Annotated in this window: 51 protein-coding genes (1 of these 51 running past the window's edge); 24 read left to right on the forward strand and 27 right to left on the reverse strand. The window is 71.2% G+C overall.

All coding sequences use genetic code 11. The features are described 5' to 3' along the window. Positions 1-85: 85 nt before the first annotated feature. From AB0B35_RS25585 to AB0B35_RS25595, 3 genes are all read right to left on the reverse strand, one after another. Positions 86-766 carry a DUF4166 domain-containing protein gene (locus tag AB0B35_RS25585; RefSeq protein ID WP_361049564.1) on the reverse strand — a complete coding sequence of 227 codons (681 nt, stop codon included), beginning with the start codon at positions 764-766 and terminating at the stop codon, positions 86-88. Then, complete coding sequence (locus tag AB0B35_RS25590) at positions 763-1,326, reverse strand: SRPBCC family protein (protein WP_361049566.1); 564 nt, start codon at positions 1,324-1,326, stop codon at positions 763-765. The genes AB0B35_RS25585 and AB0B35_RS25590 overlap by 4 nt, the downstream gene beginning before the upstream one ends. 95 nt (positions 1,327-1,421) lie before the next feature. After that, the gene (locus AB0B35_RS25595) at positions 1,422-2,222 is read right to left on the reverse strand and encodes a helix-turn-helix transcriptional regulator (RefSeq protein WP_361049568.1); all 801 of its coding nucleotides are present in this window, start codon (positions 2,220-2,222) and stop codon (positions 1,422-1,424) included. A gap of 42 nt (positions 2,223-2,264) precedes the next feature. On the opposite strand from AB0B35_RS25595, the gene AB0B35_RS25600 reads away from it, so the two are divergent. Next, positions 2,265-2,840, forward strand: a complete 576-nt coding sequence (locus AB0B35_RS25600) for a TIGR03086 family metal-binding protein (protein ID WP_361049570.1) — start codon at positions 2,265-2,267, stop codon at positions 2,838-2,840. A gap of 46 nt (positions 2,841-2,886) precedes the next feature. On the opposite strand, the gene AB0B35_RS25605 is transcribed toward AB0B35_RS25600, so the two are convergent. After that, entirely contained in the window at positions 2,887-4,950 is a 2,064-nt protein-coding gene (locus AB0B35_RS25605) for an NPCBM/NEW2 domain-containing protein (protein ID WP_361049572.1), read from the reverse strand. Between the two features lie 186 nt (positions 4,951-5,136). Between AB0B35_RS25605 and AB0B35_RS25610 the strand changes: the two genes are divergently transcribed. After that, positions 5,137-5,823, forward strand: a complete 687-nt coding sequence (locus AB0B35_RS25610) for a response regulator transcription factor (RefSeq protein ID WP_361049574.1) — start codon at positions 5,137-5,139, stop codon at positions 5,821-5,823. Between the two features lie 64 nt (positions 5,824-5,887). Next, the gene (locus AB0B35_RS25615) at positions 5,888-7,525 is read left to right on the forward strand and encodes a HAMP domain-containing sensor histidine kinase (protein ID WP_361049576.1); all 1,638 of its coding nucleotides are present in this window, start codon (positions 5,888-5,890) and stop codon (positions 7,523-7,525) included. Between the two features lie 4 nt (positions 7,526-7,529). Here AB0B35_RS25615 and AB0B35_RS25620 read toward each other — a convergent pair whose 3' ends face one another. Next, positions 7,530-8,036: an NUDIX domain-containing protein gene (locus tag AB0B35_RS25620; RefSeq protein WP_360534140.1), complete on the reverse strand. Its 507-nt coding sequence runs from the start codon at positions 8,034-8,036 to the stop codon at positions 7,530-7,532. 96 nt (positions 8,037-8,132) lie between these two features. Here AB0B35_RS25620 and AB0B35_RS25625 point away from each other — a divergent pair, with 96 nt between their 5' ends. The 3 genes from AB0B35_RS25625 (at position 8,133) to AB0B35_RS25635 (ending at position 11,049) form a co-directional block, all read left to right on the forward strand. Next, positions 8,133-8,927: a hypothetical protein gene (locus AB0B35_RS25625; protein WP_361049578.1), complete on the forward strand. Its 795-nt coding sequence runs from the start codon at positions 8,133-8,135 to the stop codon at positions 8,925-8,927. 96 nt (positions 8,928-9,023) lie between these two features. Further along, positions 9,024-9,983 carry a DUF3152 domain-containing protein gene (locus AB0B35_RS25630; RefSeq protein WP_361049580.1) on the forward strand — a complete coding sequence of 320 codons (960 nt, stop codon included), beginning with the start codon at positions 9,024-9,026 and terminating at the stop codon, positions 9,981-9,983. A gap of 40 nt (positions 9,984-10,023) precedes the next feature. Beyond that, positions 10,024-11,049 carry a hypothetical protein gene (locus AB0B35_RS25635; RefSeq protein WP_361049582.1) on the forward strand — a complete coding sequence of 342 codons (1,026 nt, stop codon included), beginning with the start codon at positions 10,024-10,026 and terminating at the stop codon, positions 11,047-11,049. On the opposite strand, the gene AB0B35_RS25640 is transcribed toward AB0B35_RS25635, so the two are convergent. Further along, positions 10,983-11,360 (reverse strand): hypothetical protein, encoded by a 378-nt coding sequence (locus AB0B35_RS25640; protein ID WP_361049584.1) that lies wholly within the window; start codon positions 11,358-11,360, stop codon positions 10,983-10,985. The genes AB0B35_RS25635 and AB0B35_RS25640 overlap by 67 nt on opposite strands. Positions 11,361-11,499: 139 nt before the next feature. On the opposite strand from AB0B35_RS25640, the gene AB0B35_RS25645 reads away from it, so the two are divergent. Beyond that, on the forward strand, positions 11,500-11,817 hold the full coding sequence (locus AB0B35_RS25645) for a hypothetical protein (protein ID WP_361049586.1): 318 nt from the start codon (positions 11,500-11,502) through the stop codon (positions 11,815-11,817). Between the two features lies 1 nt (position 11,818). Here AB0B35_RS25645 and AB0B35_RS25650 read toward each other — a convergent pair whose 3' ends face one another. Beyond that, positions 11,819-12,847 carry a LacI family DNA-binding transcriptional regulator gene (locus tag AB0B35_RS25650; protein ID WP_361049588.1) on the reverse strand — a complete coding sequence of 343 codons (1,029 nt, stop codon included), beginning with the start codon at positions 12,845-12,847 and terminating at the stop codon, positions 11,819-11,821. A gap of 190 nt (positions 12,848-13,037) precedes the next feature. On the opposite strand from AB0B35_RS25650, the gene AB0B35_RS25655 reads away from it, so the two are divergent. The 5 genes from AB0B35_RS25655 to AB0B35_RS25675 all read left to right on the forward strand — a co-directional run bounded on the left by AB0B35_RS25655 (position 13,038) and on the right by AB0B35_RS25675 (position 21,601). Further along, complete coding sequence (locus AB0B35_RS25655; RefSeq protein WP_361049590.1) at positions 13,038-14,933, forward strand: beta-L-arabinofuranosidase domain-containing protein; 1,896 nt, start codon at positions 13,038-13,040, stop codon at positions 14,931-14,933. Between the two features lie 51 nt (positions 14,934-14,984). Continuing rightward, complete coding sequence (locus AB0B35_RS25660; RefSeq protein ID WP_361049592.1) at positions 14,985-16,289, forward strand: sugar ABC transporter substrate-binding protein; 1,305 nt, start codon at positions 14,985-14,987, stop codon at positions 16,287-16,289. A 165-nt stretch (positions 16,290-16,454) separates the two neighbouring features. After that, the gene (locus AB0B35_RS25665) at positions 16,455-17,348 is read left to right on the forward strand and encodes a sugar ABC transporter permease (protein ID WP_361049594.1); all 894 of its coding nucleotides are present in this window, start codon (positions 16,455-16,457) and stop codon (positions 17,346-17,348) included. Between the two features lie 11 nt (positions 17,349-17,359). Next, a complete protein-coding gene (locus AB0B35_RS25670) occupies positions 17,360-18,169 on the forward strand; it encodes a carbohydrate ABC transporter permease (RefSeq protein WP_361049596.1) in 810 nt (269 codons plus the stop codon). Between the two features lie 126 nt (positions 18,170-18,295). Continuing rightward, entirely contained in the window at positions 18,296-21,601 is a 3,306-nt protein-coding gene (locus tag AB0B35_RS25675; protein ID WP_361049598.1) for a discoidin domain-containing protein, read from the forward strand. A 72-nt stretch (positions 21,602-21,673) separates the two neighbouring features. Here AB0B35_RS25675 and AB0B35_RS25680 read toward each other — a convergent pair whose 3' ends face one another. Further along, positions 21,674-22,846, reverse strand: coding sequence for a serine hydrolase domain-containing protein (locus AB0B35_RS25680; RefSeq protein ID WP_361049600.1), 1,173 nt, complete (start codon positions 22,844-22,846; stop codon positions 21,674-21,676). Positions 22,847-23,254: 408 nt separating this feature from the next. Here AB0B35_RS25680 and AB0B35_RS25685 point away from each other — a divergent pair, with 408 nt between their 5' ends. Beyond that, the gene (locus tag AB0B35_RS25685) at positions 23,255-23,497 is read left to right on the forward strand and encodes a hypothetical protein (RefSeq protein WP_361049602.1); all 243 of its coding nucleotides are present in this window, start codon (positions 23,255-23,257) and stop codon (positions 23,495-23,497) included. Between the two features lie 11 nt (positions 23,498-23,508). Here the strand turns inward: AB0B35_RS25685 and AB0B35_RS25690 are convergent, their stop codons facing one another. Then, entirely contained in the window at positions 23,509-23,712 is a 204-nt protein-coding gene (locus tag AB0B35_RS25690) for a hypothetical protein (RefSeq protein ID WP_361049604.1), read from the reverse strand. 213 nt (positions 23,713-23,925) lie between these two features. On the opposite strand from AB0B35_RS25690, the gene AB0B35_RS25695 reads away from it, so the two are divergent. The 5 genes from AB0B35_RS25695 to AB0B35_RS25715 all read left to right on the forward strand — a co-directional run bounded on the left by AB0B35_RS25695 (position 23,926) and on the right by AB0B35_RS25715 (position 28,196). Continuing rightward, positions 23,926-25,131, forward strand: a complete 1,206-nt coding sequence (locus AB0B35_RS25695; protein WP_361049606.1) for a helix-turn-helix transcriptional regulator — start codon at positions 23,926-23,928, stop codon at positions 25,129-25,131. Further along, positions 25,128-25,877, forward strand: coding sequence for a hypothetical protein (locus AB0B35_RS25700; RefSeq protein ID WP_361049608.1), 750 nt, complete (start codon positions 25,128-25,130; stop codon positions 25,875-25,877). Before AB0B35_RS25695 ends, AB0B35_RS25700 begins: the two co-directional genes overlap by 4 nt. 57 nt (positions 25,878-25,934) lie before the next feature. Continuing rightward, complete coding sequence (locus AB0B35_RS25705) at positions 25,935-26,174, forward strand: hypothetical protein (protein WP_361049610.1); 240 nt, start codon at positions 25,935-25,937, stop codon at positions 26,172-26,174. Beyond that, positions 26,171-26,587, forward strand: a complete 417-nt coding sequence (locus tag AB0B35_RS25710) for a hypothetical protein (RefSeq protein ID WP_361049612.1) — start codon at positions 26,171-26,173, stop codon at positions 26,585-26,587. The genes AB0B35_RS25705 and AB0B35_RS25710 overlap by 4 nt, the downstream gene beginning before the upstream one ends. Positions 26,588-26,708: 121 nt before the next feature. Continuing rightward, the gene (locus tag AB0B35_RS25715) at positions 26,709-28,196 is read left to right on the forward strand and encodes a hypothetical protein (protein ID WP_361049614.1); all 1,488 of its coding nucleotides are present in this window, start codon (positions 26,709-26,711) and stop codon (positions 28,194-28,196) included. A gap of 7 nt (positions 28,197-28,203) precedes the next feature. Here AB0B35_RS25715 and AB0B35_RS25720 read toward each other — a convergent pair whose 3' ends face one another. The 7 genes from AB0B35_RS25720 to AB0B35_RS25750 form a co-directional block, all read right to left on the reverse strand. Continuing rightward, the gene (locus tag AB0B35_RS25720) at positions 28,204-28,863 is read right to left on the reverse strand and encodes a hypothetical protein (protein WP_361049616.1); all 660 of its coding nucleotides are present in this window, start codon (positions 28,861-28,863) and stop codon (positions 28,204-28,206) included. Between the two features lie 41 nt (positions 28,864-28,904). Further along, positions 28,905-29,951 (reverse strand): hypothetical protein, encoded by a 1,047-nt coding sequence (locus AB0B35_RS25725; protein ID WP_361049617.1) that lies wholly within the window; start codon positions 29,949-29,951, stop codon positions 28,905-28,907. Between the two features lie 51 nt (positions 29,952-30,002). Further along, positions 30,003-30,827 (reverse strand): ATP-grasp domain-containing protein, encoded by an 825-nt coding sequence (locus tag AB0B35_RS25730; protein WP_361049619.1) that lies wholly within the window; start codon positions 30,825-30,827, stop codon positions 30,003-30,005. 130 nt (positions 30,828-30,957) lie between these two features. Next, positions 30,958-31,992, reverse strand: a complete 1,035-nt coding sequence (locus tag AB0B35_RS25735; RefSeq protein WP_361049621.1) for a serine hydrolase domain-containing protein — start codon at positions 31,990-31,992, stop codon at positions 30,958-30,960. Further along, positions 31,989-32,951, reverse strand: coding sequence for a hypothetical protein (locus AB0B35_RS25740; RefSeq protein ID WP_361049623.1), 963 nt, complete (start codon positions 32,949-32,951; stop codon positions 31,989-31,991). Before AB0B35_RS25740 ends, AB0B35_RS25735 begins: the two co-directional genes overlap by 4 nt. Beyond that, positions 32,948-33,286, reverse strand: coding sequence for a PadR family transcriptional regulator (locus tag AB0B35_RS25745; protein ID WP_361049625.1), 339 nt, complete (start codon positions 33,284-33,286; stop codon positions 32,948-32,950). The genes AB0B35_RS25740 and AB0B35_RS25745 overlap by 4 nt, the downstream gene beginning before the upstream one ends. Before the next feature lie 133 nt (positions 33,287-33,419). After that, the gene (locus AB0B35_RS25750; RefSeq protein WP_361049627.1) at positions 33,420-33,812 is read right to left on the reverse strand and encodes a DUF6220 domain-containing protein; all 393 of its coding nucleotides are present in this window, start codon (positions 33,810-33,812) and stop codon (positions 33,420-33,422) included. 192 nt (positions 33,813-34,004) lie between these two features. Between AB0B35_RS25750 and sigJ the strand changes: the two genes are divergently transcribed. Both sigJ and AB0B35_RS25760 read left to right on the forward strand, forming a co-directional pair. Further along, on the forward strand, positions 34,005-34,919 hold the full coding sequence (sigJ, locus tag AB0B35_RS25755; protein WP_361049629.1) for an RNA polymerase sigma factor SigJ: 915 nt from the start codon (positions 34,005-34,007) through the stop codon (positions 34,917-34,919). Between the two features lie 19 nt (positions 34,920-34,938). Beyond that, on the forward strand, positions 34,939-35,637 hold the full coding sequence (locus tag AB0B35_RS25760; protein ID WP_361049631.1) for a DUF6193 family natural product biosynthesis protein: 699 nt from the start codon (positions 34,939-34,941) through the stop codon (positions 35,635-35,637). Positions 35,638-35,689: 52 nt separating this feature from the next. On the opposite strand, the gene AB0B35_RS25765 is transcribed toward AB0B35_RS25760, so the two are convergent. Continuing rightward, positions 35,690-36,601 (reverse strand): GNAT family N-acetyltransferase, encoded by a 912-nt coding sequence (locus AB0B35_RS25765; RefSeq protein WP_361049633.1) that lies wholly within the window; start codon positions 36,599-36,601, stop codon positions 35,690-35,692. Between the two features lie 156 nt (positions 36,602-36,757). On the opposite strand from AB0B35_RS25765, the gene AB0B35_RS25770 reads away from it, so the two are divergent. Then, positions 36,758-37,312 carry a TIGR03086 family metal-binding protein gene (locus AB0B35_RS25770; RefSeq protein ID WP_361049635.1) on the forward strand — a complete coding sequence of 185 codons (555 nt, stop codon included), beginning with the start codon at positions 36,758-36,760 and terminating at the stop codon, positions 37,310-37,312. A gap of 147 nt (positions 37,313-37,459) precedes the next feature. Beyond that, entirely contained in the window at positions 37,460-38,650 is a 1,191-nt protein-coding gene (dinB, locus tag AB0B35_RS25775; RefSeq protein WP_361049637.1) for a DNA polymerase IV, read from the forward strand. Positions 38,651-38,656: 6 nt separating this feature from the next. On the opposite strand, the gene AB0B35_RS25780 is transcribed toward dinB, so the two are convergent. From AB0B35_RS25780 to AB0B35_RS25795, 4 genes are all read right to left on the reverse strand, one after another. Further along, positions 38,657-39,274, reverse strand: coding sequence for an MBL fold metallo-hydrolase (locus AB0B35_RS25780; RefSeq protein WP_361049639.1), 618 nt, complete (start codon positions 39,272-39,274; stop codon positions 38,657-38,659). A 213-nt stretch (positions 39,275-39,487) separates the two neighbouring features. Then, positions 39,488-41,020, reverse strand: a complete 1,533-nt coding sequence (locus tag AB0B35_RS25785) for an ankyrin repeat domain-containing protein (RefSeq protein WP_361049641.1) — start codon at positions 41,018-41,020, stop codon at positions 39,488-39,490. Positions 41,021-41,258: 238 nt separating this feature from the next. After that, entirely contained in the window at positions 41,259-43,757 is a 2,499-nt protein-coding gene (locus AB0B35_RS25790) for a reverse transcriptase domain-containing protein (RefSeq protein WP_361049643.1), read from the reverse strand. Between the two features lie 542 nt (positions 43,758-44,299). Beyond that, positions 44,300-45,268: a WYL domain-containing protein gene (locus AB0B35_RS25795; protein ID WP_361049645.1), complete on the reverse strand. Its 969-nt coding sequence runs from the start codon at positions 45,266-45,268 to the stop codon at positions 44,300-44,302. A gap of 64 nt (positions 45,269-45,332) precedes the next feature. Between AB0B35_RS25795 and AB0B35_RS25800 the strand changes: the two genes are divergently transcribed. After that, a complete protein-coding gene (locus AB0B35_RS25800; RefSeq protein ID WP_361049646.1) occupies positions 45,333-45,794 on the forward strand; it encodes a hypothetical protein in 462 nt (153 codons plus the stop codon). A gap of 88 nt (positions 45,795-45,882) precedes the next feature. Here the strand turns inward: AB0B35_RS25800 and AB0B35_RS25805 are convergent, their stop codons facing one another. From AB0B35_RS25805 to AB0B35_RS25825, 5 genes are all read right to left on the reverse strand, one after another. Next, a complete protein-coding gene (locus AB0B35_RS25805) occupies positions 45,883-46,746 on the reverse strand; it encodes a sugar phosphate isomerase/epimerase family protein (protein ID WP_361049648.1) in 864 nt (287 codons plus the stop codon). A gap of 69 nt (positions 46,747-46,815) precedes the next feature. Then, complete coding sequence (locus tag AB0B35_RS25810) at positions 46,816-48,000, reverse strand: substrate-binding domain-containing protein (RefSeq protein ID WP_361049650.1); 1,185 nt, start codon at positions 47,998-48,000, stop codon at positions 46,816-46,818. A gap of 33 nt (positions 48,001-48,033) precedes the next feature. After that, positions 48,034-49,038: an ABC transporter permease gene (locus AB0B35_RS25815; RefSeq protein ID WP_361049652.1), complete on the reverse strand. Its 1,005-nt coding sequence runs from the start codon at positions 49,036-49,038 to the stop codon at positions 48,034-48,036. Further along, on the reverse strand, positions 49,035-50,033 hold the full coding sequence (locus AB0B35_RS25820) for an ABC transporter permease (RefSeq protein WP_361049654.1): 999 nt from the start codon (positions 50,031-50,033) through the stop codon (positions 49,035-49,037). Before AB0B35_RS25820 ends, AB0B35_RS25815 begins: the two co-directional genes overlap by 4 nt. Further along, a complete protein-coding gene (locus tag AB0B35_RS25825; RefSeq protein WP_361049656.1) occupies positions 50,030-51,541 on the reverse strand; it encodes a sugar ABC transporter ATP-binding protein in 1,512 nt (503 codons plus the stop codon). Before AB0B35_RS25825 ends, AB0B35_RS25820 begins: the two co-directional genes overlap by 4 nt. Positions 51,542-51,978: 437 nt before the next feature. Between AB0B35_RS25825 and AB0B35_RS25830 the strand changes: the two genes are divergently transcribed. Further along, complete coding sequence (locus tag AB0B35_RS25830) at positions 51,979-55,539, forward strand: ThuA domain-containing protein (protein ID WP_361049658.1); 3,561 nt, start codon at positions 51,979-51,981, stop codon at positions 55,537-55,539. An 87-nt stretch (positions 55,540-55,626) separates the two neighbouring features. Here AB0B35_RS25830 and AB0B35_RS25835 read toward each other — a convergent pair whose 3' ends face one another. Then, positions 55,627-56,723 carry the 3' portion of an AI-2E family transporter gene (locus tag AB0B35_RS25835; RefSeq protein WP_361049660.1) on the reverse strand. Its footprint extends 163 nt past the window's final position, so only the last 1,097 of its 1,260 coding nucleotides appear in the window; its start codon lies off the right edge, out of view; its stop codon occupies positions 55,627-55,629.

Here is a 56,723-nt window from a genome sequence, read left to right on the forward strand (position 1 = left end):
GGTGCGCCCGGTGCATGTGCTGAGGGCGCGACTCTGTAAGAGTTGCGGCAGGGATTGGACGGCGTGGGCGGGGGCGGGGCGGGGGTCAGAAGCGGGGCTGGTCGCGGTACGGCTTGACCGAGGCCGGGACCGGCGTGGCATCGGTGTCCACGTAGCGCACCGTGAACGCCCCGGTGTAGCCGAACACCGGCCCGAACCACGGGTTGACCACCCGCACGTCGATCCGGAAGACCTCCGCCGCGTCGTCGTAGCGTTCGTGCACCTCGGCGACAGCGCGGGCGGCCGGCGGCAGGGCCGTGTCGACGCCCGGGGCCCGGAAGCGCATCTGCCCGCTGCGCAGCCGCAGCCCGCCCTGGTCGTCGACGCTGAGGTGCAGGTCGGCGGCGATGTGCTGGTGGGTGCCGAGGTAGTCGACGATCAGTTCGCGGTGCGGGTCCCAGACCATCGTGGCGTCGAAGCGGCGACGCCGCCGGGGCAGCTCGAAGGTGCGGACGAAGGTGAGGGTCTCGCGGCCGTAGGAGTCGGGGTAGGCGTAGTTCTCGATGGTGAAGGGCACATTGCGGCCCTGTTCCGGGAACATGATGTTGCGCATGGTGCCCAGCGCCAGGAACGGCCGGGTGTACGCCGGCCCGCGCCAGATGCGGTCCATGACGCCGTGGCCGACGCAGCCGCGCCCGTCGGCGCTGCCGAAACCGAAGCGCTCCCGCAGGCGGGGGTGCAGGCGGTCGAAGTCGTCGCCGAGTGCGGTGTGGAACAGCGAGTTCACAGTGTCTCCAAGAGGGACGGGGCGCGGCCGGCGGTCCGGTCGGGCGGGGTGCGCAGGCAGCGGCGGGCGGACGGCGCGCCCCAGCGGGGGAGCAGGCGCAGCGGGGAGCGGCGGGGTGGCACGCCGTCCTCCAGCCAGATGCGCAGGCGGTCGAAGGACCAGGCGGTGGCCCAGCCCATCAGCGGTCGCAGCAGGAGGCGGTCGAGCACGGCGAAGCGCGGCGTGTAGTCGTAGCCGGTGAGGAAGCGCACCCCGGTGGGGGTCGGCACGTACCGCCAGTAGCCGGCTCCGGTCATCAGCCAGGAGTGGAAGCGCAGCGCCGAGGTGCGCGTGCCGTCCGGGCGGGTCCGCTCGCCGGCGGTCACGCCGACACCTGCCAGCACGAGGCCGGGCGCGAGCCGGGTCGCGTAGCGGAAGCGCTGCGGGCTGGTCCCGGGCAGGTACTCGATGGTGGTGAACCGGGCGTCCCAGCGCTGGTGCAGCGCCGGGTCCTGCGTGAACGCCCACACCCTGTCGAGGTCGGCGCGGATGTGGATCTCGATGTAGAGCTGCCGTCCCATCAGTCCCCACCTTCCTGGAGCCGGTGTTGAGCGATCGCTCAAAAAGACTGTACGACTGTTTGAGCGATCGCTCAAGGGGCGATTTTCGGGGTCGCTCAGCGCAGCGAGGCCGCGTACGCGGCGGGCGGCACCCCGATCGCGGCCGTGACCTCGCGGACCAGGTGCGCCTGGTCGCTGTAGCCCAGTTCCGCGGCGACCGCCGCCCAGTCCACCTCGCCCTCGGCGAGCTCGATCGCCCCGTGCACCCGATAGCGCAGGATCACCTGCTTCGGGCCGATGCCCACGTACTCGGTGAACAGGCGCTGCAGCGAGCGCACCGACATGCCCGCCTGCCGCGCGAGGTCCTCGACCCGGCGCAGCCCGCGGTCGTGGCGGACCCGCTCCACCAGCCGCATCGCGAGCCGTACCGACTCGTCGAGGTCCGGCCGCAGGCCCAGCAGCAGCTCGTCGAAGACCGCGGCCGCGACCTCGTCCGTCGCCGCGACGGCCAACCGGTCACCGGGGTCGGCCACCGGTAGCACCTGCGCCAGCGGCACCCGCCGGCCGGTCAGCTCCGCCGGTGAGCGGCGGGAGAACGCCCGGAACGCGCCGGGCCGGAACTGCACGCCGCGGACCCAGCCCCGCTCCGCCAGCTTGATCGAGAACAGCTCGCGGGCGGCGCCGGACACCTCCGCGGCGACCGGGTCGCTCAGGGTCGGGCGCAGCACCGCGAGGTTCACCGCCGGGTGCCCGACGACGTGCTGCTCGAACGGCTGGTCCAGGTCCCAGTCGATGAACCAGTAGTGCTCGACCAGCTCGGCCAGCTCGGCGGCAGGGGGGAGCCGCCGGAACCGCACCTGCCGCAGCAGCGCGGCCGGGTCCACGATGCCCCGGGTGTCCCGGCGTGGCTGTCGCATTTGTTCAAGACCTCCCCGCACGTCGCTGCCTAGCGTGGCCGTATGCCCACGATCTCGAAACTACTGCGCGAGTCCGCCGACGTGGCCGTGCCCGTGCTCCAGGGTGTCACCGACGACCAGCTCGACGCCGCCACGCCCTGCGCCGAGTTCCGGGTCGGGGACCTGGTCAACCACCTGTTCCAGGTCGTCGTCAACTTCCAGGCCCTGGCCCGCCGCGAGCCCGCGGACTTCGCCGGCACCCCGGACGTGCTCGGCACGGACTGGCGTGCCCGCTTCGCGACCGAGACGGAGAAGCTGATCGCCGCCTGGTCGGACGAGTCGGCGCTGGAGGGCGTCTCGCCCGGTATGGGACTGCCGCAGCCTGCCGTGGGCCGGATGGCGCTGCTCGACCTGACCTTGCACCCGTGGGATCTGGCGGTGGCGACGGGGCGGCCGTACGCGCCGAGCCCGGCGGCGGTCGAGGAGCTGCTGGTGATGGTCGGCGAGATGGGGCCGACGGCCCGGGAGTGGAAGGTCTTCGGCGAGCCCGTGCCGACGGCGGCCGACGCGGATCCGTTCACGCGCCTGCTCGGCCAGGCCGGCCGCGACCCGGGTTGGCGGCGTCCGGCGGCGCACTGACGGGGCGGGCGCGCCCAGGTGGTGGCCTGGGCGCGCCCGCAGTCTTTCAGCAGGTGGCGGTCAGGCCCGCCCAGTTGGCGCGGTCGTTGTAGCCGCCGTCCCCGCCGTCGCCGACGACCAGGTCGAGCACCCGTACGCCGGTCAGGTCGATCGTGAGCTGGCGGGTGTCGTCCCGGGTCAGCAGCCCGCTGTCGTACAGCGTGCGGCCGTCGCCGATCACCTGGAACGTCGAGGTCGCGCCCTCGGGGCCGACGTTGCGCACCGCGTCGTCCAGCCCGATGGTCGCGGCCAGCCCGCTGCACTTCGCGCCGACGTAGTAGCGGATGGTCGACGGCGAGGCGACGCCGATCCCGGTCGGGTACACCGTGCCGAGCATGCTGATCGGCGACCAGCCGCCGACGCTCAGATCGACGGTCGGGCTCATCCAGCCGCTGGTGGCGCTGATCCAGGTGTGGTGCGACAGGATCACCGTCCCGGTCGGCGGAGCCGGGGCCACCACGACCGCCGAGGTGGTCGTCTGCCGCAGCCGCCCGTGCCCGAGCACGTCGTACGAGGTGGTGGCGGTCAAAACGCCGTCGCCAGGCGCGGTGCCGGTGGGCACCGTCACCGTGAAGGCGAGGACCGCGCTGCCACCGGGCGCGATCAGCACCGGTGCCTGGCCCGTGGGACGCACCGTCCAGCCCGCCGGACCGGCCAGCTGCGCCTTGGGCTGCAGCACCGGCAGCAGCCCGTCGTTGCGGACGGCCACTTCGACCCGTGCCTGGTCGCCGCCCGCGAGCACCGGCGCGGCGCCGGCCGGCAGGGTCGCGCCGTTGACCTGCGTCACCTGCGGAATGCCGGCGGTCACGTGCGGCACGCCCGGCACGCCGCGGGCCGGGGTGACCCGCAGCAGGGCGGCACCGTGCGCGGGCACCGCCGCGCTCAGCGTGCCCGCGCTCTCGGTGACCTGCCCGGTCCACGCGTTCTTGACGGTGAATCGCGCGCCGGTCAGCCCGGCGGCGGTGGCCTGCGCGGTCAGCGTGCGCGGGGTGTCGCCCCGGTTCAGCAGGACCACGGCCCGTCCGCCGTCGGCCAGTCGCTTGACCCACGTCTCGGTCGTGCCCGCCGGTCCGACCCGGACGGCTTGCACGGCGGCACGGTCCTGGTTGATCGCCAGCACGTCGCGGTTGGTCAGGATGTCCACCGAGGTCTGGCTCAGCTTGCGGATGTCGCTGCCGACGACCAGCGGCGCGGCGGCAGCCGCCCACAGTGTCATCTGCGTGCGGAACTCCTCGTCGGACATGCCGAGCTGCGGCGCGAGGTAGTCGGGGTCGTTGTAGTGGCCGGGGCCGGTCGCCTCGGGGTGGCGGGCGTTCGCGTCGTGGTTGCGCAGCACGTCCTTGAACTTGATGTCACCGACGAAGCCCACGTCGGTGTACGTCCGCCAGGACTGGGCGATGCCCGGCGCGTAGCTCCACGAGTACGTCGACTGCTGCTCCTCGGGGTAGTCGCCCCAGTCGGGAGAAGTCACCGGGTTGCACAGGTTGAAGATGATCGGCCGGCCGCTCGCGTTGTTCCGCAGCGCCTGGGCGAACTCGGTGTAGACCGTCTTCGGGTCCAGGTTCGCGGCGATGCCGCAGAGGAAGTCCACCTTGACCGCGTCGAACTTCCAGGCCGCGAACTGGTCGGCGTCGCGCTGGTAGTAACCGCCGCCGCTGCCGAGGCCGCACTTGCCCGGGATGTACGGGCCCGCGTCGGTGTAGATGCCGGCCTTGAGGCCCTTGCCGTGGATGTAGTCCACCAGGGGCTGCAGCCCGGCGGGGAAGCGGGTCCGGTCGGCCTGCAGGTCGCCCGCGGCGGTCCGCGGCTGCGGGTCCTGCCAGCCGCCGTCGAGCCACACGATGTCGTAGCCGGCCTTGGCGAGCCCGCGTTCGACCATGGCGTCGGCGACCTCCCGCACCGACTGCTCGGAGAAGTCGCCGCCGAGGCCGAAGTAGGTGTTCCAGCCCTGGTAGGGGGTCGGGCTCAGCACTTGCTGGCGGGTCGGCGCCGGGGCCGCGGTGGCGGGTGCCGGGACGGTCAGCAGGCCGGTGGCGAGGCAGAGCAAGCCGGTGAGCACGCGTCGTTTCACATCGGATTCCTTGCTGCGAAAGGGGTTTCCCCGATCTTGTGCTCTGTTACAGCCGTGTGTCAAGAATAATTCATAATTTATGTACTGAACCGAGGTGGCGCACAGCCGTGAAGAACCGATGAAGGACCGCGGCCGGCGCGCCGACCGGCGGATAAGGTCGGTGACTCGCGGACCAGGGAGGCCGGAGTGAGCGCGCGGGTGCTGATCGCCGAGGACGACCCCAAGCAGGCCCACCTGCTGCGGGTCTACCTCGAACGCGAAGGCCACAGCGTCCAGGTCGTCGGCGACGGCCTCGCCGCGCTGGAGCGCTGCCGGGCGTACCGGCCGGACCTGGTCGTGCTCGACGTGATGATGCCGACCCTCGGCGGCCTCGACGTCTGCCGCATCCTGAGGGCCGAGTCGGATGTGGCGATCCTGCTGCTCACCGCCCGCAGCACCGAGGACGACATCCTCGTCGGCCTCGACCTCGGCGCGGACGACTACATCACCAAGCCGTACAGCCCGCGTCAGCTCGCCGCCCGGGTGCGGGCCCTGCTGCGCCGCGCCCGGCCGGGCACCGCCAGGGACGAGGTCCTCCGGGTCGGCGACCTCGAGATCGACGAAGGCCGGTTCGAGGTGCGGGTCGCCGGCCGCCCCGTGGTGCTCACCGCCAAGGAGTTCGGCATCCTCGCCGCCCTCGCCGCGTCGCCGGGCAGGGTGTTCTCCCGCGCGCAGATCATCGACCGGGCCTTCGGCTTCGACAACCACGTCGAGGAGCGCACCGTCGACGCGCACGTGATGAACCTGCGCCGCAAGATCGAGGACGACCCGGCCGAGTCCCGCTACGTGCAGACCGTCTACGGTCGCGGCTACCGGCTGGCAGAGCAGCGTTGAGCGAGCTTGCGAGCGAATCAGCGGGCATCGGCCATGCCGCGGACAAGCGTAGCGAGGAGCAGGCGTGAGCTTCCGGTTGCGCGTCATCGCGCTGGTCATGTTCATCGCGGTCACGGCCACCGCGGCGACGGCCTGGCTCACCCTGCGGCAGGCGTCGCGGGAGTTCGACCGCACCGTCAGCGCCAGCGCCGAGCAGCAAGCGCTGATCACTGGTGAGCTCGCCGACCACGCCCGCACTCACGGCGGCTGGGACGGCATCGCCGACCGGGTACGCGAGCTGTCCCTGCAGACCGGCCAGCGCATCCAGGTGACCACCGATTCCGGCGCGGTGGTGGCCGACTCCGACGTGCTCGCCGGCGGTGTGGCCCGCGACGTGACCGGCCCGCCGCTGCTGGTCGATCCGCGACCGACGTGGCAGCCGCTGCCCAAGAACGGCGTGCCGGCCGGTGCGAAGACGGTCGTGCTGGCCGCGTTCGAGTACCGGGTCGGGCTGCGCCTCGCGGCCTGCCTGAGCGAGGCGGGGATCGGGGTGCGGCTGACCGGTTCCCGGATGGGCATCCCTGTGCCGCAGCCCGCCGAGTACAGCCCGCAGGCGAAGGCCTGCGACGTCCGGTCGCGGGAACAGGTCCCCACCGACATCGACCGCGCGTTCGAGGCCGAGCTGCTGGCCTGCCAGCACCGGGCCGAGCAGATGGTGCCGTGCCTGCAGGACGCGTTCTCGCGGGCCGTCGGCGCGTACGCGCCCGCGCAGATGCGGGTGTACCTGGGCGCGGCGGAGCAGCCCGCGCCACGGCTGCCGGTCGACTCGATCGTGCTCACCGCGGCCGTCGTCGCGCTCGCCGCCGTCGGCGCGTCCTGGCTGCTCAGCCGCCGGGTGCTGCGACCCATCGGCGCGCTGACCGCGGCGTCGGCGCGGGTCGGCGAGGGCAAGCTCACCGAACGTGTCCCGGTACGCGGCCACGACGAGCTGGCCGGGCTCGCCCGCTCGTTCAACCGCATGGCCGACTCCCTGCAGCACAGCGAGGAGCTGCAACGCCGCATGATCTCCGACGTGGCGCACGAGCTGCGCACACCCCTGGCGAACCTGCGCGGCTACCTGGAGGCGCTCAAGGACGGTGTGCTGCCGCCGACGCCCGAGCTGTTCGACTCCCTGCACGACGAAGCCGTACTGCAGCAGCGCATCGTCGACGACCTGCAGGACCTGGCGCTGGCCGAGGCGGGCGTGCTGACGTACCAGAAGACCCGCCTCGACCTGGGCGAACTCGTCGCGACCTGCCGGACGGCGCACGCCGCGCTCGCCTCCGCCGCGGGCGTGGCGCTGACGGCGGAGGGCGACGGCCCGCGCTGGGTGCACGCGGACCCGGACCGGCTGCGCCAGGTGATCGGCAACCTCATCCGCAACGCCCTGGCCGCCACCGCGTCCGGCGGCACGATCACGCTCGGCGTCTCCTCGGACGGTGACCGGCACCTGGTCCGCGTCACCGACACCGGCAGCGGCATAGCCGAGCAGGACCTGCCGCACCTGTTCGACCGGCTCTGGCGCGCCGACCGCGCCCGCGGCCGGGGCGAGCGCTACACCACCGGTTCGGGCCTCGGCCTGTCCATCGCCCGGCAGATCATCGCCGACCACGGCGGCACCGTCGACGTCGTCAGCGTGCTGGGCGTGGGCACCACCTTCACCATCGGCCTGCCCGCCGGCTGAGACGTCAGAGCCCCATGGGGATCGGCTGCCCCGGCAGGCCGTCCACCAGCAGCGCCGCCAGCGCCGCAGGCAGCGCCCGGGGCGCGAACAGGTCGCTTCCCCGGTACAGCGCCAGCTCCTGCTGGGTCCACCAGCGGAACTCGCTGATGTTCTCCGTGGCGGCCAACTCGTCGTCGGTCATCGCGCCGCGCGGGTCGAACGACGTCGTGCGTACCAGGAAGATGTCGTTGACGACGCCGTCGAAGCCGGTGATGTGGCCCTCCCGGACGACCTCCTGATGCCACACGTGCGGCGGATCGGCGGCCAGCGCCAGCCCGATCTCCTCGGTGAGCTCGCGCCGCAGCGCGGCCAGCGGTGTCTCGCCGGGCTCGATCCCGCCGCCGGGAGTGCCCCACACCACGATCGGCTCGGGCTTGTCGAAAGCCCATCGGCACAGCAGCACCCGGTCCCGTTCGTCCAGCACGATGGCGCGTACACCGGCGCGCAGCCGGGGGAAGGTCGACGGCAGCATACCGACGAACCTATCCGCATCGACCGTACGCGCGCCCCCGCATTTCGCCCCGCCCGCCGGTACAGTCGACGCCTCGACCTGCGAAGGGCGGCCACCATGCGGGTGCAGATGACGAGCGCTGCGGCCCGCACCGGCCGGGTGAACGAGGACTTCACCGGTGCCACGGCGTCGGCGGCGGTGCTGCTCGACGGGGCCGGCATCCCCGGCGCGGAAGCGGTCTGCCGGCACGGCGTCGCCTGGTACGCCCACCGCCTGGGCGGTTGCCTGCTCGGCCTGCTCCCGCTGCGCGACGATCGCAGCCTCGCCGCGGTGCTCGCCGAGGCCATCACCCAGGTGACCGGTGAGCACCGGGACACCTGCGACGTGGCCGACCCGATCAGCCCGTCCGCGACCGTGGCGATGCTGCGGATCTCCAGCGGCCTGGTCGAATACCTGGTGCTCGGGGACACCGTAGTCGTGCTGGACATGTCGCACGGTGCGCCGCTCGTCGTCACCGACCCCCGTGAGCTGGTCATCAGCCGGTCGTACCAGCCTGCGTACGAGGCGGCCGCCGAGGGCAGCGACGAGCGGCGGCGGGCCCTGCGCGAACTGCGCGCCCACCGCAACGCGCCGGGCGGATTCTGGCTGGCCAAGGACGACCCACGGGCCGCCGACGAGGCGCTCACCGGGAGCCGCCCGGTCCCGGAGCTGTCCGGTGCCGTCCTGCTCAGCAACGGGGCCGGCCGTTTCGTGGACCGGTTCGGGCTCACCGACTGGCCCGGACTTCTGGCGCTCCTGGCGTCGAGCGGGCCCGCCGAGGTCGTCCGCCGGGTCCGGCAGGCGGAGGCGCGCGACGCGGTGGCGGCCGACGACGCGACGATCGCCTACTGCACCGGAATCGACGAGTCCTGACCCCGCCGAACCGCGGCGGCGCAGAAGGTGATCACCGCACTGCGGACGCACCGGTTCTTCAAAGGTTCTTGATCGTCTGCTGCCTACCGTCCGTCCGTGGCGAACGCGACGCGGACCGCACCCGCGAGAAGAACCCCCGGCACAGGCACCGCGCACTCCGGTCTCCCGAACTCGTCCGGCACCCACCCGGGCGTCCCGGAACCGGGCATCGGCCAGGACCGCTCGGTGCGATCGCGTCCGGTCCTGCGGAGGAGAACGGCGCTGCGGCGACACGGCCGGCTCGCGTTGCTGTGCCTGGCGGCGGGAGCCGTGCTGGTCGGACTGGGGCTGCTGCGCGGAGTCGACGAACCGGCCGCGCAGCCGAGGCCCGTGGCGGGCGACAAAATCTCCCCGGCGCCGTCGTCCGTCCCGGCGTCGCCGGGCCCGTCGGCGTCACCGGCACCGGTCTACCAACTGCCCGGGGACTTTCCGGCGTCCGGGCCCGGCACCTGGAAGTACGCGGGCGGTCAGGGTGCGGTGCTCGGCAGCGCGGGCGGGCTGCGGCGGTACCGGGTCGCGGTCGAGGCCAACGTCGCCGGGGCCGAGCTGGCCGAGTTCACCCGGACCGTCGACCGGACGCTCGGCGACCCCCGCGGCTGGATCGGCGGACGGGAGCGCCGCCTGCAGCGGGTGCCCGCAGGCTCGGCGTACGACTTCACGATCTACCTGGCCACCGGCGAGACCACCCGCAGGCTCTGTGCCACCGGCGGGATGGACACCCGGCTCGACGGGGTGTCGTACACATCCTGTCGCCTGCCCGGACGCGTCGTGATCAACCTCAACCGCTGGCGGCTGTCCGTGCCCGACTATGTGAACGGGCGGGTCGAGCTGTCGGTGTACCGCAGCTACGTGATCAACCACGAGGTCGGCCACGAGTTCGGCCGCAACCACGAGCGCTGCCCCGGCAGGGGCCGACCAGCGCCGACGATGCAGCAGCAGACGTACGGCCTGCGCGGCTGCCGCGCCAACCCCTGGCCCTACCTCGACGGCAAGCGCTACGCCGGCCCGCCCCTGTGACCCGTTGCCACCATGCGGCGATCATGGCACGCTTCCGGCGATGGAACCGCTGAACGAGATCACTCAGGTGTCCGGGCGATCACCGGACGCTGCCGCGGACGGCCACGCGGCCAAGGCCGACCGGTTGCTGATGGTGATCGAGCGGTTCGCCGAGCTGGTCGACCCGCCCGCCGACGACGTGATCGCGCAGATCCTGACCGACGCGGGATGGGGCCCCGGCGATCCGTTGGGCCGTGGCTTCGCGTCAGGCGGCATGACCGCGGCGATCTTCGGCGTCACCGGTGGCGCGCGGGTGAGCTTCGAGCTGGCCGACTTCGGGTGCTCGGAGGATCTCGACTACGACGACTTCGAGGACGACGACGCCTACTCGGCTGCCGTGGACCAGCAGTACCTCGACGCGGAGGCAGGGGTGGCGACCGTGTCCGCCCGGCTCGGCCTTCCTCCCGCGGACGACCTCGCCGTCGACCCGGTGCTCGACGGGTCGCGGGTCCGGCTGCGGGCCGGGCACTGGGCGGTGACCGTCGCGGCCGTACAGGAGGACACCGACCTGCCGATCCTTCTCGAAGTGGACCTGAGCTACGGCGCGGACCTGCCCGGCCGCCTCGCACAGCTCGCACCGCCTCCGTCGGACATCATCCCGGTCGACTGGGACGCGGTGTCGTCGCGCCTGCACGTGACCCTGCCCGCCGACTACCGCTGGCTGGCCGAACGGTACGGCGGCGGCACGTTCGGCGGCCGCGTCACGGTGCTGCCGCCGTCCGAGCTGTCCCCACCGCTGCTCGGACCCCTGCAAGGCCCGATGCGGTACATGACAGCGCGAACGCTGCCGGTCGCGACGACATCGGACGGCGCGCTCGTGTCCTGGGTGCTGGACCCGGAGGAACAGGCCGACTGGTGGCGCCTGCGTTTGTCCAAGCCGGGACATCCGGACGAGGAGATCGAGGCAGGGGTGCTGCAGTTCCTGGTGGTGACCCTGTCCGGGGCGTACCGGGCCCGGTGTCAGGACTCGTGCCGCGTATGCCGCCCGGCACCTTCGGCGGGCGGGAGCGGCTCCGGCTCGGTGTAGCCGTACGCCCGCTCGGCGAGCATCTGGCCGAAGACGCCGTTGAAGCTGCCGCAGTCACGGCACTGGAAGTTCTCGTCGAGCCGGGGTCCGCCGCAGTGGTCGCATCGGCCCTGGTCACGCGGGTCGTGGTAGTCCTGCAGCGCCAGCCGCAGCGCCTGGGCGACCGGCTCGCTCAGCATGAGCCGCGACTCGCGCCCGTCGACGCGCACGGTCAGCTCGGTGCGTGCCGGGGCGTGCGGGTCGAGCGCGTGAATCCGCGCCACAAACCCGCCGATCTCACCCAGAATATCCGCCGGCTGGTCGGTCTCCATGCCCCCGACCGTACGACATCCACCGCCGTGACTCGGCGTCGGCCGGATCTAGACGAGTTGTGGTCGCTATGACGACCACAACTCGTCTAGATCCAGGCAGGTACAGTCGTCGTGCCCTGTTTCGGCTGGAGTGGATCATATGAAGGTCGACCCGACCCGGGTGCCGGAGAAGGTTCGGCACCTGATTCCCCTGGTGGAGCGGTGGAGCGTACCGGAGGACGGCGAGCGGTCGGACATGATGGAAGCGGCGACCGACGCGCAGCTGCGCGACCTGACCGACGCGGTGACCGAGTCGATCGACGAACTGGACGACTGGCTCTGCGGCGACGAGGCTGCTTCGCCGGATCCGTCCGATGAGTACATCGCGTTCAGCTGCCTGTCGATGGCGGCGTGCCTGGCGGACGTCTGGCTGAAGAAGCGCAGCGGGTCGGTTCCGCCGGGACCCGTTGGCGGCTGAGTCATCCCTGCTGGGGGAGCGGGCCGGTGGATTCGCGGACGACCAGGCGGCAGGGTTGGCGGATGACGCCGGAGGACGGGGCGCCGTCGAGGGCGGCGAACAGGTGCATGACGGCGGTCGCGCCGAGCTGTTCCAGGTTGAGGTCCACCGTGGTCAGGGGAGGGCGGCAGTCGGCGGCCATCTCCTCCCAGTTGTCGTACCCGATGATGGCGACGTCGTCGGGGACCCGGCAGCCGTGCTCCTGCAGTGCCTGCGCGGCCCCGGCGGCGATCTGGTCGTTGCCGCAGAAGATCGCGTCGATCTCCGGGTGGGCGGTGATCAGCATGCGGGCGGCGTGCCGGCCCCAGCGCTGAGACCATTCGCCGTACAGCGGCTCGCCGCCGACCAGTTCCCATCCGGACTCGGCGAGCACGGCCTGCAGCCCGGTTACGCGGTCGCGTGCGGCGCGGTAGCTCTGCGGGCCGGTGATGTGGGCGATGTTGCGCCGGCGCAGGCTGACCAGGTGTTCCATGGCGATGCGCCCGCCGCCCTCGTCGTCGGCGAGCACGCTCAGGTCGGCGGGGTCGGTGGACTGGCCGTACACGTACACGACCGGCACCGGGATGTCGCGGCTGAGCGAGGGGCGCAGGTCGTTGCTGTCGCCGAGGATGATGAACCCGTCGACCTGCCGGGCGAGCAGGGTGCGGATGTAGTGCTGGCGGCGGATGGCGTCGCCGCGGGCGTCGCACAGCAGCACCGACATCTGCTCGTTGCCGAGAGCGTTTTCGGCGCCGAGCAGGATCGGGATGGAGAAGCGCCCGCCGAGTTCGTCGGTGAGCAGGCCGATGGTGCGGGTGCGCCCGGAGATGAGCCCGCGGGCGAGCACGTTGGGCTGGAAGCTGAGCTGGTTGGCGGCCTGCAGCACGCGCAGCCGGGTGTCGGGCGCGACCTCGCCGCGCGCGTTGAGCGCCTTGGAGGCGGTGGCCACGGAAACCCCCGCCAGCCGGGCCACGTCGGTGAGGGTCACCGACGTCGATCGCCGCCTGCCCATGGAAAGCCTTTCGCTCGTTTTTCGACAACGTGTCGGAGCATACGCACCAAGGCAGCGCCGTGGCTAGCACGGTCCACGTTATCGAGATGTGACACGACGGCCATCTTGCCGAAAAGGTTTTCGGCGTCCATCGTTGCTCCAACGTCGAAGTGACCGCGGTCACGAGAGTCTGTTGGAGGCGGAGATGACGGTGGCGGCGCGAACCGCCGACCTCACCGGAGGTCGGCCCGTGGTGCCGTCGCGAGGAGTCCTGCGACCGCTGGGCCTGAGCGAGGTTCGGATCACGGGGGGCTTCTGGGCGCAGCGGCAGGCGACCAACAGTCGGGCGACGCTCGACCACGGTCGTGAATGGATGGACAAGCTCGGCTGGACCGGCAACTTCACCGCTGAAGTGGGCCGGGGCAGCGCCGAGCGGCGCGGTCGCGAGTTCTCCGACTCCGAGGTGTACAAGCTGATCGAGGCGATGTCGTGGGAGACCGGCCGGCAGGCCGACCCGGCCCGCGACGCCGAGATCGCCGAGCTGACCACGATGATCGCCGGTGCGCAGGCCGCCGACGGCTACCTGCACACCGCGTTCGGCCGGGCCGGGCAGCGCGCCCGGTACGGCGACCTGGCCTGGGGGCACGAGCTGTACTGCGCCGGGCACCTGCTGCAGGCGTCGGTGGCGCGGGCCCGCACCAGCGGCGACGACGCGCTGCTGAACGTGGCCCGGCGCGTGGCCGACCACGTGTGCGAGGAGTTCGGCCCGGCCGGGCGTGACGCGGTCTGCGGGCACCCGGAGATCGAGCCGGGGCTGGTCGAGCTGTTCCGTGCGACGGGGGAGCAGCGCTACCTGGACCAGGCGGCGCTGTTCGTGGCCCGGCGCGGCCGGCGTACGCTGCCGCGGCACGAGTTCGGCTGGAGCTACTTCAGCGACGACGTCCCGGTGCGGGAGGCCAGGGTGCTGCGCGGGCACGCCGTGCGGGCCCTCTACCTGGCCGCGGGCGTGGTCGACCTGGCCGTGGAGACCGGCGACGACGAGCTGCTGGAGACGGTCGCGGCGCAGTTCGACCGGACCCTGGCCCGGCGCACCTACCTGACCGGCGGCATGGGCTCGCGGCACCTGGACGAGGCGTTCAGCGACGACTTCGTGCTGCCGGCCGACCGGGCGTACTCGGAGACCTGCGCGGGCATCGCGGCGATCATGGTGGCGTGGCGGCTGATGCTGGCCACCGGTCGCGAGCGCTACGCCGACGTCATCGAGCGCATCCTGTACAACGTCGTGGCCACCGCGATCGGCGACGACGGCCGCTCCTTCTTCTACGCGCACACGCTGCACCAGCGTTCGCAGACGGTGGTGCTGCCCGGCGACGTGGAGCAGCTCGGCTTCGGCGGCGGCCCGCGCGCGCCGTGGTTCGAGGTGTCCTGCTGCCTGGCCAACACGGCCCGGATGCTGGCCAGCCTGTCCACGTACGTCGCCTCGGTCGACGGCGACGGGCTGCGCGTGCACCAGTACGCCGACGCCGACATCGACACGACCCTCGCGGACGGGCGGCGGGTCGGGCTGCGGATGCGGACCGGCTACCCCGACGACGGCACGGTCGGCATCGAGGTCACCGCAGCCGAGTCCGGCCCGTGGACGCTGGCGCTGCGGCTGCCCGCGTGGGCGGCCGGCGCGACGGCGACGGTCAACGGCGAGCCGCAACCGGCCGACGGCGACCGCTTCGTGCTGCGGCGCGACTTCGCCGTCGGCGACCGGATCGTGCTGGCGCTGCCGATGCGGCCCCGGTTCACCCGCCCCGACCCGCGCATCGACGCGGTCAGAGGCTGCGTGGCGGTGGAGCAGGGGCCGGTCGTGCTGTGCGCCGAATCCGTCGGCGGTGAGCTGGACCTGGACAGCCTGCGGGTCGACGCGGGCACCGATCCGGCCGCCGAAGGCGGGGTCACGGTCCGCGGGGTGGCCGAGGAGCTGCCCGAGCGGCCGTGGCCGTACGCCGACGCGGGACCCGTCGGCCAGCGCACCACTTTGGACGTGCCCCTGGTCCCGTACCACCGCTGGGCGCGCAGCGGACCCTCCACCATGCGGGTCTGGCTGCCCACCACCTGATTCACCGCGAACGCACCACCGCACCTCGCTCCACTGCTCCACTACATACCGATGGAAGGAGAGATTGTGAGATCTAGAGGACTTCGGGCGCTCGCCGTCACGGCGGCGGCCCTGCTGGTGACCGCCGTCGCCGCGTGCGGCGGCGACGACCCGGAGGCTCCCGGCGCGTCGGGCACCGCCGGTGTCGACGACGGTGCGCAGCTCACGCTGTGGACCCGTGCGGCCACCGAGTCGGTGTCCAAGGCGTACGCCGAGGCGTACAACGCCACGCACAAGAACAAGGTGACCGTCACCTCGTACCCGAACGAGGAGTACCCGGCGAAGCTGGCCAGCGCGGCCGGCGCGAAGGCACTGCCCGACCTGTTCGGCGCGGACGTGGTGTTCGCGGCGCAGTACGCCTCGCAGGGCCTGTGGACCGACCTGACCGAGCGCCTGGCGGCCAGCGGCCTGAAGGACAAGGTGTCGCCCGGACACCTCAACGCCGGCACCTGGGAGGGCAAGAACTACGCCGTCCCGCACACCGTCGACATGTCGGTGATGCTCTACAACAAGGACCTCTACACCAAGGCCGGCCTGGACCCGGAGAAGGGCCCGACGTCGCTGAAGGAGTTCGCCGAGCACGCCCGCAAGATCGACAAGCTGGGCGGCGACGTGAACGGCACCTACTTCGGCGGCAACTGCGGCGGCTGCGTCGAGTTCACCTTCTGGCCCTCGGTCTGGGGCGCGGGCGGCGACGTGCTCGACGCCAAGGGCGAGAACGCCAAGGTCGACTCCAAGGAGATGGCCGACGTGTTCGCGCTCTACCGGGCGCTGTACGACGAGGGCGTGGCGGCTCCGGCGTCCAAGGACGAGGCCGGTCCGACCTGGCTCGGCGCGCTGCAGAGTGGCAAGATCGGCATCGCCCCCGGGCCGTCGGTGTGGCTGGGCCTCATCGAGGAGAAGGGCGTGAAGATGGGCGTCGCGCCGATCAGCGGGCCCGACGGCGGCGATTCCACCTTCATCGGCGGTGACGCGATCGGCGTCGGCGCCACCAGCACCAAGGCCGCCCAGGCGTGGGACTTCCTGCTCTGGACCATGTCCGACGAGGCGCAGGTCGAGGTCATCGCCAAGAACAAGGGCGTGCCGATCCGCACCGACCTGGCGTCGAACAAGTACTCCTCGGCCGACCCGCGCATCGTGCTCATCAACAGCCTGGTCGCCAAGGGCAAGACGCCGTACGCGAAGAACTTCAACGCCTCCTTCAACGACCCGCAGAGCCCCTGGCTGCAGACGGTCCGCGGGGCGCTGTTCGGTGACGCCGCCAAGTCCCTGGCCGACGGCAACACCGCGATCACCAAGTCACTCCAGCAAGGCTGACCCGACCCGGCCCGGCCGCCACCCCTCACGCGGCGGCCGGGCCACCCAAGACCGACCCGGAGACGCGATGACTGCGACATGCTCGCCCGCTCGCGCGGCCTTAATCGCCGCCTTCCTCCGCTGCGCTGCGGAAAGCACCGAGCGGCCGCGACCGCTGGCTTCGAAATGGTGACCCCGCTGCGGCGCAGTGCCGCTCGCAGCCGCGCCGTCCTCGGAGCGCTCTACGCGACCCCCACCGCGGTCATGGTCGGCCTGTTCTTCCTGGTGCCGCTGCTGCTGGTCGGCTGGATGTCGCTGCACAAGTGGCCGCTGCTGGGCGCGCCGACGATGAACGCCCCCGACAACTACACCCGCATCGCCGACAACGAGCTGGTCGCCTCGGCGGTCTGGTTCACCGTCAAGTACACGGTGCTGATGACGGTGGGGCTGTTCGTGGTCGCGTTCGGGCTGGCCATGCTGGTGCAGCAGCGCCGGCGCGGGGTCGGCTTCCTGCGTACGGCGTTCCTGCTGCCCATGGCCGTCGGCTTCGCCAGCGCCTCGCTGCTGTTCCTGGGCCTGCTGTCCGACGAGATCGGCCCGATCAGCGACCTGCTGCGCAAGCTCGGTGTGATCGACGGGTACGTCTCCTGGACCAGCGGCAGCTCGGAGTCCGCGCTGGGCTCGGCGATGGTGCTGGTGCTGTGGCGCTTCGCCGGGTTCAACATGCTGATCCTGCTCACCGGCCTGCAGGCGATTCCGCTGGAGGTGTACGAGGCGGCGCGCATCGACGGCGCGAGCCGCTGGCAGACCTTCCGCCGGGTCACCATCCCGCTGATGCGGCCGACGATCGCGCTGGTGCTCACCATGATGATCACCGGTTCGCTGCTGGCCTTCGACCAGTTCTGGATCCTCACCCGCGGCGGCCCGGACAACAGCACCACGTCGCTGGTGATGGTGATCTACCGGGAGGCGTTCATCCGCCTCGACCTCGGCTCCGCCGCCGCCATCTCGGTCGCGCTGCTGGCCGTGCTCGTCGTCTTCAACGTCATCCAGCTCGGCGTGCTGCGCCGGCGCTCCTAGGAGAGGCAACCATGACCAGGTCTTCCTTCACGAGCCGGTGGAGCTATTACGTCACCGGCACGGCGCTGGCGATCCTGTTCCTGTCGCCCCTGCTGTGGAGCGGCTGGGCGTCGCTGCGCACCGGCACCGGCTTCGGGCTGGAGAACTACGACCGGCTGTTCACCTCCGACAACGGCATCCGAGTGCACCACATCGTCAACAGCATCACCGTGAGCGCGCTGACCGTGGCGGGCACGCTGCTGGTGGCGACCCTGGGCGGGTACGCCTTCGGCCGGTTCCGCTTCCCCGGCCGGGACCTGCTGTTCCTGCTCACCCTGGCGATCCTGATGGTGCCCTACGCGACCATCCTCATCGCCCTGTACGTCCTGCTCGGCTGGATCGGCCTGCAGGACAGCCTGATCGGCCTGAGCCTGGTGCTGATCATGTTCCAGCTGCCGTTCTCGATCTTCATGATGCGCAACTCGTTCGAGGCCGTGCCCCGCGAACTGGAGGAGTCGGCCCAGGTCGACGGCTGCAACAGCGTCTCCACCCTGATCCGGATCATGCTGCCCGCGGTGAAGCCCGGCCTGGTCACCGTCGGCCTGTTCGCGTTCCTGACCTCGTGGAGCGAGTTCTTCGCCCCGCTGATCCTGCTGAACTCGACCGACCGGTTCACGACCACCCTGGCCGTGGTCAACATGCGCACCGCCAGCCACGGCTCCATCGACTACGCCGCACTGGAGGCCGGGGTGGTCTTCATGGCCGTGCCCTGCCTCCTGCTGTTCGCCTTCATGCAGCGCAGCTACGTCCGGGGGTTCACCTCCGGCGCGCTGAAGGGCTGAGCAGCCCGACAGCCCCCGGCCGTGCCCGCCCCGCCTACCCGGCGGGCGCGGCCGGGTCACCAGACCTCTCACCGCCGAACACTCACCGCGTTCCCCCCAACCGTCCCCCAAGTGGAGGTGAACAACATGCCACTGCTTTCGCGCCACCGGCGCAGAAGCCTGGCACTCGGCCTGTCCGTTGCACTGGCCGCCGGAGTGGTCGCCGTACAGGCGAGCAACCCGGCGATGGCGGCGCAGACCATCGGCTTCCCCACGTTCAGCGGCCCGGCCATCCCGGCCCCGCCGGTGGGCTACACCAGCGGCAACATGATGCAGGCCATCTACAACGCGGAGTCGGGCGGCACCGACTTCTGGATGGACCGGCTGCTGGCCCGGCCCGGCAACGACCCGGCCGGCACCTGGCTGATGACCCGCGGGCGTGCGCTGTACATGAAGACGCACACCCCGGGCACGCTCGGCTTCGCCGGCCAGGCCGCCTACTGGGAGAGCATCAACAACGGCAACGCGTACACGGTCGCGGTCACCCCCGGCACGTTCACCGAGCAGGTGAACTCGCGCTGGCAGGCGCCCAGCCACTGGAAGAGCGTGCACACCAGCGGCTCGATCACGATCAACCAGACGAAGTTCATCACCGACAACAACGTCGCCGTGACGAACCTGTCGATCACCAACGGCGGCAGCAGCTCCACCACGCTGCAGCTGCGGGCCACCTCGCCGTTCGCCACCTCGGGCAGCGGCAGCGAGCTGACCGGCCAGGTCAACGCGTACAACAACCTCACCACGCTGTACCCGCGCCTGACCGGTGACGGGTTCACGGTCTCCAGCGGCGGGCTCAACCGCTCGGTGACCATCGCCGCGGGCGCGACCGTGACCGCCAAGGTCGTCATGGGCTTCGTCGCCAACGAGATCCCGGCGTCGCTGACGGAGTACAACGCCTACGCGGGCTACAGCAACGCGACCGCGTTCGCGACGCACGTGCGGGCGTACAACCTGTGGTGGGCGCAGAACCTGCCCTACATCGACGTCGCCGAGCCGGCGATCAAGAAGAACATCTACTACCGCTGGTGGCTGATGCGCTTCAACAACCTCGACGCCGACATCCCGGGGCAGACGTTCCAGTTCCCGACGTCGACCGAGGGTGTGCTGGGCTACAACAACGCCATCGTGCTGACCCAGCCCATGCACATCGACGACCTGAAGTACCTGCGCAACCCGATCTACGCGTTCGGCAACGTGCTGTCGACCGGGCAGGTCTCCAAGGGCGGGCGCTTCCTGGACAACCCGGGCGACCCGGAGAACTGGTCCAACAGCTACACGCAGTACATCGGCGAGGCGGCGTGGAAGGCCTACCAGATCTACGGCGGCCAGCCGGCGATCGCGGGCAACATCGCCAAGTACTCCGAGGGTGACGTCAAGGGCCAGCTCGCCTTCTACGACACCAACAACAACGGGCTCATCGAGTACGACTGGGGCGCGCTGACCGGTAACGACGCCGACGCGGTGTCGTTCCACTACCGCTCGGGCCGGATGGACCGCGCGGAGTCGGCCTACCAGTACTCGGGGGCGCTGGCGGCGGCGCAGGCCTACGACGCGATCGGCAACACGACCAAGGCCGCCGAGATGCGCACACTGGCCACGAGGATCCAGAACGCGATCACCGGCGTGCTGTGGAACTCCAGCCGGCAGCTGTTCGAGCACCGGTACCCCGACGGGACCTTCAACCCGTGGAAGGAGATCAACAACTACTACCCGTTCGCGGTCGGCGCGATCCCGAACACCGACACCTACAAGCAGGCGCTGCGGCTGTACGACAGCCCGGCGCAGTACCCGATCTTCCCGTTCTACACGGCCAACCAGGTGGACAAGGCGGCCGCGGCCGCGCAGGGCCAGCCCGGCTCGAACAACTTCTCCACCATCAACTCCACGGTGCAGTTCCGGCTCTACTCCTCGGTGCTGCGCAACTACCCGAACTCGTGGATGACCGCGCAGGACTACAAGAAGCTGCTGTACTGGAACGCCTGGGCGCAGTACCCCAGCGGCAACACCCAGTACCCGGACGCCAACGAGTTCTGGGCCGACTGGAACGGCTCGTCGATCCAGTACCGCTCCTGGATCCACCACAACATCCTGGGCTCGTCCAACTGGACCGTCATCGAGGACGTGGCGGGCCTGCGCCCGCGCAACGACAACAAGGTGGAGCTCTCGCCGATCAACATCGGCTGGACCCACTTCGCGATCAACAACCTGCGCTACCGCAACGCCGACCTGTCGATCGTCTGGGACGACCCGGCCGACGGCGTGGTCCGCTACACCGGCATCCCGCAGGGCTACTCCATCTTCATCAACGGCAACCGCGTCGCCACCGTCAACAGCCTGGTCCCGTTCACCTGGGACCCGGCCACGGGCGCGGTCACCACCAGCGGCACCGTCGCCTTCAACATCGCGGTCTCGGGCCTGCAGGCCCCGACCCAGGTGGTGCACAGCGAGGCCCGGATGACCGACATCATGGCCAAGGCCGGCGTCGACCTGACCGCCAACCTGACCAACCTGGCGGCCATGGGCACGGCCAGCGCCTCCTTCACCGGCTCGGGCACCAACCTGGCCGGGGCCCGGGACGGCTTCCCGATCAACGAGCCCTACTGGGGCGCGGGCGGCTCGTCCAACAGCCAGGACTGGTACGAGGTCAACTTCGGTTCGCCGCAGACCTTCAACGAGGTCCGGCTGTACTTCAAGGACAGCCGCCCGGCCAGCGGCACCTACCGCGCTCCGTCGGCGTACGACATCCAGTACTACAACGGCAGCGCCTGGGTGACCGTGCCCAGCCAGGTCAAGAGCCCGTCGGCGCCGCGTGCCAACTACAACGTGGCCACCTTCACGGCGGTCAACGCGCAGCGGGTACGCGTGCTGGCGACCAACGCCTCCGGGGCGAAGACCGGCCTCACCGAGATCAAGATCTTCAACCGGGGCGGCGTCCAGCCGCCGGACCCGCCGGTGTCGACCAACCTGGCCCTGTCGGGCAGCGCGGTCTGCTCGTACACGTCCACGTGGGAGGCCTGCTCGGCGATCAACAACGGTGACGAGCCGACCAGTTCCAACTACGGCGGCACCAACCAGGGCAACCGCTGGGGCACCTGGCCGGAGACCGGCACCCAGTGGGCCGAGGTCCAGTGGTCGTCGGCCCAGTCGGTGAAGCAGGCCCAGGTCTACTTCTTCGACGACGAGCAGGGCATCGACATGCCGTCCACCTGGAAGCTCCAGTACTGGAACGGCAGCGCCTACGTCGACGTCCCCGGCGCGAGCACGTACACGCTCACCAAGAACGCCTACAACACGATCAACTTCACCTCGGTGAGCACCACGAGACTCCGCGTCTCCCTCACCGCCACCGGCACGGCCTCACTAGGCCTCCTGGAGGTCAAGGCCTTCGCCTGACGAGCAAAGGAAGGGCACCTTCACATCGCTCCGCGATGTAGAAGGTGCCCTTCCCATCATCCGAGCTGTGTTTCAGCTGGTCGGGCTGGGTGCCGGGGTCGGGGCAGGCGTGGTCGGCAGGTTGAGGCCCGCGTACACCTGGTTGAGGACCGTCGGCAGCAGCACGTTGGCCGTCGTGCGGCCGGCCGGGTCGAGGGTCAGGTTCGTCCAGATCACCATCGTCACGTCGTTGGCCAGGTCATGGCCCATGAACGAATTGAAGCCCGGCATCTCGCCGCCGTGGAAGTGCAGCGCCACGTTCGGCGCGATCTGCTGGTACGCGATGCCGTACCCGTACTGCTGCCCACTGGCCCCGGCGGCCGGGTCCTCGGCCTGGAAGCTGCCCAGCCACTGCCGCTGCATGTCCGCCTTGAAGACCTTGCCTCTGGCCAGTGACTTGATCCAGGTGGCGATGTCCTCGGCGGTGGAGATCGCTCCGCCCGCGGCGGCCGCGTACGACGGGTTCTGGTTCGTGTAGTCGATCGGGGCCAGCGTCCCGTCCCGCATGGCGGCCTGCATGTCCGCCGGGTACGGCTCGTCGGTCATCGCGTAGGCCGAACCGCCGTAGAGGTAACCGTGCGAGCCGGGGGCCGGGATGGTGTTGTCCTCGGGCGCGGGCAGCGACGTCTGGCCCAGCCCCAGCGGGGCGTACAGCCGCTCCTGGAACTGCCGGCCCAACGGCCCGCCGCCGACCTTCTCCGCGACCAGTCCGAGCAGGATGAAGTTGGTGTTGTTGTACTCGTACTCCGTTCCCGGTTCGGCGTTCGGCGGGTGCCGGAACGCGATGGCCAGCACTTCCTGCGGCGTCCACACCTTCGCCGGATCGGCGTCCATGGTCGCGGACAACTCCGGCGCGTCCGTGTAGTTGTACAGGCCGCTGCGCATCTTCAGCAGCTGCTCGATGGTGATCTTGTCCCCGTTGGGCACGTCCGGGACGTACGTCGAGATCGGGTCGCTGAGCTTGAGCTTGCCGTCCTGGGCCAAGAGCAGGATCGTCGCGGAGGTCATGGTCTTGGTGTTGGAGCCGATGCGGTAGTGCGTACTTGTCGCGGGCGGCGTCTGGACACCTCGCTGGAGCGTGCCGGACAGCACCGTGTTGACACCCTTCGGCGTGCAGACCAGTACCACGGCCCCGGGGACCAGCATCTGCTTGACGGCGGTGTCGACGGCGGCCTGCAGGGACGCCTGGTCGATCTGCTTCAGCACGGATCCCCCTGGTGACGGTGTGGCCCCCGCGACGGGCGGTGCGCAAGCCGGCGCGACCGGGGCGGCCGCCGCGGGTGTGCCCGGCGACACGACCGCGGCCGACCAGCTCACGGCCAGCATCGCCGCGCACGCCAGGCGGGCGCCCCGGGCTGGTGACCATGGTGTTCCGCGCCGAGAGCGCAGATCCGTTCCGCTGACCGCCCGAGAACGCCTCAACATCGCCATCACGGCCTTCGTCGTGACCTCCCGGAACGCCGGTTGTGCCTGACCGTCGACGGCACCGAACCCGTCCATCGTAGTTCCGGGTATCGGCTCGTTTTGCCTGGTCAAGCCATTCGCGGACCGCTGCCGCCGGGGTCGGCCCGAAAAGCCGTCGAGCTTGCCGCCGGCCGGTGGGACCATGGCCCGATGCAGATCGACAGCGATGCGCGCGGACGGATGGTCGCGCCGAAGAATCTCATGATCAGTGAGTACGAGTTCGAAATGAACAGCTGCTGCCCGCAGACGCTGGGGGAGCCGCTGTTCCTGTGGCGGGGTGAGTCGATGTGGACTGACAACGAGGGCCTGGTGGTCGAGCGCCTCGACGGCAGGATCGTCCATCACCCGCTCCGGCACCACCGCCGGAATGGAGATCGGCGTTCCCGCGCCTGATCCACGGACGTTCAGCCGTCCCGGCGGTGTCCTGCTGCCTGCCGTTTGTGCTCGTGGCACAGCGCGGCCGTCGGCTGGCCGCAGTTGCCGCACCAGGTGAGGGGCACCTCGTCGGCGGGTAGGGTGGGTCTGCGCCGCCGGGCCGACCACAGGCCGGCGAGGAAGCCGACGGCCAGGCCCGCGATCGCTGCGGCGAGCGTGTCCAGCCCCGACATGGTCCGTCCTCCGTTCGCGGTGGCGGTGCCGGGACGGATGAAGCACTGGCCATGGGCGTCGCGGCACCGGGTCCGTGCCGGGGTGCGCGCTGCGGGCGCGTACTCCGGCCCTGCCTTCGACAGTATTGAGGTTCACCGTTGTGGGTGGCACCATTTGGCACCACGGGCTCTAATCTGGAGTAAGCGCCCCTCGCCTACCTCGTAGGACACGCGATGAAGTCACTCGAACGCCCGTCACCCGAACCGATCGGCGACAAGATCAGGCGGCTGCGTGAGATCCGCGGCTACTCCGTGCGGCACGCGGCGGCGCTGGCCGGGATCTCGCACACCCAATGGGGGCGGATCGAGAAAGGGCAGCGCAGCGCCGACAACCGCTTCCAGCTCGCGGACATCGCGCAGGCGCTCAAGGTCTCGCTCTCCGATCTGACCGGCGCGGCTGGACTGGTGGCGGGGGACTACGCGCACACCCGCACCGCCGTCGCGCAGACGATGCAGGCCGTCATCGAGGCCGACCTCGAAGACCCGCCACTGGCCGAAGCGGTGCCGCTCGACCTGCTCATCCAGCGGCTCGAACTGGCGCAGAGCCTCCGCTTCAAGTGCGACTACACCGGCGCCTCGTCGGTGCTGCCGGAGCTGTTGAAGGGCCTGCACGCCGCGTCGTTCGGGGCGGACCGGGTGGGCGCGCTGCGGGGCCTGGTGCTGGCGCAGGAGACGGCGTCGTTCGTGGTGCGGTACCTCGGTGACCCGGCCGGCGCGGTCATGATCGCCGACCGGAGCCGCCAGGCCGCGGCCGCGCTCGGCGATCCCGTCATCATGGGCCTGTCCGCGTGGACGCAGGCGCACGCCGCCGCCGGCTGCGGCCTGTACTCGCGCGCCCAGCGCATCGCCGACCGGGCGGTCGCCGACCTGGAGCAGGCCGCGGGCCTGCCGGACGCGCGGGAGATGCTCGGCCAGTTGCTGATGGTGGCCGCGTTCACCCGGTATGCGCAGGGCGATGTCGGCGGGTCCGTCAGCGCCGTCGCCGAGGCCGAGCGGCTGGCCGAGCTGACCGGGCAGAGCGCAGCGCTGGGCTTGAACTTCGGCCCGACGAACATCCGGTTCTGGCAGGTCAACATGGACGCCGACGGCGCGGACCCGGGACGTGCCGTGGAGATCGCCAGGAACGTGAACCCGAACGACGTGCCGGTCGTGTCCCGGCAGGCCGGGTTCCACATCGACGTGGCACGGGCACTGGCCAACATCGGGCAGGACCAGGCCGCCATCCGGCAGTTCCTGATCGCCGAGCGCATCGCACCGCAGCGGGTGCGCATGTCGCCGATCGTGCAGGAGACCGCGCGCGGCATGCTGGAGCGGGCCCGCCGCGGCACCGGCTGGGTGGAGCTGCGCGGCTTCTGCGAGCGGGTCGGCGTCGGCCTGTGACGGCACCGCGGACCACCGTCGTGTACGCGAGCGAGCAGCCGCCCGCCGGCTGGCAGGCGTCGGTGTTCGTCGCGGGCCCGATGCCCCGCGACCCCGACCTGCCGTCATGGCGGCCGGAGGCCCTGCGGCTGATCGAGGAGCAGTGGTCGGTCGGCGGGCCACTGGTGGTGTTCGTGCCGGAGCCGCGCGACCGCCACCGCCCGCCGGTCGGCTACGCGCACCAGCTCTGGGAGGACCGGTGGATGTCGGTCGTCGACGCGATCCTGTTCTGGGTCCCGCGCGAGATGCCCGGCACGCCCGGCCTGACCACCAACGTCGAGTTCGGCCGGTACGAGGGCAGCGGCCGGGTGGCGTTGGGCATGCCCCCGCACGCGCACAGCGTCCGCTACCTGCGGCACTTCGCCGATCTGCACGAAGCTCCGGTGGCGGACACGCTGCCGCGGACCGTCTCCGCCACGCTCGGTCTGGTGGGGCGCGGGGCCTGGCGTGAGGCGGGCACCCGGGACGTGCCGCTGCTGGTCTGGCGTACGCACGCCTTCCAGACCTGGTGGACCGCCCTGCTGTCGCGTGGCGAGCGGCTGCTCGGGGCACGGGTGCGGTGGACCTCGGGTGTCGCCGCGACCTCGTGGGTGCTCGACGCGACGGTCGCGGATCCCGCCGACCGTGTCGAGTCACGGCGCGTGATGTGCCTGGACGGCTCGGGCGTTCTGACGGCGGTGATCCGGGCCGCCACGGCAATGGTTTGAGCGGATCGGCGGTGCGCCTGCTACGCAACGATGTCATACCTATGTAGCATGGATGGTATGACATCGCCTGCTCGCAGAGTCACGGTCTACCTGCCCGGCCACATCGCCGACCTGGTCGAGAGCCAAGGTAAGGGCAATCAGTCGCGGTATCTGGCCGAGGCCGTGCAGATCCTCGAGCGCCGTCGGGCGACTCAGGCGATGCTGCGCGAGGCGGGGTATCTCGTCACGGCCGAGGGCGTACAGCGGATGCGGGAGCGGGTGCAGGCCCTGGAGGCGCGTCGAGCGGGTCGCGCGTGACCGGCCACGACGATGCGGTCGAGCCGCAGGTCCGCGTGGTGCTCGACCTGTCCGCGCTGACCGCCTACGCCCGGCTGGCCGGTATGGGTGTCGCGGAACTGATCGCCATGGTGGAGGAAGACGACGGCACCAGCCTCGTCGGCGTCCCGGCCGGTCAGTTCCTCGCCGCGCACTGGCAGCTCGAAGCCGACGAGCAGCAGCGTTTGATCAGCCTGGTGAGCCGACCTGAGTCGGTGACGGTGGTGCTGCCGTTACTGGGCGTCGACGTCGTTGACGCCGTCGAGATCGGCCACGGTATGGGGCACGCGGTGATCGAGGCACAGCGCCGGGGCGCGCTTCTGGCCACGTATGACGGTGACGCGGCGCGCCGGTACCTGGACGACGAGAGCGTGCTGGATCTGTTTGACAAGTAGCCCTGGACTTCTCGGCAGGTTCGTGCCGAAATGACCATCTGCCGGACAGAGAGTGAGTGAACCGTTACCGTTTGGGCATAATGTCCCACTTTGGCGGTTGCTGTTCTCTGTGAGGCGCACCATGCACGTATCCCGGCTTCGTCCCCTACTGCTCACCTGCACCCTGCTGGCCGGCGGGTGCACCGCGGCCTTCAACGCCGACTCGCGAGCAGCGTCCCGCACGGTCATGCCCGGCGAGCTGACCACCGTCGTCGCGGGCGCCACCGGCGCGGAACTCGCGGTCCACGCCAGCCGATCATTGTTCAGCCAGGCCCCGGCCGTCGTACTGGTCGGCGAGCAGGACGCGCCGAGCCTGGCGCAGGCCGGTTCCGTCGCGGTCGAACTCGGGGTGCCGGTGCTGCTCACCGCGGCGACCGACACCACGGCGGCCGCGGTGCGGGAGGAACTGGGACGGCTCGCGCCCGAGACCCTGATCCCGATCGGCGACGCGGCCACCGGCTGGGCCAAGGACAACGCGGCCAAGGGCCAGGAGGTCAAGCCGTACCAGGGCGGCGGTCTGCCCCGGCTCGGCGCCGTGGCCCCGCTGGACCAGCTCGTCGTGCTGACCCTCGACCGGGCCGACGCCGCGGCCGCGACGGCCACCGCCAAGGCGAGCCGCGCCCAGGTGCTGGTGCTCAAGGACCCGGACCCGCGCGCCGACGACGAGGTCATCAAGGCGCTCACCGGCCGCCCGACGACCCGGGTGATGGCTCTGGGCAGCGCGTTCGGGCCCGCCGAGCGGCTGCGCAACCGGATCGCCACGGCCGCCACCGGCACGCTGCTGCCCGGCGGACGCCAGGTGGTGTTCCCGAACCGCCGCCTGATCGCCCTCTACGGCCACCCCGGCGACTCCGGCCTCGGCTCACTCGGCGAGCAGGGCGTCGAGGCCGCCGTCAAGCGCGCCCGCAAGGTCGCCGGCCAGTACGCGGCCATCGACAAGGGCCTGGTCGTGCCCGCCTTCGAGATCATCACCACGGTGGCGTCCAGCGACCCGGGGCCCGACGGCGACTTCTCCAACGAGTCGACGGTCGAGCACCTGCGCCCCTGGGTGGAGGCGGCCCGCGCCGCGGGCATCTACGTGCTGCTCGACCTGCAGCCCGGCCGGACCGACTTCCTCACCCAGGCCAAGCGGTACGAGGAACTGCTGGTGCAGCCGCACGTCGGCCTGGCGCTGGACCCGGAATGGCGGCTCGCCCCGCACCAGCGGCACATGGTGCAGATCGGCTCGGTCGGCGCGAACGAGATCAACAAGACGGCGGCCTGGCTCGCCGAGCTGACCCGCAGCCGGCAGCTCCCGCAGAAGATCCTGATGCTGCACCAGTTCCGTACCGACATGATCACGGGCCGGACGGGCATCGACACCAACCTCGACGAGCTGGCCGTGGTGATCCACGCCGACGGCTTCGGCTCGGCCAGCGAGAAGATGGCGACCTGGGACAACGTACGCGCCGAAGCGCCGAACCGGGTCTGGTGGGGCTGGAAGAACTTCTACGACGAGGACAAGCCGACGTTCTCGCCGAAGGAGACCATCGCCGTCGAACCGTCCCCGGTGTTCGTCTCGTACCAGTGATACCCGGTCACGTGGCCGCCATCGGATACCCGATGGCGGCCACGTCGTCGTGCAGGTCGGCGAGGGCCGTCGTCGGGTTCAGCGACCGGACGAGCGCGTCGGTCAGCGGCTGGTGCGCGACCACCTGCCCGACGGCGGCCGGGTCCACCTCGATCTCGTAGTAGTCCTCGGCGAACGCCACATACCTGGCGACGATGTCGTCCAGCAGGATCGCGAGCATGCCGGCGCCGTCCACGGAGTCGTCAGGCGGGAAGACGATGCCCTCACCCGCGTGCCAGTCCTCGTCGCCAGCCAGCCGCCACAGCACGGCGGTCGCGAGGAACTGCCCGGTCTCGTCGCCGAACGCGGGCTCCGCCGCCTGCGGGCCGAACACCTCGGGCAAGCCGTCGAGCAATCCAGGCCACAGCTCGCGGTCCGGATCGCGGTACGGGGACATCTCGGACTCGTGATCGAACACGCGGATGAAGACGCCGTCGGAGGTGAACACGACGGCCCACTCGTCACCGCTGCCGTTGCTCATCAACGCAGCCTCGTCGTCGCCCCAGTCGCGCGTGTAGACGTAGTACGGGTCCGTGTCGATGACGCGTTCAAGCACGGCGAGCGCTTGACAGCGACCGCGCAGCACGTCGATGGCGGGCAATGCGGCGGCTATGTCGTACACGTTCACCGGATGACCCTAATCCCGACCAGCCTGCGAAGGCCGGCCGGTCAGTTCCAATTGGTCGCGGTGCAGGTCGTCAGCCGGCAGTCCTCGCAGATATACAGGGTGCGCCAGCCGTGGCCGTACTCGCGGAGGTAGTTCTGCACGGTGACCACATGGAACATCAGGCGGTCGCACGCGCGGCAGTGCGGGTTCGGATAGAGGCCTATCGCGGGCCCGCCTGCCGTGCCGAAGACACCCGGCGTCGACAGGATGTGCCAGTTGGCGTAGACCAGGTCGGCGTCGTACGGCCGGAGCAGGACCGTGCCGAGGTCGCGCCCGCCGTCATTGTCGACGGCGTCGTCCTCGCCGCCCGGCTCCTCGGACGTGAGAACCTCGTCGTGCCACCGGCCGTCGTCGCCGACAGCCGCGGACAGCGTCCAGCCCAGGGAACCGCGCGGACTCGCCAGGTGAACCCGTTCGGCCGGCCAGCGCGGCATCCCGGGGATCTCCGCGATGCGCAGTGACAGGTAGTGCCAGGCCACCGGGGTCGCATCCGGATCGCGTACGACCTGAGCGAGCGGCAGCCCGACGGGGTGGTCCGCGGTGAGCAACTCCGCGGGATCGGACGCCGGGCGCAGGTGCACGGCCCGTCGGTGCGAGGAGAACCGGCGCTGCGCGGGACCGGTCGGCGGGGTCCAGACGCCGCAGTCCTCGAACTCCTGCCGGTCCGCGCCGCCGCGCACCAGCTCGGCGATCGCGGCGTGCGCCGGCTCGGTGCCGATCGCGGCCAGCGCCCACGCCTCCCGGTACGACCAGCGTTCCCGCAGCCGCCGCACCAGGTGTTCGACGCAGGCGTCGGGCGCTCCGTCCAGCAGGACGCACATGTCGTCGAAGCCGATCCCGAACCCGTCGAAGAGCCGGGTGACGACCTCTTCCTGATGGGGGCGGAACAGCTCCGGGCACACGCCCGCCACGTACGCGAACTCCTCGCCCAGGCCTTCGCGCAGCCGGTCGTCGCTGGCCGCGCGGCCGAGCAGCTCCACCAGCGCGGTGACGTCTGCGGCCGTGTTCGCGGAGGAGGAAGCGCCGCTGCGGCTGGTCTCGATCGGCATCCGCGGACTGTACCGAACGGTCCTGACGTCACCCGGCCGCTGCCGACCAGATCACGCGGCGAGCGCGGCCGGCCGCTGGAACGGCCGGTCCCAGGCAGCGACGCGAGCATCGGGTCCCGCCGCGCGGAGCACCACGTCCAGGACGCGGTCGGGGTCGGCGGCGTAACTCGAGCTGAACCAGGCCATGTTCGCCTCCACGACGGCCCAGTGCTCCTCGCCGCGGTCGGCGTCACCGGCCAGCCCGACGTCCACGACCACGGCGCTGGGCAAGCTGTCCGCATGGGCGTCGAGCAGGCCCGCGGCGAAGTCGAGCACGGCGTCGCGGTGCCGACAGGCGTCGAGCGGGGCCGGGTCGAGCCGACCGCCGGTGGCGTACCGGCTGGCGGCGTGCACGGTCCCGTCGAGGACGAACAGCCGGTACTCCACCAGGAACGTCACGATGTCGCTGACCAGCACCGGGGTGTCGGCGGGCAGGCGCTCGTCGCCGGGCAGGCGGGAGCCGTCGGCGTACACGGCGGCGGGCAGGTGCTTCTCCCGGGGCGGCTTGACGAACATCGGCGTACGCGACCAGCGCGCCTCGCCGAGCGTGGTCAGGGTGATGTCGCGGCGGGTGTACTCGTACGGCAGCCGGGTCAGCCAGCCGTCGTCCGGTTCGAGCAGCGCGAGGCCGAGGTCCGCGGCGACCGCGCCCGCGAAGACGGGTCCGCCGAAAAGGTGCGCGCCCGCGCTCTGGCGCAGGTGGTCCGGCACCGCCGGTCCGGGCAGCTGCTCCACGGCCAGGCCACGCCGCCGGGCTGCCGTGGCGAGCAGCTCGGCGGTGCTGTCGGGGCGCGGGGGCAGCACCAGGAAGTCGGTGTCGGGGCGGCCGATGGTCATGACCGACGATTATGGCGATCCGCGCCGCCGCCGTCGTCCCGTTATCCGTGGACGACCGCGGTGGCGCGGCCTGCTCGACCGTCAGTTCTGACAGCGAGGATGTAGGAGCGGGTCACCCGGCTGTCTGACCCTAGTCCTGACAGCCGAAGACGAACCCGAAGTGGCGCAAGACGTCCTCGGTGCTCGGCGACCGGCCGGTGTCGGTCGTGATCGAGACCGTCAGCTGCCGTGACGCGTCCCGGGTGTGGAACGAGAAGGTGTCGAAGCCGAAGAAGCCGCCGTGTTTGCCCCAGACGGCCGGGCCGCCCGGCAGGTGCGCCCGGACGAGACCGAGGCCGCTGTCCGTTTCGGGTGTCACCCACGGTGTCGGGGTGAGCACCTGCTCCAGCTCGACGGGCCCGAGCAGCTCGCCGCGCAGCAGAGCGGCGAAGAACCGGTTGACGTCGTGCGCCGTCGAGACGATGCCGCCGGAGGCCCACGCCGTGGAGCGGTCGAAGACGCTGACGTCGACCGGCCCGTCCGGGCCGGGCAGGTAGCCGTGCGCGTGCGGCGGGGGCAGGCCGGGGTCGGTGTCCCGCACCGTGGTGCCGCTCAGCCGCAGCGGCTCCAGGATGCGACTCTCGACGTGCTCGGCGTACGTACCGCCGGTGGCCCGCTCGATGATCATTCCGGCCAGCACGTAACCGGTGTTGTTGTAGGCGACGGCGGTGCCCGGCGGGAACTGCGCGCCACGCCGCTCGGCGAGGGCGACCGTATCCTCGGGCCGGACCCGCAGGCCCCGCCGCGACAGCACCACCTCGACGTCCAGCCGGCCGTCCACTGCCCAGGCGTCGGTGTAGTTGTACAGCCCCGCCGTGTGCATGAGCAGCTGCCGGACGGTGATCGCCGAGCCGTCGGCGAGCATTCCGGGCAGCCACCGCTCGACGGTGTCGTCGAGGCGCAACCGGCCGTCGCCCACCAGCTGGAGCACCGCGGTGGCGGTGAACGTCTTGGTGACGCTGCCGATCCGGAAGTGACCGGACGGGTCGACCGGTGCGCCGGTTCCGCGTTCGGACACGCCGCCGGCCATCGCGTACGTGCCGGCGGCACGCACCTCGGCGAGAGCGCCCACCGCCCCTTCACCGACCAGCGCGTCCAGGGCCGCTTGCAGCCGTGCGGCGGTCACAGCCGGGCCCGCCTGCGCACCAGCACCGCTCCGGTGGCGATCAGGATCGCGGTGACGGCGGCGGGGGCCAGGATCCAGGTCATCCTGGTCTCATTGCCCTGGTAGCTGGGCAGGTACTGGTGGCCCATCGCCGAGAGGGTTATCGGAAGCGGCAGCACTGCCGCCGCCAGCGCCGCCCGCGCGTCCACGAACGACCACACCAGCGCACCCAGGCAGACGGCCGCCAGCGCGAACGGCTGCCAGCCGAGCGAGCCGTCGAAGGACGTCGGCAGGAGGACCGCCGACAGCGGCACGGCGAGCAGCCACCACACGGGTGTCCCGGGCACGGTGGGCTGTCGGCGCAGCAGCGGCGTCATCAGGACGATCGCCAGCGCCAGCGGCCAGAACTGGTAGTCCGCCAGCCGGTCCTCCAGGAGATACCAGCTGGCTTCCGCCCATCCGGTGGTGTTCCGGCTGTCCGGGCGGACCATCGTGACATATGTCTGCAGATGCGGGCCGATCTGTGCCCACAACTCGCAGGCGAACGCCGCCCCGGCGACCGCGGTGGCCCGCCCGTAGCGGCCCCGGGCGGCCAGGAGCAGGGCCGGCACCCCGAGGACGGTCGCGCCGACGAACCCGAGTTCCGACTCCAGCCGCAGCCCGTCGCCCAGCAGATCGGAGAAGACGACCCGGCCGGCCCGGGCTGCGGACACCGCGGCTCCGTAGGCGAGCAGCAGCAGCGCGGCCACCCGAATCGCCGACAGCCAGGCCTGCCCGACCGGCAGGCCCTCTGGTGCGCTCACCCGTGCCCGCAGCGCACCGAGCACGAGCGCACTGGTCTCGCGCAGTGGAGGCCGCCCCTGCCCGGCCTCCGCCGCGTCCATGAGCGTGCCGAGCATCTCCGCGCCGCGGTGGTCCCGGTATGCCTTCGGGTACAGCCGCAGCAGCCGCTCGTAGCGGCGCGGCGTCTCGGCGCTCACGCCGGCACCGCCCCGGGGCGTACGACCGGCGCCGTCTTCGGGCCGTGCTCGGTGACGATCCGGGCCGCGTCGGCCAGTCGTGCCGCTTCCTCGCGCAGGGCGACCAGCCCGGCCTCGGTGAGCGTGTAGTAACGGCGGGCCCGGCCGTTGACGATCTGCTCGTCGGAGACCCGGACGAGCTGCTCGCCGGCCAGCCGGTCGAGTGCGGCGTACAGCGTGCCGGTGGCCAGGCGCACCTGTCCGCGCGACAGCTCGCCGGCACGTTTGATGATGGCGTAGCCGTGCAGCGGTTCGTCCTGCAGTGAAGCGAGGATGTAGTACGTGGGTTCGCGCATCCTCATAGGAGAGACAGTCACGAACGCAAGATATTCTGATGATCTACGTATGTAAAGAGGTGCTGGCGGGTCGGGTCAACGGTGTGCCCCGACCCACCGGGAGCCCTGGCGGACCGCAGGTCTCGACGCGCGGTCACGCGACCGGAGCCGCGGCCTTCGCCAGTACCCAGGCCTGCCGGGCGACCAAACCGACCACCGCGACCATGACCAGGCCGTTGACCGCGTGCAGTCCGAAGACCAGCGGTCCGGCCGTGTCGCCGAGCGCGCGGGCGAGCTTCGCGATCACCACCTGGACCGCGGTCAGCCCGGCGACCGCGGCGGCCAGGCCGATGAGCCGTCCCGGCAGCCGGCCCAGTGCACCGACGGCCGCCATCACCAGCGGCAGCAGGAAGATCACGTAGCCCAGCACGTGGTGGGGCCGGTACGACGAGCCGTCGGGGTCGGCCGCGCCGCTCGCGGCGAAGTAGAACTCCGCCACGACGACCAGCAGGAGCAGGGCGGCCAGTGCGGCGAATGCCTTTCGCATCGGATCACTCCTCGAACTCGATCGCATCGCGACGCGGCTCGGCTGCCGAGCCCGTCGCGGATGCTGGATGGTGTCTCACCGACCCGACGACACAGCAGTGGCGGACGTGAGGTGACGTGCCGGACCTCACAATCCGATGCGCCGCTGTGCCGCACCGGTCAGAGTGGACGTGATCAAGGGAGGCGGCGCGGCATGGGCGATCGGACGGAGCCGGCAGGCACACCCGGCGCGGCTCTGGACGCGGTCATGGCCGAGCGCCGTCAGCTGATCAATCTGGCGTACCGGCTGCTCGGCTCGCTGGCCGAAGCCGAAGACGCGGTGCAGGAGACGTACGCCCGCTGGTATGCCCTGTCCGACGAGCAGCGGCAGGCCGTCGAGTCGCCCGGGGCGTGGCTGACGAAGGTCGCCGGCCGGATCTGCCTGGACGTGCTCGGTTCGGCGCGGGCCCGGCGGGAGCGCTACGTCGGCGAGTGGATCCCCGAGCCGCTGCCCGGCCGCGGGACCACCGGCGATCCGGCCGACCGGGTCACCCTCGACGAGTCGGTCAGCATGGCCTTCCTCGTCGTGCTCGAGGCGATGACCCCGGCGGAGCGGGTCGCGTTCATCCTGCACGACGTGTTCTGCCACTCCTTCGCCGAAGTCGCCGAGATCGTCGGCCGCACCCCGGCGGCCTGCCGCAAGCTGGCCTCCTCCGCGCGCGCCCGGGTCCGCGCGTCCCTGGCCACGGCTGCTCCGGCCACCGAGCACGCCGCCCTGGTCAAGGAGTTCAAGCAGGCCTGGGAGAGCAAGGACATCCAGGCCCTGATCGCCCTGCTCGACCCCGCCGTCACGGCGATCGCCGACGGCGGCGGCCGGATCAGCACGGTGGTCCGGCCGGTCGAGGGGGCGGAGCACGTCGCCCGCTACGCGGTCGAGATCGCGGGCTGGATTCCCGGCCTGACGATCCTGGAGTGTACGGTCAACGGCCTGCCCGGCCTGGTGGCCCAGAGCAACGGCGTCACGGTGACGGTGATGGCCTTCCACGTCGCCGACGGCCGGATCGCCCGGATCTGGGGGGTGCGCAATCCCGACAAGCTCCGGTCGTGGACGGTGGCACCGCCGCCCTGACGCCGTGCATCATGGCGTGATGACCGACACGGGGGAGTCGTGGGGCGAGGCGGCCGACTGGTATCCGGACATCGTCGCGACAGGCGATACGCGCCGCGCGTGGCAGGACGAGTTCGACCGGCAGGGCCTGGCGCTGCGAGCGGAGCTTCGCGACGGTGGGAACCCTTATCGCAACGCGACCGTCTCGGCCGGTGAGTTGCGTGCGGAACTGCTGCTGAGCCCTTGGCGGCGGAGGTTCTGGCTCTTTCTGCGCGACGGCCGTCGGACCCTGTTGTCGGGGTACGCCGCGGACCTGGCGGAGGCGACGGGCGCGGCGCGGCTGTGGCTCGACGGGGCACGGCCCGGCGAGGCGGCGGCGGCGTGGCCGTTCCTGGGTTCGGTGGCCCTCGCCGAGGCGCGCGAACGGGGCGACCACGGCGAGGCGACCTGGCTCTCGCTGTACGAGAACCACCGCGCCGATTCGATCGGTGTGCGGCTGCGTGCCTTCGTCGCGCTGGCGTTCCACGAGCCCCGGTTGCGCGCGTTGCGGCCGTACACCAGCCATTGGACGCTGTGTTTCAGCAGGACCGACCAGTGGCCGTACAGCCGGGACCTGCCCATGGTCGATCCAGTGGCGACCCCCGACCGGTACGTCGTGCGCTTTCGTGACGGCCGGGTCCACGACGAGACCGACGCCGCCGGCACGCTTCGGCTGGTGCTGGCCGAGCTGTCGGAGTGACCGCGTCTCGGCGGAGTACGCCGCCCGCCGAGACTCGCCGCGCTCTTCGGCGTCAGCGAATGACGGCGAGGTTGGCCATGTCGACCACCGGCCGGTAGCCCAGCGCGGTGTAGAGGCTGTTCGAGGCCGGGTTGGCCTGGTCGGTGTACAGGCACGCCCGCGCGCCCGCGGCCTGGATGCGCCGGGAGACCTCGGCGACGGCGTTGCCGGCCCAGCCGCGGCCGCGCTGCTCCGGCGGCGTGTACACGGGACCGATCCGGGCCACCCCGAACGACGGCGGATTCGCCCCGGTCAGGTGCACCGGCTCGTCGTCGGCGTCCAGCCAGAACCACAGGTCGCCGTTGCGCAACCGGCGCAGCAGCTCGTCCCGCTCGGGCGCTTCGTGCGCGCTGGCACCGCGGGCGCGGCCCGCCTGCTCGTCGGCGTCGCCCATGAACGCCTCGAACCACTCGGCGACCAGCTCCACATCGTCCTCGCGGGCGGGAGCGAGGCTGCCGGGCGACGGCTTCGGCGGGACCAGGTCGCCGAGTTCGTACAGCCGGGTGTGGTGGCGGACCGCGACCCGGCCGTCGACCAGCCTGGCGAGTTCGGCGGCGCACCGCTCGACGGCCGGCAGGGCTCCGTTGACGGCGAGCACCTCCTCGCCGCGTCCGACCAGCGCGCGGGCCAGCCCCACCGCCGCGGCATCGGGCATCGGCAGCAGGAACATCGGGTACGGGGCGCTGGTCGCGGTGCGCATCCCGGTCCCGACCACCGCGCCGGAGTCGTCGTGCACGACGAGCCACCAGTCGCGGTCAGGCGGTGCGATCCCGTCGGCCTGCTCAGACAACTTCCGGTGGGCGTTCGTCGCCACGACGGTGCTGACGACCGGGTCGGCGGCGAGGTGCTCACCGGCGACGGCCATGAACTCGCCAGGATCGGTGAGGAACCGCAAGCGCAGGCCCGCGTTCGGGATGGCGATCATTTCCGAAGGCTAGCCAGCAGCGGGACACCGGGCAACGGAGTTGCGCGCCTGGCGGCCGGTGTCCGACCCGGCAAGTAGCATTCGACGGTCTTACCGGATCGGTGTGCGAGCCGGGCCTCGCGCGCCGGTCCGGGCCGAGTCGAAGGAGCTGACGTGATGGCCGGTCCCGCTGACGAGCACCGCAGTACCGCCGAGCAGTTCACCGAACGCGTGCGCGGCGTGGCCCCAGGCGACTGGGATCGTCCGGCGCCGTGCCCCGGCTGGCTCGCCCGTGACGTGGTGGGTCACCTGGTCGAGTGGTTTCCGGGCTTCCTCCGGGCGGGCACGGGGATCGAGCTGCCGAAGGGCCCGCCGGTCGCGCAGGACCCGGTCGCCGCCTGGACCGTCCACAGCGACGCGGTGCAGGCCCTGCTCGACGACCCCACCACGGCGGACAAGGTCCTCACCAACCCGAACATCGGCGCGATTCCCCTGGACCAGGCGGTCTCGATGTTCTACACCACCGACGTCTTCCTGCACACGTGGGACCTGGCCCGGGCCACCGGGCAGGACGAGCGGCTGGACGCCGAGCGGTGCGCCGTGCTGCTGGAGGGGATGCTGCCGATGGACGCCGTACTGCGCACCAGCGGACACTACGGCCCGAAGGTCGAGGTCCCCGACGACGCCGACCCGCAGACGCGCCTGCTCGCCTTCATCGGCCGCACCCCCTGACCCTGGCCGCACAGTTGCCGATGATCGTCCGAGTTGCCTGGCAACCGTGGGAAAGCGGCCTGGAGATACGCACATCTGCCCGGCAAGTCCGATGATCACGACGAGTCGTGCGGGCATGACTTAGTACGGGTGTACTAATATGTCGCCATGACCGGCTCGGCGACGATCCTGCACGCGGATCTCGACTCGTTCTACGCCTCCGTGGAGCAGCGGGACGAGCCGCGGCTGCGCGGCCGCCCGGTCATCGTCGGGGCCGGTGTGGTGCTGGCGGCAAGCTACGAGGCCAAGGCGTTCGGCGTGCGCACCGCGATGGGCGTGCGGGCCGCCCTCGCCCGTTGCCCGAGGGCGATCGTGGTGCCACCGCGCATGGCGGCGTACACCGAGGCCAGCAGGGCCGTGTTCGAAGTCTTCGACGACACCACGCCGATCGTCGAGGCGCTCTCCATCGACGAGGCGTTCCTGGACGTGGCCGGGCTGCACCGGATCGCTGGCACGCCGGTGGCGATCGCGGACCGGCTGCGCCACGACGTGCTCGACCGGGTCGGCTTACCGATCACCGTGGGCGTGGCTCGCACGAAGTTTCTGGCCAAGGTGGCCAGCCGGGTCGCCAAGCCCGACGGCCTGCTCGCCGTCGAACCCGCCGACGAGTTGGCCTTCCTGCACCGGCTGCCGGTCGAGGTGCTGTGGGGCGTCGGCGCGGTCACCTCCGCGAAACTGCACCAGCGCGGTATCCGCACCGTCGGGCAGGTCGCCCGGCTCGGTGAGGCCGCGCTGGTGTCGATGCTCGGCCAGGGCGCGGGCCGCCACCTGCATGCCCTGGCCCACAACCGCGACCCGCGACCCGTCGTCACCGGCCGCCGCCGCGCGTCGATGGGAGCCCAGCGCGCCCTCGGCCGCGGCCCGCACACGGTCGAGTTCCTGGAGGCCGCGCTCGCCGGGCTGGTGGAGCGGGTCACCCGCCGCATGCGCGGCGCGCAACGTCCCGGCCGCACCGTCGTGCTGCGGCTGCGGTTCGCCGACTACACCCGGGCGACCCGCTCGTCGACCATGCCGAAGGCGACGTCGCAGACCCAGGCCGTGCTCGACACCGCCCGAGCCCTGCTCGCGACCGCTGCGCCGCTGGTCGCCGAGCGCGGCCTGACACTGATCGGCGTGTCGGTCGGCAACCTGGACCGCACCGGCCATATCCAGCCCGAGCTGCCCTTCGACGACCTCCCGCGCGACGCGCTGGACACCGCCGTCGACGCGGTGCGCCGCCGCTTCGGCACGACGTCCCTGCAACGCGGCACGCTGCTCGGCACCGACACCGGCCTGGTCATGCCGATGCTGCCCGACTGAGCCGCCCTACAGGACCGCGGTGTCGCCCAGCGGGATGCGGGTGTAGCCGATCCGCTCCTCGCCGCCCAGCCAGGCGTCGAACTGCCGCAGCCCGAGTTCGTTGAGCACACCGTCGTGGATCGGGAACGTGCGGCGCGGCCGCACCGCGTGGGCGAACCGGATCGCGTCGCCGATCTTCAGCCACGGCCCGGCTGCCGGGATCAGCAGCGTCTCGACCGGCTCGGACGGCACGAACAGCGAGTCGCCGGGGTGGTAGACGCCGTCGACGACGAAGCCGACGTTGGCGCAGCCGGGCAGGCCGTCGATGATCTCGGCATGCTCGCCGCCGACCGCCCGCACCGTGAACCCGGCCGCGGTGAAGACCTCGCCGGGGGAGACCGCCTGGACGCCGTCGCCCAGCTCAGCCGCCAGCCCGGGATGGGTGTGCACGGTCAGCTCCGGGTTGCGCTCGCGGGCCGCCCGGAGCAGGTCGAGGTCGACGTGGTCGGCGTGCTCGTGGGTGACGAGGACCGCGGCGACGCCGTCGAACGACACCGGCTCCGAGTAGACACCCGGGTCGATCACCAGGGCGCGGTCGCCGTCGTCGATGCGTACACAGGCGTGGCCGTATTTGGTCAGGCGCATCGTCAGAACCCCCGTTCGCCTGCGAGCGCAGCACGCAGAACTGGTTTGCCTCCGGGCCGGCGAGCACGGCCGACCCGTGCTGGACGCGTTGCGGTGGTTGGCGGCCATCGTAACGCCGAGATCCGAGGTCCGCTCGACTCCGGTGGCGCGGCGCGGGCGGGCCACACGAGTGGACGCTGGGCGACTGAGGGCCGCCCGTCATCCCGGCCGCAGTCATACGCCGTTCGGTGGGGGTGCCGTGACAGGTTCGAGCAGCGCGGCGGTCGACTGTCGGTCGAAGTGCCTGGCCCAGTCGAGCGGAGTCGCGTCGAAGCGCCGGTCGCGGAGGTCGGGGTCAGCCCCCAGGTCCAGCAGCCGGCGGGTGAGCTCGACGTTCCCGTTCACCGCGCCGTGGTGCAGGGCCGTCTCCCAGGCCTCTTCGACCGGGGCATCGCCGCGCCCGTAGGCGTTCACGTCGAAGCCGAGCTCAGCGAGCAACGTGACCGTCTCGACGGGCGCGCGGGCCGCGGCCCAGACGATGAGCCCGGGGCGGCTGCGGCGGGCTTGGGCCACGGCGTCGGGATACGCGGCGCGGACCCGGTCCAGGGTGGACCGGTCGGCGCGGAACGCCGCGGCGATCAGCTCGCGTACCGGGTCGGGGCCGAGCGACGCGCCCCTCGCGAGGAGGTAGTCGGCGATCTCGGTGTCGCCGTGGACCTGGGCCAGCTCGACCGGCGTCCGGCCGTCGCCGGGACTCCACGAGGGCCCGTCCCCCTCGAACGGCGAGCGGAAGTCGACGCCGTGCTCGACCAGCAGCCGCACCCGGGCGGGCTGGTGGTGCTCGACCGCCCAGCGCAGCTGGATGCGCAGCAGCTGCGCGGGCGTGCCCAGGTCCGGGATCCGTTTCTTCCACCGGCCGCCGTCGCCGGTGCCGAGCCCGTACTCGAACAGCAGCTCCAGGTGCGAGTCGTCGGGCTCGAACATCCGGTTGTACAGGGTCTGCGCATCGTTGGGGTCGGCGCCCGCGTCGAGCAGCAGCCGGCCCAACGTCTGCCAATGCGGGTGGCGGGGCTGGCGCCGCCGGCCCAACTCGCCGTGGCCGAACACCCCCGTCAGCAAAGTGAAGGGGGACGGTAGGGCGTCGAAGAGGTAGCCCTCGTCGGCGTCGGCGCCGGCGTCGAGCAGCCGTCGGGCGACTGCCAGCACACGCTCGGCCGGCACGGCTGGGTCGAATCGCGAGTAGACGAGGTAGTACAGGGGCCGCCACCGGAACGGGCCGCCCCGCTCGACTACCCGCTTCGGCTGCTCGGTGAGCAGCCGGTCGACGTGGTCCGGGCGGGCAGCCGCGGCGGCGGCCCAGATGTTGCCCGTGGTCAGATCGGGATGCTGAGCCAGAAGCCGCCGGGCCTGCGCCCAGCGCTCCGGCCCGTCCTCGCGGCTGTACGTCAGGCAGGCGAGGCGGCAGAACTCCTCCGCCGGGTCGCTCGCCGGTGCCGCACCGAGCGCGGTGTCCCAGCCGTGATCGGCCACGGTGTGCAGGTATCGCGCAAGCCGAGGCCAGCTGGAGAACCCGTATTCGCGGGCTACGACGAACTGCGCCGCGCTGAGCTGCAAGCCGCCGGCGTCGCCGGGCGCGCCACCCGGATGGTGGCGGGCCAGCCGCGCGACGGCATCGGGGTCGCCGGCCCGAACGGCCCGCTGCAGGGCACGGGCCTGCCGGCGGAAGCTTTCGAGGTGCGGACGGTCGGGCATGTCCAGGATCGGCACCATGGCCTCCTCTCGTCTGCCTGATGTCCGCTTGGTCAGGTCGAAAGGAGAGCACTCGTGACACATGACGCACACCAGGTGGGCTGTGCCCATTCCCGCGGACCGGTGGCTTCCTGGCAGCCGCCGCGATTATAGCCAGATCGCGGGTCGCGAGTCCCGGTTCGTGGGCGGGCCGATCGGCCCGCCCACCGGCGCGGTCAGTCGATGGCGTGGGCCACCACTGGCCACGGGCGGGGCCTCAGAACGGGACGCCCGTGTCTGTGGCCCAGGGGTCGTCGGTGGTGCTGTGTCTGGCGGTGGTGCCGTGGTTGTCGGTGCGGCGGGCGCCCAGCAGTTGCAGCGGCACCAGTTCGGTGTTCAGGAAGCGGAATGTCCCGAACCGCTCCCGGATCTCGGGGCCGTAGACCGACAGGATCCAGCGCCAGTACGGGGTCAGCGTGATCTGGGCGCCCTGGGAAATGGCGGTTCCTCGGGCGATGAAGTCCCGGGTCAGGCTCTCGGTGGCGGCCGTGTCCGTGGGGGCGGCCGGGTCCAGTGGCTCCAGCAGCCGCCGGTAGTAGCGGGCCCAGTCATTGTCGCGGGTGTTCCAGCCCGCCTCGGCGGGGCCCTGCGGCGCGGCGACTCGATCGCGGCGGCGAACCGCCTCGGCGAACTGCCCGGCCATGATGTACGGGTTGCGCAGTCCCAGCCCGCCGGCGGTGACCGGCCAGTACAGCCAGGCCTCCGGGATCGCCTGCGGTGGGGCTTGCCGGTCGGCGCCCGCGCGGGTGCCGACCAGGGCGATGACGTCCTCGCACAGGGCGGCGGCGATCCCCTGGCCGGGGCCGGCGTAGTCGTCGACGAACCGGACCAGCGCGGCATTGGCCTCGGCGCGGTGGTTGTCGCCCAGATCGGCTCCCAGCGCGACGCCTCGGGCCAGGTGGGTCAGGTCCGCGTTGATGATGTCGACCTTCGACAGCACCGCCTCGGCGGCCATGACGCTGTCGCGGCTCTGGGCCAGGTGCTGCTGGAAGCTCGCTTCGTGCACCGACCACTCTCCCTGCTGGTCGAGGGTGAGCATGCCCCACCGGGGCAGTGGCCCCGCCGCGGCCGCCGGGAGTTCGCCGCCGATGCAGACCACTCCGAACTTGTCGTCGTTGAGCGTCAGCCCGCAGGTCTGGAAGAACGCGGTGACGTGTTGCCGGGCTGAGACTGCGGCGTCGGGATCGGGGGTGAGTAGGCAGATGTCGTCGACCACCCGGATGACGCGGACCGCGGTGCGCTGTTGGACGTAGGCTTCCAGGCAGCGTCCGATCAGCTCGGCCAGCAGCGCCGAGAGCCGGTAGCCCATGGGCACGCCCCGGGTGGCGGACCGGGCCTCGCCGGTGTCGCCGAGGTCGGCGGTGGAGCCGTCGGTCGCCGCCAGGGGCATGGCCAGGAACCTGGCAACCAGCTCCAGTTCCGGCTGGCGGATCCCGAGGTTGCCCAGAACGGTCAGCACGAGGTCGTGGGGGATGCTGGAGTAGTAGTCACGCAGATCCAGTTTCACCAGGCACAGCGGCCGGTCGGGGAATGCGGCCCGGGCCAGCTTGATCTCGGCGTTGACCAGTGCCACCACCGGGAAGTGCATGTCGTCCTTCTGCTGGTACGGGTCGACCGTGGTGACCTCGTGGAGTTCGTCCAGGCGGATGCGTCGCTGGGCCAGGACCGAATTCAAGTAGGGATCGTCTTGGATGAACTCGAAGCCGGCGCGCGCCTGAGGGTCCCGCGCGGTGCCGAGATCCGCGATCGAGACGATCGGTTCCGGGTCCGGTTGCCGGGCCGCGGACCCCGTGAACTGCTGCTGCTCGCCGTCGGTGACGGTGTTGGGGATGTTGAGCGCCCACAGGCGCTCCAACCGGTGGTCCGCCGCCTGTCTCTGTCGCCAATCGCCGAAGACGTCGGACAGTTCCTGCCCCCAACGGCGGGCGAGCACGTCGAGCAGACAGGTGGTGGCAAGATCCTGATCGGTGTAGAGCCGCCACTTGTTCCTGGTCCATACGGCGCGGGTGACCACGCCGCCGGCCGGCCACTGCAGGGCGTCCGGGCCGGTTCCCAGCAGGGTGAGGACGTCGGCGAGTTCAGCGGAGAGCGTGTGGTCCTGGATCAGGCGGCGCGCCTCGGCCCGCAGCCGAGCGGGTTGATACTGGTCATCGGCGATGACGCCGAGGGCCTTGCGCAGTGAACTGGCGCGTGTCGCCACGATGCGGTCCTTTGCCGGGCCGACCCGGGAGACCCCGGCCAGCAGGTTCTCGATGAGGCCGCGATGGTCGTTCGGACGGGGTGGCGTCAGAACATGCTCGCGCAGCTCGTGCAGTTGCCGCGTGGGTGGTATCCGCTGAGGGCTGTCGCCACTGGTTGCCCACTGCTCGAGGAGGACTCCGAACCGGAAGACGAACTCCGAACGCAGGCGCCCTGCCGTCAGCTCGTCGACCAGCCGACTGGACCAGCGCTCGACCAGGTCGGCGGAGATGGCCCTGCCGGGAAGGGTGTCATTGGCCAGAACGCCGAGATCGGCCAGTTCGGGATGGACCTTTCCGCCCGCGAAGGTGAGGTCGGCCAACCCGCGATAGAGGTGTCGTAACCGCTGGTAGGGATCGGTCGCGGCCTCGGCCTGGAGGGTGAGCCGGTCGTAGGCCTCGCGCAGCTGGCTGTGCTGTGCCCGCAGCTCTCGGAGCTTGACTGCGGTGACGAACTGGGTGGTCGAATCCGAACGCATGGTCGCAGACCGTAGTGTCGGGGTCGGACAAAACACGGACCCGGCGCGGTTCGCATGATCATCCGGTCTGGACGGGCCAGCGACGGTGAGATCCCCATCGCGACGCCGCTACGGGATCGCGGGGATCGGCCGGACAGGTTGTCGTCGTGGCACACCGATCCGCACCGACCTCTCGCGCTCGAACGCGCCGACCGCATCGGCGGGTGTTCGCGTTCAGTGCGGTCAGGCTGGTGGATCGTCTCGGTACAGCTCCGATTTCACGCCTCCGCGGCCCCAGCGCGTCGCCGTGAGTTCCGGCCGTGGGCGGATGGGTCTGGGCACCCAACCCCACTCCCTGGTGTCCGGCGCGGCGTCGTCCCAGTCCGCGATCGACGCGAACGGATCATCGGCGGGCTCGGCCGCGACGGCCCAGGTCTCCCGGGTCACCATGGCGGGACGCTCAGCGCGTTTCCGCAACCCGTGCACCGGAAGCTCTCCATCGCCGGAGTATGCCCCACCGACCGGACCAGGGCACCCGAGATTCGCGGCGAAGACCGTCCTCGTCAAAGGGGTTCGGTCGGGGCCGCGTACGTGCGGGCCAGTTCTTGGACGGTGGCGGCGATGCGCCGGCGCAGCGAGACCGGTTCCAGCACCTCGACCTGCGTGCCCAGGCGCAGGAACTGCATCTCGGCGTGGCGGTCGGTCTCGATCGGCACGCGGGCCAGGATCCAGCCGTCGGGTTGGCGCTCACCGGCCGCGGCGGCATCGGCGACCGCCCGCCCCATCAGGTGCGGCAGCAGCTCCAGCGCGGCGGGGGACAGACGCACCAGTGCTTCGCCCTGCACCAGCCGGGCGCGGAAATCGGTGATGTGCTCGTGCCAGTGCGCCGCCAGGTCGAACCCTTCCGGCCAGGTGAACTCCGCGGGCAACACGGTCAGCTCGCGGAGCTGGCTGACCCGGAAGGTGCGCAGGCCGCGGGCGGCGCGGGCCACCAGGTACCACTTGCCCGCCTTGAGGACGAGGCCGTACGGCTCCAGCCGGTGCTCGGCGCGTCCGGTCCAGTTCTCGTAGGTGACGGCCAGGGCACGCTGGTGCCATACGGCGTCGGCGAGGGCGGCGAGGTGTTCGGAGCTGTCGCCGTCGGAGTACCAGCCGGGGGTGTCGAGGTGGAAGCGCTGCCGCATGCGGGCGCTGCGCTCGCGTAGCGCGTCCGGGAGCGCGGCGGCGAGCTTGAGCTGCGCGGCGGCCACCGCCTCGGCCAGGCCGAGGTCCGCGGCGACCCCGGGAAGCTCCGCGAACACGAGGCCGCGCGCCTCGGCGGGAGTCAGCCCGGTGAGCTGGGTGCGGTAGCCGTCGACCAGCCCGTAGCCGGTCGTGTCGCCGTAGACCGGGATGCCGGCGGTGCCCAGCGCCTGCATGTCGCGGTAGATGGTGCGGACCGACACCTCCAGCTCGGCGGCGAGCTGGTGCGCGGTCTGCCGGCCGCGGCTCTGCAGCAGCAGGACGATGGAGAGCAGCCGGTCGGCGCGCATGCCCGAGATTCTGCCGCCGAGCACTGACAGAACATGTCAGGGGTACGCCCCTAGCGTCCCTGGCATGACGAACACTGATTTCGACTTCCTCGCCGGCTCCTGGGACACCGTCCAGCGGCGACTGGTCAAGGCGCTCGCGGGCTGCGACGAGTGGTACGAGTTCGACGCGACCCTCGACTGCCAGGTGCTGCTGGACGGCACCGGCGTCTTCGACGTGCTGCGCGCGCCGGAACGCGGCTTCGAGGGCCTCACGCTGCGCCTGTTCAGCCCCGACGAGCAGGTGTGGCGCATCTGGTGGGCGTCGAAGAACAGCGCCGGCCTGCTCGACGAGCCGGTGGTCGGCCGCTTCGACGGCCCCGACGGGACGTTCGAGTGCGACGACGTCTGGGAGGGCACCCCGATCCGGGTCCGCTACCGCTGGTCGAAGACCGATCCCGCGCACCCCCGGTGGGAGCAGTCCTTCTCCACCGACAACGGCACGACCTGGGAGGTCAACTGGACGGCCGACTTCACCCGCCGCGCCTGAGCCGGACGGCTCCGGGTAGTGATCGCCGTTTCCGGTCGAAACCTGTGGTCCGACCCCACATTCTGACCGGAAACGGCGATCATGCCGGTCAGGCGCGCAGGGTCGCGGTCACCTCGCGGAGGTAGGCGAGCCCGGAAGTGGCCAGCTCGTCCTGGGTGGGGGCGAGCGGCCGCCAGATCGCGGCGGCGACCGCGATGGCCTCGTTCTCGCCGGTGAAGGACTCGATGCAGATCGGGCCGCGGTATCCGGTGCCGGCCAGCGCGCCGAGCCAGCGCGGCCAGTCGAGGTGGTCGCGCCCCGGCGCGCCCCGGTCGCTGCCCGACACCTGCACGTGCACGATACGCGGCCCGGCCAGGGCGACCGCCGCGTACGGGTCGGACTCCTCGATGTTCATGTGGTAGCTGTCGAGCATGATCCCGACGTTGCCGGGCAGCCCGTCGATCGCTTCCAGGGTCTGCGCCATGGTGTTGACGACCGAGGTCTCGTACCGGTTCAGCGCCTCGATGCCGATCGCGACCCCGCGCTCGCCCGCGTAATCGGCGACGGGCTCCAAGGCGGACCGCAGCTGCCGGTAGCAGTCGACGCGCTCGTCGGCCGACATGCGCCAGAGGCGGCCGACCGCCGCGTAGACAGGACCGCACACGCTGGGCGCGCCGAGGACGGCGGCGGCGTCGACCAGCCCGCGCAGGTAGTCCTGCGAGCCGCGTGCCGACGCGGCGTCGGTGCAGACCAGGTCCCGGCCCGGCGGGGTGACCGCGAGCACCGCCGCGGCGGCCAGGCCGTGTCCGGCGAGCAGGTCGCCGACCAGTTCGGGAGACCAGTCGCCGGGGTTCTCCACGGGGATCTCGATCGCGTCGAAGCCCCAGGCCGCGATGCGGGGCACGAGCTCGCGCAGGGCGTCGTCGTCCACGGGTGAGGTCCAGATCCACGGGTTGGCGCCGATGGCGAACACAAGACACCTCTTTCACGGTGGAAGGCGGCCGCCCTGGGAGGAGGGCGGCCGCCGTGGTGGTGCGGGGAGTTACTTGCCGCCCCAGTCCTTGGGGTAGCCGGGCAGGGTGGCGCAGCCGCACATGGCGTAGTGCAGCGGCGGCATGTCGGCCTGGACGTACTGGCCCAGGTTGTCCTGGGTGATCGTCGGCTGGGGCAGCTTCCAGGGGCTGGCCACGGCCTCGCCGTTGAGGATCTTCAGGGCCGCGATGACCGGCGTGCGCCACTGGTACGTGGGGTAGGTCGGGGCGATCGCGGTGAGCTTCTTGTCCTGCCACATCTTGAGGAAGTCCTGCTGGTCCTCGCCGACGATGGCCGGGAACGGCTTGCCCGCGTCCTCGAACGCCTCGGCGGCGGCGACGGCGGTCGCGCCGGCGTCCATCCAGATGCCGTCGATGTCGCCGAAGCGCTGCAGGTAGTTCGTCACGATGGTCTTGGTCTTGGCCGCGTCACCGTCGGTGAACTCGACGCCGACGACGTCCAGGTCGGACTTGTCGAAGACGACCTTCGCCGCGCCCCAGCGGGCTTCGAGCACGTCGACGCCGGGCAGGATGCGCAGCGCGAGGATCTTGCCCTTCGGCTTGACCTTCTCGACGAGGAACTCCGCGCCGGTCGCACCGAACGCGTACCCGCCGATGGGGTTGATGAAGGTGACCGGGCACTTGGTGTTGACGCCGCGGTCGAACACGATGACCGGCACCTTCGCGCAGGCCTGCTCGACGGCCGGGGTCAGCGTCGCGGTGGTGTTCGGGGAGACGATGAGCGCGTCGCAGCCCTTGCCGAGCAGGTCGGTCATGTCAGAGATCTGCTTGTCGTCCTTGCTCTCCGCGTCGGCCACGGTGAACGTCTTGATCTCCGGGTGCAGCTTGACCTCGGCCTGCATGTTCTTGAAGCCGACCTGCCGCCACGGGTTGCCGACACCGGCGTTGGAGAAGCACAGGTGGTACGGGCCGGCCTTCTTGTACTTGGCGGTGTCCACGGTCTTCGGGTCCAGCGCCTGCTCCCACGGCTTGTCCGCGGGACCGGTGGCGGTCTTGGTCCGCAGCGCCAGCTCGTTGTCGTGGTCTGCCTGGACGAAGAACTTCGACGTCTCGCCCGTGCCGGCGCCGCTGGGCCCGGCGCTGGGCGACGCGCCGGGCACGTCGCTGGTGCAGCCGACCACGCCCACCGCCACTGCGGTGCACACGGCCAGCAGGATAGGGGTGCGTCTCCTCATGGGTTGTTCCTCTCGGTAGCGGTTCAGGGCGGTTCAGGTGCGGCGGCGCAGCGTGCCGACGGCGACGGCGGCGAGGATGATCAGGCCCTGCACGGCGGAGCTGAGCGCCCCGGAGACGCCGAGCAGGTTGAGCAGGGTGAGCAGGGTCTGCAGGGTGAGCGCGCCGAGCATGGCCCCGGCGACCGAGCCGCGCCCGCCGCCGAGCACCACCCCGCCGAGCACGACCGCGGTGATCGCGGTGAACTCCAGGCCCTGCCCGACCTGGAAGGACACCCCGCCGAAGCCGCCGAGCAGGATCGCCGCGACGGCCGCGCAGACCCCGCTGACCGCGAACGCGATGGTGCGCATCCGGGCCGTGCGGGCGCCGGCGAGCCGGGCCGCGCGCGGGTTGTCGCCGACGGCGAGCAGCACCTTGCCGAAGTCCGAGCGCATCGCCAGCACGGCGAGCACCGCGACCCCGGCCAGGACCAGCACCGCGTACGGCAGCTGGCCCAGCACCGGCACGCCGTCGATGCCGCGGCGGCCGAACATCCGGAACTCCTCCGACAGCGCCCCGCGCGGCGAACCGCCGGTCCAGGTGTAGACCGCGCCGACGAGCACCAGGTACATGCCGAGGGTGGTGATGAACGACGGCACCTGCAGCAGCGTGGTGACCACGCCGTTGACCAGGCCGATCAGCAGGCCGAAGCCGAGCAGCAGCGCGATCACCGGCCAGGTCGCGGCCGGGTCGCCGTCGATGAGCCGGGCGGCGATCACGACTTCGGCAGTGACCAGCGAGCCCACGGACAGGTCGAAGTCGCCCGCGACGATGACGAAGTACTGCCCGGCGGCCAGGATGATCAGCGGGGCGGCGCGTTTGAGGAACGCCAGCAGCACGGGCGGGTCGTAGAAGTCGGGCTGGCGGAGGCCGACCGCGACCAGCAGCAATACCAGGATGATCAGCACGGGCCGGATGCTGCCCGCACCCCAGCCGCTGCGCCCGCCGCCGCCCAGCCCGGACTTCACGGCCGCGGCCGGTGTAGCCACTTCAGTGCTCATGCCACGGCCGCCTTCCGCCGGTCGGAGGTGCGGCGCAGGCGCAGGGCGTACACCGCGACCGCGGCGACGATGACCACGCCGCGCACCATCTGCTTGAAGAAGGAGTCCACTTCGAGCTGGTTGAACACGCCGTCGATGACGGCCAGCAGCAGCACCCCGCCGACGGTGCCGGTGACCCCGCCGCGGCCCCCGGCCAGCACGGTGCCGCCGAGCACGACCGCGGCGATGGACTCCAGGTCGTAGCCGCCTTCCGCGCCGACCCGGGGCGCGCCCGCGCCCAGCCGGCTGGCCAGGTAGAGCCCGGCGATCCCGGCGCACAGCGAGCAGATGACGTGGGTGCGGATCAGGACCCGGTCGGTGCGCACCCCGGACAGCCGGGCCACGTCGAGGTCGCCGCCGGTCGCGATGAGGTGGTGGCCGTAGCGGGTGCTGCGCAGGGTGAACCAGACCGCGGCGGCGACCGCGGCGAACAGCAGGAACGACAGCGGCACCGGGCCGAGGCGGTCGTAGCCCAGGTGCTGGAACGAGGTCGGCACGCTGCCCGCCGGTCCGGCGTACCCCTGCTCCAGGTAGCCCTTGATGAGCAGGCCGACGCCGAGCGTCGCGATGAACGCGTTGATCCGCAGTTTCGTGATCAGCAGCCCGTTGACCAGCCCGATCCCGGCCGACACGGCGAGCACGGCGAGGATCGCGGGCAGCACCATGCCGTCGGAGCCGGCCATCGTCTCGGCGGCGACCAGCGAGGTCAGGCTGATCACGTACGCCACGGACAGGTCGAGCGAGCCGGCGAGGATGGCGATGGTCTGCCCGACCGCGACGATGCCCAGGCCGGCCGCCCGCTGTAGCAGGCTGATCGTGCTCGACTCGCTGAACAGCGAGCCGCCGTCGAGGGCGACCAGCGTGCCACCGACGATCAGCGCCACGGCCAGCGCCGCCCACACCCCGTTGGTCGCGTCGAGCTGCGGCAGCCGCAGCCGGGAGCGCAGCTCGCTCATGCCCTCTCCTCGCCGGTGGCACCGGTGGCCAGGCCCATCACGGCCTCCTCGCTCGCTCCGGCGGGCAGTTCGCCGGCGATCGCGCCGTCGCGCATGACGACGATGCGGTCGCTCATGCCGATCAGCTCGGGCAGCTCTGACGAGATCATCAGTACCGCCGCGCCGTCGTCGGCGAGCCTGCGGATCAGGTCGTGGATCGCGGCCTTCGCGCCGACGTCGATGCCGCGGGTGGGCTCGTCGAACAGCAGCACCCGCGGTGTCATCGCCAGCCAGCGGGCCAGGATCACCTTCTGCTGGTTGCCGCCGGACAGGTAGCGGATCTCCTGGCCGGTCCCGGCGGCGTGCACCTCGACCGCGTCGAGCAGCTCGCGCACGGTGGTGGCGCGGGCGGTGCGGGCGAACCAGCGCGGCCGCACGGCGTGCTGGGCGAGCAGGGCGTTGTCGAGCACCGACTGGCTGAGCGCGAGCCCTTCGGCCTTGCGGTCCTCGGTCACGTACGCGATTCCGGCCCGCACCGCCTGGCGTGGCGAGCGCACCCGCACCGGCACCCCGTCGAGCAGCAGCTGCCCGGTGCGGAAGCCGTCCACGCCGAAGACGGCGCGGGCCAGCGCGGAGCGGCCGGAGCCCTGCAGCCCGCCGACGCCGAGCACCTCGCCGGAGCGCAGTTCGAGGTCGACCGGGCGCAGCCGGCCGTTGCCCGCGGCGGACAGCTGCAGCCGGGCCGCGCCGGCGCTGCCGGGGGCGGCGCGCTCGGGGTAGTAGTGCGACAGCTCGCGGCCGACCATGTGCCGGACCAGGGTGTCCGCGGTGGCCTCGGCGGTGTCGAGGGTCGTGACGCGGCGGCCGTCCTTGAGCACGGTGATGCGGCCGGACAGGTCGAAGACCTCGGTGAGCCGGTGCGAGACGTACAGGATGCCGATGCCGCGCTGCTGCAGCCGCCGGACCAGCGCGTACAGCAGCTCGACCTCGTGGTCGGCCAGCGCGGCGGTGGGCTCGTCCATGATGAGCACCCGCGCGTCCAGCGCGAGCGCCTTGACGATCTCGACGACCTGCTGCTGGGCGACGCTGAGCCGGCCGACCTTCGCCTGCGGCACGATCGCGGTCTCGCCGATGCCCGCCAGCAGTTCGGCGGTGCGGGCCTGCATCGCGCGGCGGTCCACCAGCCCGCGGCGCATGGGCTCGCGGCCGAGGAAGACGTTCTCGGCGACGGTGCGCTCCGGGAGCAGGTTGAACTCCTGGTGGATGATGCCGATCCCGGCGGCCTGCGCGGCGCGGGGGTCGGGCAGCGTCACCGCCCGCCCGGACAGCTCCAGCGTGCCGGCGTCGGGCTGGTACACGCCGCTGGCGATCTTCATCAGGGTGGACTTGCCGGCGCCGTTCTCGCCGACCAGCGCGTGCACCTGTCCGGGGTGGAGGTCGAGGTCGACGTCGTCGAGCACGCGTACCCCGAAGAACGCCTTGCCGACGCCGCGCATCCGCAGCAGGGGAGTGTCGCTGTCTGGCTGCACCGCACCTCCTCGATCGTTTCGGGTTGAGGCACTTTCGTTGGCAGGGCAACAACTTTTGCTGTACTGATCGGAAGTCTTGGCGTCGGACGTTAAACGTTGACGCTCGATCTAGCAAGCCCGCAATGAGCCGGAAATGGTCACGGTTCTGCATTGATGTATCTAGCAGGGAAGATGTGAGCGCTCACGCGACTTTTTCTGTGCCGGACCGTAGTTTCGCCTAGCAGGCAACGAACTTTCCGTGGTTCTTCTAAAACTGGCATCGCCAGGATATTGACGTGGTCCTCTGGCTCAGGCCATGCTCGGCTTCGCGCTCCCGTTAACGAAACCGACACATGTCGATGCCGAATCCCTGTCCGGCATGGGAGTGCTGCACGGTCATGTGTCGCGGCGGACGCATGACAGACCCGACCGTCCTTTTAGGGGTAGAAGGAGACGGCATGAGCCGCCGCAGACCTGTCCTTGGCGCGTTCCTCGCGCTGGCCACCGCAATAGCCGTCAGCGTGGTGCCCACGGGCGCCGCCACGGCCGCACCGGCATTCCGCGCGCTGGTGTTCAGCGAGACCGCCGGCTACCGGCACGGATCCATCGCCGCCGGTGTCACCATGTTCAACCAGCTGGCCGCGGCCAACAACTTCGAGGTGGTGTTCAGCGAGGACTCCAGCGTCCTGAACACCTCCAACCTCAACACGTTCGACGTGCTGGTCATGTTCCAGACCTCCGGCATGGTCTTCGACAACGACTCCCAGCGCACCGCCACGCAGAACTTCCTGCGCAGCGGCAAGGGCATCGTGGCCATCCACAACGCCACCGACATGGGCATCGAGTCGGCCTTCCCGTGGTGGGACGCCACCATCAACGGCGGCGCGCACATGCCCGAGCACTCGCCGGGCTCGCTGCAGGGCTACGCGCGGGTGGCCGACAAGGTGCACCCGTCCACGGTCGGCCTGCCGGACAACTGGCAGCGCACCGAGGAGTGGTACAACTTCGACGTCAACGCCCGCGGCCAGGTGCACGTGCTGGTGACGGCCGACGAGCGCACGTACAACCCGGGCGGCGCGGCGATGGGGCCTGACCACCCGATCTCCTGGTGTCGCGAGGCCGAGGGCGGCAAGGTGTGGGCCACCGCCATGGGCCACGACGACGCGTCGTACAGCGAGACCAACTTCCGCAACCACGTCCTCGGCGGCGTGCGCTACGCGGCCGGCAATGCGGCCGGCGACTGCGGCGGCACGGTGTGGAGCAACTTCGAGAAGGTCACCCTCGACTCCAACACCGTCGACCCGATGGCGATGGACGTCGCCCCCGACGGCCGGGTGTTCTACGTGCAGCGCGGCGGCAAGGTCAACGTCTTCAAGCCCGCTCAGCAGCAGACGGTGCAGGCAGCGCAGCTGTCGGTGTACACCGGCGGTGAGGACGGCCTGGTCGGCATGGTCCTCGACCCGAACTTCGCCAGCAACGGATGGATCTACCTCTACTACTCGCCCGCGTCGAGTTCGACCGACGTCAACCGGCTGTCCCGGTTCACGGTCAGCGGCGACACGGTCAACCTGAGCAGCGAGCAGGTGCTGCTGAACGTGCCCGCCTACCGGGACCGGACCTTCAGCGAACCGGGCCACACCGGCGGCTACCTCGCCTTCGGGCCCGGCGGCAACCTGTTCCTGTCGACCGGTGACGACACCCCGCCGAACCTCGATCCGGCCTGGCAGGGCTACGCCCCGCTCGACTGGCGGTCCGGCAAGAGCTTCCTGGACGCGGCCCGCAGCGCGGGCAACACCAACGACCTGCGGGGCAAGCTGCTGCGCATCCACCCGGAGAGCAACGGCACCTACACGATCCCCAGCGGCAACCTGTTCGCCCCGGGCACCTCGCTAACCAAGCCCGAGATCTACGCGATGGGCTTCCGCAACCCGTTCCGGTTCGAGGTCGACATGCAGACCGGCTGGGTGAACCTGGCCGACTACGGCCCCGACCGGGGCGGCGCGACCACCAACCGCGGCCCGGAGGGCCTGGTCGAGCTGAACGTGATCAAGCAGGCGGGCAACTTCGGCTGGCCGTTCTGCCACGGCAACAACCAGGCGTACGCGCCGTACAACCCGGACACCGGGGTCGTCGGGTCGAAGTTCAACTGCAGCGCCCCGGTCAACGACTCGCCGAACAACACCGGCCTGCGCAACCTCCCGGCGCTGGTCCAGCCCCAGATCTGGTACGGCTACGGCGTCTCGTCGACGTTCCCGGAGATGGGTGAGGGCGGCTCGGCGCCGATGGGCGGCCCGGTCTACCGCTACAACGCCTCCAGCACCTCGGCGACGAAGTTCCCGGCGTACTACAACGGCGTGCACTTCTTCTACGAGTGGTCCCGCAACTACATCAAGGAGATCCACTTCGACTCCTCGGGCAACCTGGTGAAGATCAACCCCTTCCTGCCGGGCGGCGGCTTCATCAAGCCGATGGCGATGCGCTTCGGCCCCGACGGCTCGCTGTACGTGCTCGAATGGGGATCGGAGTTCGGCGGCGGCAACAACGACTCCGGGCTCTACCGCATCGACTACGTGCACGGCGGGCGCGCCCCGGTCGCCAAGGCCACGGCCACCCCGACCAACGGTCTGGCCACGCTGAACGTGTCGTTCTCCAGCGCCGGCTCGTACGACCCGGACGCCGGGGACACCATCTCCTACGCCTGGGACTTCGACAGCAACGGCAGCACCGACTCCACCGCCGCGAACCCGACCCGGGCGTACACCAGCAACGGCAACTACACGGCGAAGCTGACCGTCACCGACAACACCGGCCGGTCCTCGTTCGTCAACATCCCGATCACGGTCGGCAACAACGCCCCGGTCGTCACGATCACCTCACCGCCCAACGGCGGCATGCTCGACTTCGGGCAGAACGTCGCCTACAGCCTCAGCGTCACCGACGCGCAGGACGGCACCATCAACTGCTCGCAGGTGTTCACCAATCCGGCCCTCGGCCATGACGACCATGCTCACCCGACCACCGACCTGTCCGGCTGCTCCGGCACCGTCAACACCGGCAACCTCGGCGGCCACCCCGACGGGGCCAATCTGTTCTACCTGCTCAACTCCCGCTACCAGGACAACGGCAACGGCTCGGTGGCGCGGCTGACCGGGTACGCCAACGTGGTGCTGCAGCCCAAGCACAAGCAGGCGGAGTACTTCACCAGCCAGTCCGGCATCCGGGTGATCGCGCAGTCCGGGGCGGAGAGCGGCAACCGGATCGGCGACATCAGCAACAACGACTGGATCATGTTCAACCCGATGAGCGTGCAGGGCATCACCAGCGTCAGCTACCGGGTCTCCTCGCCCAGCGGCGGCGGCAGCATCGAGCTGCGCGCCGACTCCCCGACGGGCACCCTGCTGGCGACCAACACGGTCGCGGCCACCGGCGGCTGGGACACCTACGTCCAGCAGGCGTCCGCGACCGTGGCATCGCTGTCCGGCACGCACCAGCTGTACATGGTGTTCAAGTCGAGCGCGAACAACGGCTTCGACGTCGACTCGTTCACGTTCGCCGGGGCCGGGGTGGGCACCACCCCGACCGGGGGCATCGCGGGCAAGACGTACACGCTGACGGCCCAGCACAGCAGCAAGCTGGCCGATGTCAGCGGCGTGTCCACGGCGGACAACGCGACGGTGGTGCAGTGGCCCGCCACCGGCGGCAACAACCAGAAGTGGCAGGCCGTGGACGCGGGCGGCGGCTACGTCTACCTCAAGGCGGTGCACAGCGGCAAGTGCCTGGCCGCGTCCGGCGGCTCGACCGCCGACGGGGCGGCCATGGTCCAACTGACCTGCACCACGAACAACAACATGAAGTGGCAGGCGGTGCCCACCTCGACCACCGGGGTGTACCAGCTCAAGGCCGTGCACAGCGGCAAGTGCCTGGACGTCAACGGCGCGTCCACCGCCGACAACGCCGCAATCATCCAGTGGACCTGCCACACGGCCACCAACCAGCAGTGGCGGCTGACCCAGGTATGAGACCCGCCGGCCTGGTCACACCTGGGTGACCGGGCCGGCGTCAGCGGCGGGCGGGACGGATGCCGTCCCGCCCGCCGCGGTTGCACCTCAGGGCGCCGGGTCGGCGCTCACCACGACCGCCTCCGGGGCGGGCGGGGGCTGGTAGTGGGTCAGGTGTCGTAGGGCGGTGTTCAGGACCGCGACCAGCGGGACCGCCACCAGCGCGCCGATGATCCCGGCGACGGCGACCCCGGCGGCCAGCGCCACGATCACCGCCAGCGGATGGATGGAGACCGCCCGGCCCATGATCAGCGGTTGCAGCACGTGCCCCTCGACCTGCTGCACCACGATCACCGCCGCGAGCACGATCAGCGCCGTCAGCGGCCCCTCGTCGACCAGGGCGACGAGCACCGCCACCGCCCCGGAGACCGTCGCCCCGACGATCGGGATGAACGAAGCCAGGAACACCAGCGCCGCCAGCAGGAACGCGAACTCGACCCGCAGCAGCACCAGGGCCAGCCCGATGCCCACCGCGTCGATGAACGCCACGATCACGGTGGCGCGTACGTACGCGACCAGGGTCAGCCACCCGGCGTCGCCCGCCTCCAGTACGCGCCGGCGCGCCCGGCGCGGCAGCGCGATCATCGACAGGTGCCACAGCCGCCGCCCGTCCCGCAGGAAGAAGAACGTCACGACGATGATGAGCATCGCCGTGATCAGCACCTCGAACCCCATGCCCGCCGTGGCGAACAGGCCGCTGGTCAGGTTCTGCCGGTTGTCGGTGACCCAGGCGCCCGCCGCGTCGAACGTGCCGTCGAGCTGGCGGGTGGACAGGTGCAGCGGGCCGGTGCGCAGCCACTCGCGGACCTGCTGCAGGCCTGCGGCGGCGTTCTCGGCCAGACCCGGCATGCCGTCGATGAGCTGCGTGACCAGCAGGGTGAAGAAGCCCACCGTCAGCAGCACCCCGCCGAACACGACGATCGCGGTGGCCAGCGAGGCGGGCAGCCGCAGCCGCTCGTGAAGCAGCCGCACCATCGGCGCGAGCAGTGCCGCCAGCAGCAGCGCGATGGCCAGTGGCACCAGCACCTGGGCGAGCCGCCCCGCCAGCGACAGCAGCACCCAGCCCACCCCGGCCAGCACGAGCAGCCGCCAGCCCCACGCGGCGCAGACCCGCAGCCAGTACGGGACGGCGATGTCGGCCTCCT

This window comes from Catellatospora sp. NPDC049133 (genome assembly GCF_040648455.1).
GTDB classification, from domain to species: Bacteria; Actinomycetota; Actinomycetes; order Mycobacteriales; family Micromonosporaceae; genus Catellatospora; species Catellatospora aurea.

Bases quoted from the DNA above. Each gene is read 5' to 3' on its own strand.
- AB0B35_RS25765 (WP_361049633.1), bottom strand. From the start codon at position 36,601: ATGATCGCCATCCCGAACGCGGGCCTGCGCTTGCGGTTCCTCACCGAT.
- AB0B35_RS25665 (WP_361049594.1), top strand. From the start codon at position 16,455: ATGGTGACCCCGCTGCGGCGCAGTGCCGCTCGCAGCCGCGCCGTCCTC.
- AB0B35_RS25730 (WP_361049619.1), bottom strand. From the start codon at position 30,827: ATGACCATCGGCCGCCCCGACACCGACTTCCTGGTGCTGCCCCCGCGC.
- AB0B35_RS25625 (WP_361049578.1), top strand. From the start codon at position 8,133: ATGCGGGTGCAGATGACGAGCGCTGCGGCCCGCACCGGCCGGGTGAAC.
- AB0B35_RS25790 (WP_361049643.1), bottom strand. From the start codon at position 43,757: ATGCGTTCGGATTCGACCACCCAGTTCGTCACCGCAGTCAAGCTCCGA.
- AB0B35_RS25675 (WP_361049598.1), top strand. From the start codon at position 18,296: ATGCCACTGCTTTCGCGCCACCGGCGCAGAAGCCTGGCACTCGGCCTG.
- AB0B35_RS25690 (WP_361049604.1), bottom strand. From the start codon at position 23,712: ATGTCGGGGCTGGACACGCTCGCCGCAGCGATCGCGGGCCTGGCCGTC.
- AB0B35_RS25670 (WP_361049596.1), top strand. From the start codon at position 17,360: ATGACCAGGTCTTCCTTCACGAGCCGGTGGAGCTATTACGTCACCGGC.
- sigJ (WP_361049629.1), top strand. From the start codon at position 34,005: ATGGGCGATCGGACGGAGCCGGCAGGCACACCCGGCGCGGCTCTGGAC.
- AB0B35_RS25645 (WP_361049586.1), top strand. From the start codon at position 11,500: ATGAAGGTCGACCCGACCCGGGTGCCGGAGAAGGTTCGGCACCTGATT.
- AB0B35_RS25695 (WP_361049606.1), top strand. From the start codon at position 23,926: ATGAAGTCACTCGAACGCCCGTCACCCGAACCGATCGGCGACAAGATC.
- AB0B35_RS25600 (WP_361049570.1), top strand. From the start codon at position 2,265: ATGCCCACGATCTCGAAACTACTGCGCGAGTCCGCCGACGTGGCCGTG.
- AB0B35_RS25750 (WP_361049627.1), bottom strand. From the start codon at position 33,812: ATGCGAAAGGCATTCGCCGCACTGGCCGCCCTGCTCCTGCTGGTCGTC.
- AB0B35_RS25795 (WP_361049645.1), bottom strand. From the start codon at position 45,268: ATGCGCGCCGACCGGCTGCTCTCCATCGTCCTGCTGCTGCAGAGCCGC.
- AB0B35_RS25745 (WP_361049625.1), bottom strand. From the start codon at position 33,286: ATGCGCGAACCCACGTACTACATCCTCGCTTCACTGCAGGACGAACCG.
- AB0B35_RS25815 (WP_361049652.1), bottom strand. From the start codon at position 49,038: ATGAGCACTGAAGTGGCTACACCGGCCGCGGCCGTGAAGTCCGGGCTG.
- AB0B35_RS25620 (WP_360534140.1), bottom strand. From the start codon at position 8,036: ATGCTGCCGTCGACCTTCCCCCGGCTGCGCGCCGGTGTACGCGCCATC.
- AB0B35_RS25650 (WP_361049588.1), bottom strand. From the start codon at position 12,847: ATGGGCAGGCGGCGATCGACGTCGGTGACCCTCACCGACGTGGCCCGG.
- AB0B35_RS25820 (WP_361049654.1), bottom strand. From the start codon at position 50,033: ATGAGCGAGCTGCGCTCCCGGCTGCGGCTGCCGCAGCTCGACGCGACC.
- AB0B35_RS25705 (WP_361049610.1), top strand. From the start codon at position 25,935: ATGACATCGCCTGCTCGCAGAGTCACGGTCTACCTGCCCGGCCACATC.
- dinB (WP_361049637.1), top strand. From the start codon at position 37,460: ATGACCGGCTCGGCGACGATCCTGCACGCGGATCTCGACTCGTTCTAC.
- AB0B35_RS25780 (WP_361049639.1), bottom strand. From the start codon at position 39,274: ATGCGCCTGACCAAATACGGCCACGCCTGTGTACGCATCGACGACGGC.
- AB0B35_RS25595 (WP_361049568.1), bottom strand. From the start codon at position 2,222: ATGCGACAGCCACGCCGGGACACCCGGGGCATCGTGGACCCGGCCGCG.
- AB0B35_RS25715 (WP_361049614.1), top strand. From the start codon at position 26,709: ATGCACGTATCCCGGCTTCGTCCCCTACTGCTCACCTGCACCCTGCTG.
- AB0B35_RS25725 (WP_361049617.1), bottom strand. From the start codon at position 29,951: ATGCCGATCGAGACCAGCCGCAGCGGCGCTTCCTCCTCCGCGAACACG.
- AB0B35_RS25830 (WP_361049658.1), top strand. From the start codon at position 51,979: ATGAGCCGCCGCAGACCTGTCCTTGGCGCGTTCCTCGCGCTGGCCACC.
- AB0B35_RS25590 (WP_361049566.1), bottom strand. From the start codon at position 1,326: ATGGGACGGCAGCTCTACATCGAGATCCACATCCGCGCCGACCTCGAC.
- AB0B35_RS25760 (WP_361049631.1), top strand. From the start codon at position 34,939: ATGACCGACACGGGGGAGTCGTGGGGCGAGGCGGCCGACTGGTATCCG.
- AB0B35_RS25640 (WP_361049584.1), bottom strand. From the start codon at position 11,360: ATGGAGACCGACCAGCCGGCGGATATTCTGGGTGAGATCGGCGGGTTT.
- AB0B35_RS25810 (WP_361049650.1), bottom strand. From the start codon at position 48,000: ATGAGGAGACGCACCCCTATCCTGCTGGCCGTGTGCACCGCAGTGGCG.
- AB0B35_RS25660 (WP_361049592.1), top strand. From the start codon at position 14,985: ATGGAAGGAGAGATTGTGAGATCTAGAGGACTTCGGGCGCTCGCCGTC.
- AB0B35_RS25800 (WP_361049646.1), top strand. From the start codon at position 45,333: ATGACGAACACTGATTTCGACTTCCTCGCCGGCTCCTGGGACACCGTC.
- AB0B35_RS25770 (WP_361049635.1), top strand. From the start codon at position 36,758: ATGGCCGGTCCCGCTGACGAGCACCGCAGTACCGCCGAGCAGTTCACC.
- AB0B35_RS25635 (WP_361049582.1), top strand. From the start codon at position 10,024: ATGGAACCGCTGAACGAGATCACTCAGGTGTCCGGGCGATCACCGGAC.
- AB0B35_RS25685 (WP_361049602.1), top strand. From the start codon at position 23,255: ATGCAGATCGACAGCGATGCGCGCGGACGGATGGTCGCGCCGAAGAAT.